This is a genomic window from Haemophilus seminalis, assembly GCF_006384255.1.
Taxonomy (GTDB): Bacteria; Pseudomonadota; Gammaproteobacteria; order Enterobacterales; family Pasteurellaceae; genus Haemophilus; species Haemophilus seminalis.
Map to the genome: position 1 here is coordinate 229255 of NZ_VCED01000002.1, position 56666 is coordinate 285920.

Genomic DNA, 56666 nt, shown 5'->3' on the forward strand with positions numbered 1-56666 from the left:
CACGTAGACTTTACTGTTGAAGTAGAACGTTCTATGCGTGTTCTTGATGGTGCGGTAATGGTTTACTGTGCGGTTGGTGGTGTTCAACCACAATCTGAAACTGTATGGCGTCAAGCTAACAAATATCAAGTGCCACGTATTGCGTTCGTAAACAAGATGGACCGTACTGGTGCAAATTTCTTACGCGTAGTTGAGCAATTGAAAACTCGTTTAGGTGCTAACGCAGTTCCTCTTCAACTTCCAATTGGTGCAGAAGATAACTTCACTGGTGTTGTTGACTTGATCAAAATGAAAGCGATCAACTGGAACGAAGCTGATCAAGGTATGACCTTCACCTATGAAGATGTACCTGCAAATATGCAAGCAGACTGCGAAGAATGGCGTCAAAACCTTGTTGAAGCAGCGGCTGAAGCATCTGAAGAATTAATGGAAAAATACCTTGGCGGTGAAGATCTTTCTGAAGAAGAAATCAAACTTGCATTACGTCAACGTGTATTAGCAAACGAAATCATCTTAGTAACTTGTGGTTCTGCGTTCAAAAACAAAGGTGTTCAAGCTATGCTGGATGCCGTTGTTGAATACTTACCGGCACCAACTGATATTCCGGCGATCAAAGGTATCAACCTTGATGAAACTGAAGGTGAGCGTCACGCAAGCGATGAAGAACCATTCTCTTCATTAGCATTCAAAATTGCAACTGACCCATTCGTAGGTAACTTAACCTTCTTCCGTGTATATTCTGGTGTTATTAATTCTGGTGACACAGTATTAAACTCTGTACGTCAAAAACGCGAACGTTTTGGTCGTATCGTACAGATGCACGCTAACAAACGTGAAGAAATTAAAGAAGTTCGTGCAGGTGACATTGCAGCTGCTATTGGCTTAAAAGATGTAACTACTGGTGATACATTATGTGCAATTGAAGCACCAATCATCCTTGAGCGTATGGAATTCCCAGAGCCAGTAATCTCTGTTGCGGTAGAACCAAAAACTAAAGCTGACCAAGAAAAAATGGGCTTAGCATTAGGTCGTTTAGCACAAGAAGACCCTTCATTCCGTGTTCACACTGATGAAGAATCTGGTGAAACTATCATCTCTGGTATGGGTGAATTACACTTAGATATCATCGTTGACCGTATGAAACGTGAGTTCAAAGTGGAAGCTAACATCGGTAAACCACAAGTGTCTTACCGTGAAACTATCCGCACTCGTGTTAACGATGTGGAAGGTAAGCATGCAAAACAATCTGGTGGTCGCGGTCAATATGGTCACGTTGTTATCGACTTATATCCATTAGATCCAGAAGGCCCAGGTTACGAATTCGTAAATGAAATCAAAGGTGGTGTAATCCCTGGTGAATACATTCCTGCGGTTGATAAAGGTATCCAAGAACAGCTTAAATCTGGTCCATTAGCGGGCTACCCAGTAGTTGATCTTGGTGTACGTTTACACTTCGGTTCATACCATGATGTGGACTCATCTGAGTTAGCGTTTAAACTTGCTGCATCTTTAGCATTTAAAGCAGCATTCGCAAAAGCAAACCCAGTATTACTTGAGCCGATTATGAAAGTTGAAGTTGAAACTCCACCTGAATATGTTGGTGATGTAATTGGTGACTTAAGCCGTCGTCGTGCTATGGTGAACGGTCAAGAAGCGAATGAGTTCGTTGTTAAGATCGATGCTGAAGTTCCACTTTCAGAAATGTTCGGCTATGCAACAGACTTACGTTCACAAACTCAAGGTCGTGCATCTTACTCAATGGAACCGTTAAAATATGCTGAAGCTCCAACAAGTGTTGCAGCTGCAGTAATTGAAGCGCGTAAAAAATAATTTTTGTAAACCAGCGGTGTAAAACATGAGTGTTTTATACCGCACTTCTTAGGAAACATTAGCAATGTCTAAAGAAAAATTTGAACGTACAAAACCGCACGTAAACGTGGGTACAATCGGCCACGTTGACCACGGTAAAACAACTTTAACAGCAGCAATCACAACCGTATTATCTAAACACTACGGTGGTGCAGCTCGCGCATTTGACCAAATCGATAACGCGCCAGAAGAAAAAGCGCGTGGTATCACCATCAACACTTCACACGTTGAATACGATACAGCAACTCGTCACTACGCACACGTTGACTGTCCGGGACACGCCGACTATGTTAAAAACATGATTACTGGTGCGGCACAAATGGATGGTGCTATCTTAGTAGTAGCAGCAACTGATGGTCCAATGCCACAAACTCGTGAGCACATCTTATTAGGTCGCCAAGTAGGTGTTCCATACATCATCGTATTCTTAAACAAATGCGACATGGTAGATGACGAAGAGTTATTAGAATTAGTAGAAATGGAAGTGCGTGAACTTCTATCTCAATATGACTTCCCAGGTGACGATACTCCAATCGTACGTGGTTCTGCATTACAAGCATTAAACGGCGTAGCAGAATGGGAAGAAAAAATCCTTGAATTAGCAAACCACTTAGATACTTACATCCCAGAACCAGAGCGTGCGATTGACCAACCGTTCCTTCTTCCAATCGAAGACGTGTTCTCAATCTCAGGTCGTGGTACTGTAGTAACAGGTCGTGTAGAACGTGGTATCATCCGTACTGGTGATGAAGTAGAAATCGTAGGTATCAAAGATACAGCGAAAACTACAGTAACGGGTGTTGAAATGTTCCGTAAATTACTTGACGAAGGTCGTGCAGGTGAAAACATCGGTGCATTATTACGTGGTACTAAACGTGAAGAAATCGAACGTGGTCAAGTATTAGCGAAACCAGGTTCAATCACACCACATACTGACTTCGAATCAGAAGTGTACGTATTATCAAAAGAAGAAGGTGGTCGTCATACTCCATTCTTCAAAGGTTACCGTCCACAATTCTATTTCCGTACAACTGACGTAACTGGTACAATTGAATTACCAGAAGGCGTGGAAATGGTAATGCCTGGTGATAACATCAAAATGACAGTAAGCTTAATCCACCCAATCGCGATGGACCAAGGTTTACGTTTCGCAATCCGTGAAGGTGGTCGTACAGTTGGTGCGGGCGTTGTAGCGAAAATCATCAAATAATAGATGCAGCGAAATAGTCTAAGAGACAAGTAAGAGAAAAGTGCGGTGAATTTTCATCGCACTTTTTTGTTTATGAGTATTAGATATATCTCTATAATATTTATAATTATCAAGCTACATTTATCAGATTAGTATCTTATCTTTAATTGATTAAATAGGTCTTTTATTTCATCTAATGACAATGATCTAAATGCACCATTTTTTAAATTATTAATGGATAAATCGCCGATATTTACTCTTATTAGCCGTAAAGTGGGGAAACCAATATGGGCGGTCATTCTACGAACTTGACGATTACGCCCTTCACTAATTTTTATTTCTAGCCAACTTGTTGGAATATTTTTACGATCTCGGATCGGCGGGCTTCGTTCCCATAGGTTAGGTTCGGAGATATGGCGTACTTTAGCTGGGCTAGTTATGCCATCTTTAAGTTTTACGCCTTTTCTAAGTTGATCTAAAGTTTTTTCTTCGGGTATTCCTTCAATTTGTACCCAATAAGTTTTTTCTGTTTTAAATTGAGGATCTGCTAAGCGATGTTGTAGTTCGCCATTGTTAGTTAGAATCAATAATCCCTCACTATCTCTATCTAATCGTCCTGCTGCATAAACATTTGGAATAGAAATAAAATCTTTTAATGTGCGACGACCTTGCTCATCAGTAAATTGAGTAAGCACGTCAAAGGGTTTATTAAATACGATAACTTTCGTTTCTTTTAGTGAGAGGAGTTTAAACTTTGACTTTTGCTTGAAAGTGCGGTGAAAATTATTCGAATTTTGTTTGATCTTATTTAAAGAGAAAGATGATGAATGTTTTTTCATTGCTTATTTCTCATACCAAATTCGGTTCACATAGAGAATTATTTTGCCAGAGGGCGTTTTTACATGGATTTCATCGTCAACGCTTTTACCGATTAAAGCACGCGCAACAGGAGAATCAATGGAGATCCAGTTTTTAGCAGGATCGAATTCATCACAACCGACTAGGCGATATTGCTTCACTTCTCCCTCTTCATTTTCTAGCTCAACCCACGCACCAAAAAACACTTTACCTTCTTGTTTTGGGCTGTAATCTACTATTTGTAGCACTTCTAGTCGTTTAGAAAGAAAACGTACTCGACGATCAATTTCACGTAAACGACGTTTTCCGTAAATATATTCTGCGTTTTCGCTACGATCGCCTAGCGCAGCTGCATCTGAGACTGCTTGAGTAACTTTTGGGCGTTCTTCTTTCCACAAAAACTTGAGTTCTTGATCAAGCTCATTCCAGCCTTGACGGGTAATATAATTTGATTTTGCCATAATAAAAATAAAAGAAAGTTTTTCGAATTATATTTGAGCCAACAGCCTAAAACCAGTATTCTATCCCCGTTTTTTCTCGAATCCTTTCATAACAAAGAAGTATGACAATGTTAAATCAACAAATTAGCCAAATTATTGCGGCTGAATTAACCGTTCAGCCTCAACAAATCCTTGCTGCTATTCAATTATTAGATGATGGCAACACCATTCCATTTATCGCCCGTTATCGTAAAGAAGCCACAGGTGGCTTAGATGATACCCAGCTTCGTCATTTTGAAACCCGTTTAATTTATTTGCGTGAATTAGAAGATCGTCGTCAAACCATTTTGAAATCTATTGAAGATCAAGGGAAATTGACCGATGAACTGCGTGACAAAATCCATGCGACACAAAGCAAAACTGAATTAGAGGATTTATATTTACCGTACAAACCAAAACGTCGTACCAAAGGACAAATTGCCATTGAAGCTGGTCTTGAGCCATTGGCCGATTTACTTTGGAGCGAGTCAAAAAATGATCCAGAATCAACCGCACTTTCCTTTGTTGATGCTGAAAAAGGCGTAGCTGATAGCAAAGCTGCGTTAGACGGTGCACGCTATATTTTAATGGAGCGTTTTGCTGAAGATGCGGGCTTATTAGCGAAAGTACGTGATTATTTAGCGAAAAATGCCGTTATCGTATCCAAAGTGATCGAAGGCAAAGAAACGGAAGGCGCAAAATTCCAAGATTATTTCGACCACCAAGAATTATTGAAAAATGTGCCTTCTCACCGTGCATTAGCCATGTTCCGTGGACGTAATGAGGGCATTTTACAATTAAGCTTAAATGCAGATCCCGATGCGGAAGAGGGAAGTCGTCAAAGTTATTGTGAAGAGATTATTCGTGATTATTTAGATGTCCGTTTCACGGGGCAGCCTGCAGATAAATGGCGTGAGCAAGTGATTGCGTGGACATGGAAAATCAAAGTTTCGTTGCATTTAGAAACGGAATTAATGGCAAGTTTACGTGAAAAAGCGGAAGAAGAAGCCATTGATGTTTTTGCTCGAAATCTGACCGCACTTTTAATGGCTGCACCGGCTGGCGCGAAAAGCACTATGGGCTTGGACCCGGGCTTGCGTACGGGAGTTAAAGTCGCAGTGGTGGATAACACCGGTAAATTATTAGATACCACCACCATTTATCCACACACGGGGCGTGAAGCCGAAGCACAAGTGGCGATTTTCAGCTTGATCCGCAAACATAACGTGGAATTAATTGCTATTGGTAACGGTACGGCTTCTCGTGAAACCGAACGTTTTGCGAAAGAAGTGATTAAAGAAATCAAAGAAAATAAACCACAAACCGTTGTGGTGAGCGAAGCAGGCGCATCGGTTTATTCTGCTTCTGAATTTGCGGCAAATGAATTCCCAAATTTAGATGTATCTTTGCGTGGTGCGGTATCTATCGCCCGTCGTTTACAAGATCCATTGGCCGAATTAGTAAAAATCGAACCGAAAGCCATTGGTGTCGGGCAATATCAACATGATGTAAACCAAACCCAACTTGCGCGTAAACTCGATGCGGTGGTGGAAGACTGTGTAAACGCGGTAGGGGTAGATTTGAATACGGCATCCGCACCATTACTTGCTCGCGTGGCAGGGATGACGAAAACTTTAGCGCAAAACATTGTGGAATATCGTGATGAAAATGGTCGTTTTGAAAGCCGTGCAGAATTGAAAAAAGTGCCACGTTTAGGGCCAAAAGCCTTTGAGCAATGTGCAGGCTTTATGCGTATTGCTGGCGGGAAAAATCCACTTGATGCTTCAGGGGTTCACCCAGAAGCTTACCCTGTGGTCGAAAAAATCTTGCAAGCTACCGCACAATCTATCCAAGATTTAATGGGCAATGCGGGTGTGGTACGTCAGCTTGATGCAAAACAATTCATTGATGAGCAATTTGGTTTACCGACCGTTCAAGATATTTTCAAAGAATTGGAAAAACCAGGTCGTGATCCTCGTGGTGAGTTTAAAACGGCTGTATTCGCAGAAGGCGTGGAAGAAATCACCGATTTAAAACCGGGTATGATTTTAGAAGGTACCGTCACTAATGTAACCAACTTCGGCGCATTTGTGGATATCGGTGTTCATCAAGACGGTTTAGTGCATATTTCATCATTAAGCGATAAATTCGTCGAAGATCCACATCAAGTGGTGAAAACTGGCGATATCGTGAAAGTGAAAGTCTTAGAAGTGGATGTGCCGCGTAAACGTATTGCGTTAACGATGCGATTAGATGAAAGTGCGGTCAAAAATGACAGTAAATCTGACCGCACTTTATCTGCAAGACCTCGTGGAAATACGCAACGAGAGGAGCGTAGTTCAAGAGGTAATAATGCGATGGGTAATGCTTTTGCTGATGCGCTAAAAAATTGGAAAAAATAACAAGTTATAGGGCGAAATTATTTGCCCTTTTTTATAACTATCCTTTCCCGAAAAGCATCGCCAAAACGGCGATTTTTTGCTATAATCTCGCCCAATTTTTATTTACAAAAGAATGAGATAAATTATGTCAGAAACGACCAATGATAACTATGGTGCATCGAGCATTAAAGTATTAAAAGGCCTTGATGCGGTGCGTAAACGTCCAGGTATGTATATCGGTGATACCGATGACGGTACTGGTTTGCACCATATGGTATTTGAAGTGGTGGATAATGCCATTGATGAAGCCCTCGCTGGCCATTGTTCCGATATTATCGTGACAATTCATGATGATAATTCTGTATCGGTACAAGATGATGGGCGTGGTATTCCTGTGGATATTCACCCAGAAGAAGGCGTTTCTGCAGCAGAAGTTATCATGACCGTGCTTCACGCTGGCGGTAAATTTGACGATAACTCTTATAAAGTATCGGGCGGATTACACGGTGTGGGCGTATCAGTGGTGAATGCACTTTCTGATAAATTACAATTAACCATTCGTCGTCAAGGTCACGTTTATGAGCAATTCTATCATTTAGGTGAGCCACAAGCACCATTAACAGTTATTGGCGGCACAGAGGCAACGGGGACAACGGTTCGTTTCTGGCCAAGCTCGGATATTTTTGCTATCACAACCTTTGATTACAAAATCTTAGCAAAACGCTTACGTGAGCTTTCTTTCTTGAACTCAGGCGTATCCATTCGCTTAATTGATAAACGCGATGGCTCTGAAGATCATTTCCATTACGAAGGCGGTATTCAAGCATTCGTAGAATATTTGAACAAAAATAAAAACCCAATTCATCCTAAACCATTTTATTTTACAGCTGAGAAAGATGGTATCGGCGTAGAAGTCGCCTTGCAGTGGAATGATGGTGTAAATGAAAACGTGTATTGCTTCACCAATAATATTCCTCAACGTGATGGCGGTACTCATCTAGCAGGTTTCCGTGGGGCTTTAACTCGTAGCTTAAATAGCTATATGGAAAACGAAGGCATGCTGAAAAAAGAAAAAGTGGCGACTTCAGGCGATGATGCACGTGAAGGTTTGGTGGCGATTATTTCAGTTAAAGTACCTGATCCAAAATTCTCATCGCAAACTAAAGACAAACTCGTGTCTTCAGAAGTTAAAAGTGCGGTGGAATCTGCGATGAATGAAAAAATGCAGGAATATTTATTGGAAAATCCTGCAGATGCAAAAATCATTGTAAACCAAATTATTATGGCTGCTCGTGCGCGCGAAGCAGCACGCAAAGCTCGTGAAATGACGCGCCGTAAAGGGGCATTAGATATTGCAGGTTTACCGGGTAAACTTGCAGACTGCCAAGAAAAAGATCCTGCGCTTTCTGAACTTTACTTGGTGGAGGGTGACTCTGCGGGTGGTTCTGCAAAAGTTGGTCGCGATCGTAAAACTCAAGCAATTTTGCCATTGAAAGGTAAAATCTTAAACGTAGAAAAAGCACGTTTTGACAAAATGTTGTCTTCCCAAGAAGTGGGCACATTAATTACTGCTTTAGGCTGCGGTATTGGTCGTGATGAATATAACCCAGATAAATTACGCTATCATCATATCATTATCATGACCGATGCTGATGTGGATGGTTCTCACATTCGTACGTTGCTTTTAACATTCTTCTATCGTCAAATGCCTGAGCTTATTGAGCGTGGTTATGTTTACATTGCTCAGCCGCCACTTTACAAAGTGAAAAAAGGAAAACAAGAACGCTACATTAAAGATGCGGATGAAATGGAGCAATATGAATTAACGCTTGCTTTAGATGGCGCAGAATTACATATTAGCGCAAATGCACCGGCAATGAATGCCCTTGTATTTGAAAAATTGGTGGCAGAATATAACAGCGTACAAAAACTTATCGGTCGCTTAAGTCGCCATTATCCAACGCCTGTGTTGCAAGGATTAATTTATCAGTCGCCAATTTCTGTTGAAATGATGAAAGACGAAAGTGCGGTTGAAAATTGGGGTAAATCTTTTGTTGAACAACTGACTGCAAAAGAAACAGAAGCGCATCAATATTCAGTGCGTACACAATTTAACGCGGAACGCCAAGTATATGAAGCTGTGATTACGGTTCGTAAACACGGTATTGATACCGATTATTTCTTGAATTTTGATTTTGTTCACGGCAATGAATACGCGAAAATTGTTTCTCTTAATAAACAACTCAATGGTTTATTGGAAGAAGGCGCTTATGTTACACGCGGTGAAAAAGTACAACCAGTGCGTAGCTTTGAACAAGCTGTTGAATGGCTAGTGAAAGAATCTCGTAAAGGCCTTGAAGTACAACGTTATAAAGGACTTGGTGAAATGAACGCAGATCAACTTTGGGAAACCACAATGGATCCAAATTCACGTCGTATGTTGAAGGTTTCTATTAAGGATGCCGTTGCGGCGGATCAACTCTTCACGACCTTAATGGGAGATGAAGTTGAGCCACGCCGCGAGTTCATTGAGCTGAATGCGTTACGTGCAAATTTAGATATTTAGTTGAAATATAGCAAGAAAAATAACCGTGCTTGTAAGATTAAGTGCGGTTATTTTTTTATTCAAAGTGATCTTGGTGTTTAAATTTCAGTAAATTACGTCTTTCTTGTTTGTTTGGGCGACGATCAGGATGGGGCATAGATAATGCATTATTTTTACGAGCCCATGCTATTTCTTCACGTTTTTTTAGGCTTGTTTCCGTTTCTCGGTAAAGTAATTGCGCATCAGGAGCGCCACGACGTTGATCACTTAATGCAAGTACTTCAACTTCTTTTTCTTCATTCCCTTGGCGTAATTTTATTAATGCACCTAGTTCTACAATTTTACTAACTTTTGCACGTTGTCCATTGTAGTGTATTTTCCCCCCTTCAATCATGGTTTTGGCGATAGTACGAGTTTTGTAAAAACGTGCTGCCCATAACCATTTATCTAAGCGGACACCTTCTTTGCTAGCCATGAATTTACCTTTGGGATTACGTTATTATTGAATAAGATAGTATCACAAATCTTATTTATTGCATTTTTATTAAATTAGGAAAGAGAAATACCGCTTAATTTAAATATTTTCTAATTGAATAAAATTAAGATTAAAAGTACTTGAAAAAATATGTGTTTTTTGCGATTTTTAAAGTGTTCTCTTTTTTTACTTAAGGATGTAACATATGCATAACGAAAACTTAAAAGAATTGACCTTTCGAGGGATCATCCTCGGCGCATTGATTACAGTGATTTTCACTGCATCCAATGTGTATCTCGGTCTAAAAGTGGGGATGACATTCGCGTCATCTATTCCGGCGGCTGTCATTTCTATGGCGGTACTCAAATTTTTCAAAGATTCTAGTATTCTTGAAAATAACATGGTGCAAACACAAGCATCTTCAGCGGGGACACTTTCTTCTGTGATCTTCGTCTTACCAGGCTTATTAATGATGGGTTACTGGCAAGACTTCCCATTCTGGCAAACTATGTTGATTTGTGCTGCTGGTGGTACATTGGGCGTGTTATTCACCATTCCATTACGCCGTGCGATGGTGGTAAACAGTGATTTACCTTATCCTGAAGGTGTAGCTGCTGCAGAAATCTTAAAAGCAGGTAATCATGCAGATGGCGATAGCGGTGTGAAAGATATTGCTTACGGTGGTGTTTTAGCGGGATTAGTTGCATTTTTAACTAACGGTTTACGCGTGATGGCTGATGGTGCAAGCGCTTGGATTCAAACTGGTAAAGCGGCTTTCCAATTACCAATGGGCTTTTCGCTTGCCTTGCTTGGTGCAGGTTATTTAATTGGTATCGTAGGCGGTATTGCGATGTTAATCGGTGTTATTTTGACTTGGGGTGTGGCTGTGCCATATTTCACGATGTCAGGTGATATCGCGGCAGACGCAAGCTTAATTGATGCTGCAATGGTGGTTTGGAAAACTAAAGTACGCTTTATTGGTGTGGGTACAATTGGTATCGCAGCGATTTGGACATTGCTGATTTTAATGAAACCAATGATTGAAGGGATGATACATTCTTTCCGTATGTTGAAAGGTGGACAGGCTGAATCTGAGCATCGCGTTGATATCGACCTTTCTCCAAAAACAATGATTTATATCTTAATCGCGACAGTTGTGTTAATTGTTATTTCATTACACCACTTTATCGCGGCTGCACCGATTTCACCTGAGCTTTCCATTTTATTAGTGGTAGTTTGTACTTTCTTAGCTGTATTTATCGGCTTCTTCGTGGCTGCAGCTTCTGGTTATATGGCGGGTTTAGTGGGTTCATCTTCAAGCCCAATTTCTGGTATCGGGATTATTTCTGTTATCGTGATTTCATTGGTATTGGTGTCAATCGGTAATGCATCAGGCTTATTTGAAACCGTAGATGGTCAGAAATTTTTGACCGCACTTACACTCTTTACTGCGTCAATTGTCTTAACCACCGCAACGATTTCTAATGATAACTTGCAAGATTTAAAAACCGGTTTATTAGTGGATGCAACACCTTGGCGCCAACAAGTAGCATTAATTATCGGCTGCTTTGTCGGTGCGCTTGTTATCGCACCAGTATTAGAAATCTTATATCACGCGTATGGTTTCAGCGGTGCGTTGCCACGTCCAGATATGGATCCTTCACAAGCGCTATCTGCACCACAAGCAACATTAATGACCACTATTTCTCAAGGTATTTTCACCAATAAATTGGAATGGACTTACATCTTAACTGGTGTGGTTTTGGGTGCTGTGTTAATTACGATTGATGCATTCTTGAAAAAAGTCAGTAACAAAGTTTTTGGCTTGCCAGTTATTGCCGTGGGGATTGGTATTTACTTACCACCATCAATTAATATGCCTGTGATTGTTGGTGCATTCTTAGCATGGATCATGACTCGTCATATTGCAAAACTTGGTAACAAAGAAGTGTCAGCTAAAGCAGAACGTTTCGGTACCCTTTTTTCTGCAGGTTTAATCGTAGGTGAAAGCTTAATGGGGGTGATTTTAGCATTCATTATTGCGGCTTCTGTTACTACCGGTGGTTCTGAAGCGCCATTATCCTTAAATCTTGAAAACTGGGATACTATTGGCGAGTGGTTAGGTTTAATCGTATTTATCGTGGGCATTGTTATTTTTGCATCTCGCGTATTACGTGCGAAAAAATCTGATTAATCCTTAAATTTATTTTAGAATAGGCTACCTTTGGGATAGCCTATTTTTTTATTATGAAATCTTATTTAAAAACACTTATTTTTTTTCCTCTAATTTTACAAGTAATCGTCACCGCACTTTTGATTTGGTTCGATGATGATTCAAGTGGCGTTATCGTTCCTTTTTCTAGCTATGCTCTCACAGCATTTCTTCTTGCCACCATTCCCGCATTTTTAACCGCACTTTTAGCTATAAAATTCCGTTACACACGTTATAACATTGCTTCGATTGTATTAGTTTCATCGATCATTTCATTTGTTTACTGCAATATGGCATCTTATTTTTATTTACTATTGCTCGGCGAACAAGAAACGTCCTTTTGGGGCTGGTTGACCGAAGGTGGATTATCCCTAGGGTTAATAAGCACATGCGGAATGGTATTTTATGCTCTATTTGTGATGCCGTGGTTGCTGCCAAAAACAAGAGAATAATTTTATGCTGACGCTAAACGAACACTTACTTAATCAAGTATTGCTGATTGCTTATCAAGCGGGTAAGCATTTGCAACAGTTTTATCAAAAACAGGTGCATGTTGAATTGAAAGAAGACAACACGCCTGTGACGGAAGCGGATCTTTTTGTGAGCCAATTTTTAACAGAAAAATTAACCGCACTTTTCCCTAATGTCCCTGTTCTTTCTGAAGAAAATTGTCATATTTCCTTTGAAGAACGTAAAAATTGGAAAGAATATTGGTTGATTGATCCCCTTGATGGTACACAACAATTTATTAATCGTACCGATCAATTTTCTGTGTTGATAACCTTAGTTCGTAAAAATAAACCAGTGTTAAGCGTTATTCACGCGCCAGTTTTATCAATCACTTATTATGCAATGGATAATTTCGGCGCGTTTAAAAAACAAGTAGATCAAGTAAAAAAACTCACTAAAAACACGATGAATTTTGACCGCCCTTTACGAATTGTCGTAGGTGCAACCACTTCTCAAGAAAAAGTGCGGTCTATTTTACCGAAGGATTTTCCTTGTGAATTTGTTGTGGTAGGTTCAAGTAGCTTAAAAAGCGGTTTAGTGGCTGAAGGTGCAGTAGATTGTTATGTTCGTTTAGGACAAACAGGCGAATGGGATACTGCTGGCGCTGAAGTGTTGCTGTGTGAAATTCACGGTGCCATTTTTGACTCTCATTTTGAGCCTTTAACCTATAACCAACGTGAAACCTTGATTAATCCGCATTTTGTCATGGTGGGCGATCAATCGCTCGATTGGCGTTCTATCTTTCAATTTAATTGATTGGTTCGATTGGTTTTTTTCTCTAGAATACGGCATTATTTTCGAGATTACTCGGAATCTTATAAGGAATAATTATGCAAACTGATAATAACTGTATCGTCATTTTTGGCGCGTCTGGTGACTTAACTCACCGTAAACTCATTCCAGCTCTTTATAATCTCTACAAAATCGGGCGTTTGAGTGAAAACTTTTCCGTTCTAGGTGTTGCTCGCTCTGAGTTGAACGATGAAACTTTCCGCGAAAAAATGCGTGAGGCGTTAATCCATAATGAAGAAACAACACCAGAAACCTTAGATGCTTTCTGCTCTCATCTTTATTACCAAGCAGTGAATACTTCGGATGCTCAAGATTACGGTAAACTTGTGCCACGCTTAGATGACCTTCATGATAAATATAAAACCTGTGGTAACACCCTTTACTATATGTCCACTCCTCCAAGTCTTTATGGCGTGATTCCTGAGTGTTTGGCTGCACATGGTTTAAATACGGAAGAATATGGCTGGAAGCGTATTATTGTTGAAAAACCGTTTGGTTATGATGAAAAAACAGCGCAAGCGTTAGACGTACAAATCCACCGTTTCTTTGAAGAACACCAAATTTATCGTATCGACCATTATTTAGGTAAAGAAACCGTTCAAAACTTGCTCGTATTACGTTTCTCAAATGGTTGGTTTGAACCGCTTTGGAATCGTAATTTCATTGATTATGTAGAAATTACTGGTGCAGAATCTATTGGCGTGGAAGAGCGCGGTGGCTATTATGATGGTTCTGGCGCAATGCGCGATATGTTCCAAAACCATTTATTGCAAGTATTAGCGATGGTGGCAATGGAGCCGCCAGCGATTATTAATGCGAACTCCATGCGTGATGAAGTAGCAAAAGTGATGCATAGTTTGCGTCCATTAACTGTCGAAGATATGGAGCATAATCTCGTTTTAGGTCAATATACTGCAGCTGAAATTAACGGCAAAATGGAAAAGGGCTATCTAGAAGAAAAAGGTGTACCGGCAGATTCTCGCACTGAAACTTACATCGCATTGCGTTGTGAAATTGAAAACTGGCGTTGGGCTGGTGTGCCATTCTATGTCCGTACGGGTAAACGCTTACCGGCTCGAGTGACTGAAATTGTGATCCATTTTAAAACTACGCCACATCCTGTGTTCAGCCAAAATGCACCAGAGAATAAATTGATTATTCGTATTCAACCTGATGAAGCAATTTCAATGCGTTTTGGTTTGAAAAAACCAGGCGCAGGTTTTGAAGCGAAAGAAGTATCAATGGATTTCCGTTATGCAGATTTAGCAGGCGCACAAGTATTAACCGCTTATGAACGCTTATTGTTAGATGCGATGAAAGGCGATGCAACCTTGTTTGCTCGTACTGATGCTGTGCATGCTGCATGGAAATTTGTGCAGCCAATTTTGAATTACAAAGAAGCAGGCGGTCGAGTTTACGAATATGAAGCCGGCACTTGGGGCCCTGTTGCGGCGGAAAAACTTATCGCAAAAAGTGGTCGCGTATGGCGTAAACCAAGCGGTAAAATGAAGAAAAAGGTTTAGTCATCAATATCTCGCCTTCTTCAATGAATAGAAGAAGGCTTATCACCGAATAGAGAGAAACAAACATGAACACCATTACCTTCCCAACAGCTCAACATGCTGTTGAAAAGATTGCCCAAGAATTTGTGATTTATAGCCAATTAAATCACCCTGTGCATATTTCTCTTTCTGGCGGTTCAACGCCTAAGCTGTTATTCAAAACTTTAGCCAAAGCGCCTTATACCGAACAAATCAACTGGAAGAATCTGCATTTTTGGTGGGGTGATGATCGCATGGTTCCGCCAACAGATTCAGAAAGCAACTATGGTGAAGTGCAAAAACTCTTATTCGATTATATTCAAATTCCCGCAGAAAATATCCACCGAATTCGTGGCGAAAATGAACCGCACTTTGAGTTAAAACGTTTCGAAGAAGAATTAAGTGCGGTCATTCCAAACGGTGTTTTTGATTGGATCATTTTAGGTATGGGAACTGACGGTCATACCGCTTCTCTTTTCCCATATCAAACCAATTTAGATGATGAAAACCTAGCTATCATTGCTAAACACCCTGAAAGTGGTCAAATTCGCATTTCTAAAACAGCCAAACTTATTGAACAAGCCAAACGCATTACCTACTTAGTCACAGGCGAAAGCAAAGCGAATATTTTAAAAGAAATCCAAAGCACGACATCAGAAAACCTGCCTTATCCTGCTGCCAAAATTCAGGCGAAAAACGGCGTGACGGAATGGTATTTAGATAAAGCGGCGGCTAAATTGCTATAACAGGTTGGCATCAATATTATAGGCTTGCAAAATGATAGACTACAAAGTGAATGAACCGATTTCAGTTAAACAATTTATTGAATTGCTAAATAAAACAACGCTCGGGGCACACCGTCCGTTAGAGGATGAAAAACGTGTCGCAGCGATGCTGCACCATGCAGATTTATTAGTCACCGCTTGGGATGGTGAACGATTAGTGGGTGCTGCACGTTCGGTGACGGATTTTGCCTATTGCTGTTATTTATCTGATTTAGCAGTTGATGAACAATATCAAAAACAAGGTATCGGTTTGCAATTGATTGAACACACTAAGCAAGCCCTACATCCACAAGCCAAAATTGTGCTTTTATCGGCTCCACAAGCCGTGGATTATTATCCGCATATTGGATTTACGCAGCATATGAGTGCGTGGACGAGGAGTTAATTTATTAGCATTGTACGGACTAAAATAAGATATAGATACATCAGATGCAGGGTGACTTTAATGTTAAATTTAGATAATAAAAAATTTATTGCTGTTGAAAACACCGCAAATGGTGAGGTTAGTAGCCAAACAGAATTTCATTACCATCAACAAGGTGAAATGATTTGGGCTGAATATTGTGGTGGTGAAATTTTAAAAGGTTTTTTAATTGGAAAATGGATTAACGATACTCAAGTTGAATTTACGTATCAACATTTAAATCAATCTCTAGAAAATCGTTTGGGGCGTTGTTGTACCACATTTTCTTTAGAAAATAGTAAACTCATTGGTCATGAAAAATGGCAGTGGTTAGACACGTTAGAGCAAGGTAACTCGTTAATTAGAGAAATTTAAGTGAGGTTTTACCGCGGTAGAATATCTGTAATAACCTTCACATACTTTATAAAAAAATACGAAATAATAGGTGCGTGAGCACCTTACAAACAGGAGAAAACAATGTCAGTAAAAGGCGACATCGGTGTTATCGGCTTAGCCGTAATGGGGCAAAACCTCATTTTAAATATGAATGATCATGGCTTTAAAGTCGTAGCATATAACCGTACCACATCTAAAGTAGATGAATTTTTACAAGGTGCGGCAAAAGGCACCAATATTATTGGCGCATATTCTTTAGAAGATTTAGCTTCTAAATTAGAAAAACCACGCAAAGTAATGTTAATGGTACGCGCAGGTGATGTGGTGGATCAATTTATTGAGGCATTATTACCGCACTTAGAAGAAGGTGACATCATTATTGATGGGGGTAACTCAAACTATCCGGATACTAACCGTCGTGTAAAAGCATTGGCTGAAAAAGGCATCCGCTTTATCGGTTCGGGTGTTTCTGGCGGTGAAGAAGGTGCGCGTCATGGACCATCTATCATGCCAGGTGGTAATGCAGAAGCGTGGCAATATGTGAAACCAATCTTCCAAGCGATCTCGGCGAAAACTGAACAAGGCGAGCCTTGCTGTGACTGGGTAGGCGGTGAAGGTGCAGGCCACTTCGTGAAAATGGTTCACAACGGCATCGAATATGGCGATATGCAATTAATTTGTGAAGCCTACCAATTCTTAAAAGAAGGTTTAGGCTTAAGCTATGAAGAAATGCAAGCCATCTTCGCAGAATGGAAAAAAACTGAACTTGATAGCTATCTAATCGATATCACCACTGATATTCTTGGTTATAAAGATGCTGATGGTGAGCCATTAGTTGAAAAAATCTTAGATACCGCAGGTCAAAAAGGGACAGGTAAATGGACGGGTATCAATGCATTAGATTTCGGTATTCCATTAACCTTAATCACTGAATCCGTCTTTGCTCGTTGCGTATCTTCATTTAAAGATCAACGTGTTGCAGCAAATCAATTATTCAATAAAACAGTTGTTCCAGTTGAAGGTGACAAAAAAGTTTGGATTGAAGCAGTGCGTAAAGCATTATTGGCGTCAAAAATCATTTCTTACGCACAAGGCTTTATGCTGATTCGTGAAGCCTCTGAACAATTTGGTTGGGATATTAACTATGGTGCAACGGCGTTATTATGGCGTGAAGGTTGTATCATTCGCAGCCGTTTCTTAGGCAATATTCGTGATGCATATGAAGCAAATCCAGATTTAATCTTCTTAGGTTCAGATAGTTACTTCAAAGGTATTTTAGAAAACGCATTAAGTGACTGGCGTAAAGTGGTGGCAAAATCTATCGAAGTGGGTATTCCAATGCCTTGTATGGCGTCTGCAATCACCTTCTTAGATGGTTATACTTCAGCACGTTTACCTGCAAACTTATTGCAAGCACAACGAGACTACTTCGGCGCACATACTTATGAGCGTACAGATAAACCACGTGGTGAATTCTTCCACACCAACTGGACAGGTCGTGGTGGTAATACAGCCTCTACCACTTATGATGTGTAGTTAAAAACATTGATAAAAATTACCGCACTTTGAGATATTAAAGTGCGGTATTTTTTATCTCTTTTTTGTTTATTTTGAGATATTTAAAAAGGCGATAAAAATATTGAAATTCCATCGCTTTTTATTATTTATTAAGCTTTAATTGGTATATCAGCTAATACATTTACTAATACATTCCAGTAGGTTGTGACAGTAGAAATCTGTACTTTCTCATCTGGTGAATGCGCATTACGAATAGTTGGTCCTAGAGAAATCATTTCGATATTAGGATAATGCTCTTTGAGTAATCCACATTCCAAACCCGCATGAATGACTTTAATATCAGGTTGTTTGCCTAACACTGCAGCATAATGTTTTTGAGTAAGATTTAATATGGAGGAATCATTGACTGGTTTCCAACCTGGATATGGTGCTGAAAATTCAGTTTTCGCACCCGCAAGGTTGGCAACAGAGGTTAATAATTCTGTTACATAATCTTTACCGCTTTCAATTAATGAACGTATTAAAATAGTTCCCTTCACACTGCGCTCTTCAGTCTTTAATACCCCGATGCTGAGTGAACTTTCGACAACATTTTTGATTACATCGCTATTACGAATGACGCCGTTAGGTAACGCGTTTAATAAATGAATGACTTTTTCTGTTGATTCTAAGGTAAAGATAGATTGTGGTTTTTCCGCTGATTCTAAGAAAAGCTTAAGGTTAGGTTCAGCAATGAATAATTCTTCTTTTAATAAAATGTTTAGTTTTTCTATCTCACTTTCAAAAGCATGAGGTTCGCCATTGAAAACTAGAATCGCAACAGCTTCTCTAGGAATAGCGTTTCGAATTGAACCACCACGAATTTCTGCAAGCTGGAAAGGAGAAGTGTTTTGTGGAAGTTTCGCTAATACGCGAGCCATAACTTTGATTGCATTAGCTCGTCCAGTATGAATATCGCAACCTGAATGTCCACCGCGCAAACCTTTCAATATGAGTTGAATTGATTGTTCAAAAGTGTTGTTTTCCCATTGAATTGGTATTGATAAATTGGCATTAATCCCTCCGGCGCAACCGATATAAATTTCTCCGACTTCTTCAGTGTCAGTATTGATAAGAATGTCCGATTGTAGCCAATTACGACGGAGGTGTAATGCACCGTCCATTCCTGTTTCTTCTGTCATGGTAAGAAGGACTTCAAGTGGTGGATGTGCGATATTATCGCTTTCAAGTACGGCTAATGTAGATGCTAAACCAATACCATTATCGGAACCAAGCGTTGTCCCTTTTGCTTTTACCCAATCGCCATCAATATAAGGACGAATCGGATCTTTAGTGAAATCATGTGGATTACCTTCATTGGCCTGAGGCACCATATCCAAGTGGGCTTGCAATACAACAGGTGTGCGATTTTCCATACCTACTGTTGCTGGTTTGCGAATTAATACATTACCCGCCTCGTCACGTTCTGCAAAAAAATGCTTTTCTTTTGCCCAGTTAACAATAAAGTTTGCAAGTGTATCTTCGTGATGAGATGGATGTGGTATTGTACAAATTTGATCGAACCATTTCCATAGCAATTCGGGTTGAAGTGTTGTAATTTCAGACATAGTTTCTCCTTTTTATCGAAAAATTTTGAGGAAATAATAGCATAAAATGCTATTTCAGGTTATCCTTACGCAATTTTTATTTATTGACAAAATTTAGGGTATTAAAATGAGTGAAAAATATGTGGTGACTTGGGATATGTTCCAAATGCATGCTCGTAAATTATCAGAGCGTTTACTTCCAGCATCCCAATGGAAAGGTATTATTGCCGTGAGTCGCGGTGGTTTATTCCCTGCTGCTGTATTAGCTCGCGAGTTAAGCATTCGCCACGTAGAAACCGTTTGTATTGCAAGTTATCATGACCACAATAATCAAGGTGAATTGCAGGTTCTTCACGCTGCACAGGTACCAAATGGCGGAGAAGGTTTTATCATAGTTGATGATCTAGTTGATACAGGTAATACTGCACGTGCAATCCGTGAAATGTATCCAAATGCAAAATTTGTGACAGTATTTGCAAAACCAGCAGGGGCAGAACTAGTTGATGATTATGTGATTGATATTCCTCAAAATACTTGGATTGAACAGCCTTGGGATTTAGGATTAATGTTTGTCCCGCCTTTTGCAAGAAAATAAGTTTATTCTTTAGATTTAAATGCGAAATCCCTTTGATTTCGCATTTTTTTATCTCTTAATTTGCCTTTTGAGTTAATCCGTGTCATTTCGGAAACAGGATTATTTATGCTATTCTAAGCGCAATTTTAAAAGGAATCCTTATGTCTGAAATTAAACTTAATTATCATAAAACTCACTTTTTAACGAGTGCGCCGAATATTCGTTCTATTCCTGAAGATACGGGCATTGAAATTGCGTTTGCGGGACGTTCAAATGCAGGAAAATCAACTGCACTTAATGCATTAACTAATCAAAAAAGCTTAGCCCGCACCTCAAAAACGCCGGGGCGTACCCAACTAATCAACTTATTTGAAGTGGAACCAAATTGTAAATTGGTGGATTTACCAGGTTATGGTTATGCAGCCGTACCAGAGCAAATGAAAATCCAATGGCAAAAATCCTTAGGCGAATATTTGCAAAAACGAGAATGTTTGGCGGGATTGGTTGTGCTGATGGATATTCGCCACCCTCTTAAAGATCTTGACCAACAAATGATTGAATGGGCGGTTTCAGCAGATTTACCCGTACTTTTATTGCTTACTAAAGCCGATAAATTGAGCCAAAGTGCACGTAGTAAACAAGTGAAAATAGTGCGCGAAGCGATTCTTCCATTCCAAGGTGACATTCAAGTAGAAGCCTTTTCTGCACAAAATAAAATTGGTATTGATAAACTTGCAGCGAAATTAGATTTTTGGTTTTCGCCACTTTTTGCGGAATAAAATATAAATTTTGCGATCTAGATCGCAAGAAAAGCACATGATGAATGATTTCATTATGTGCTTTTTTTATAGTGCAAAAACTATCTCCATTTTTACCGCACTTTAAGGATTATCATGTCCCTTGCTATTGTTTACAGTCGTGCCTCTATGGGGGTGCAGGCACCGCTTGTCACTATTGAGGTGCATTTAAGCAACGGAAAACCTGGATTTACGCTTGTTGGTTTGCCAGAAAAAACGGTGAAAGAGGCACAAGATCGGGTGCGTAGTGCGTTGATGAATGCACAATTTAAATATCCAGCCAAGCGTATCACAGTGAATCTCGCACCTGCGGATTTACCGAAAGAAGGTGGACGATTTGATTTGCCTATTGCCATCGGGATTTTAGCCGCATCGGATCAGCTTGATGCGAGCCGTTTAAAACAATTTGAATTTGTGGCTGAGCTTGCTCTGACGGGGCAATTGCGTGGTGTACATGGTGTGATTCCTGCTATTCTTGCAGCGCAAAAGTCAAAGCGAGAGTTAATTATCGCGAAACAAAATGCTAATGAAGCTTCTCTCGTTTCTGATCAAAATACTTATTTTGCTCAAACGCTTTTAGATGTGGTGCAATTTCTCAATGGTCAGGAAAAATTACCTCTCGCCACTGAAATTGTGAAAGAAAGTGCGGTAAATTTTTCGGGTAAAAATACATTAGATTTAACGGATATTATCGGACAACAACACGCCAAACGAGCATTGACCATTGCCGCAGCAGGGCAGCATAATTTACTCTTTCTTGGCCCTCCGGGTACAGGGAAAACCATGTTAGCTAGCCGATTGACAGGGCTTTTACCTGAAATGACGGATTTAGAAGCGATAGAAACGGCATCTGTAACGAGTTTAGTACAAAACGAGTTGAATTTTCATAATTGGAAACAACGTCCTTTTCGCGCCCCGCACCATAGTGCATCAATGCCGGCTTTAGTTGGAGGCGGGACGATCCCAAAACCTGGTGAAATATCCTTAGCAACAAATGGCGTGCTGTTTCTTGATGAACTTCCAGAGTTTGAACGAAAAGTATTAGATGCACTACGTCAGCCTTTGGAAAGTGGTGAGATTATTATTTCTCGTGCTAATGCCAAAATCCAATTTCCAGCTCGTTTTCAATTGGTGGCAGCGATGAATCCAAGTCCGACAGGCCATTATACTGGAACGCATAACCGCACTTCACCCCAGCAAATTATGCGTTATTTGAATCGACTTTCAGGACCATTTTTAGATCGTTTCGATTTGTCTATTGAAGTGCCTTTACTGCCACAAGGTAGCTTACAAAATACAGGTGATCGTGGTGAAACAAGTGCGCAAGTTCGTGAAAAAGTGTTAAAAGTGCGTGAGATTCAAATGGAAAGAGCGGGGAAAATTAACGCTTATTTGAATAGTAAAGAGATTGAACGTGATTGCAAGTTAAGTGATAAAGATGCCTTTTTCCTTGAAAATGCGCTGAATAAACTGGGGCTTTCTGTACGGGCTTATCATCGTATTTTGAAAGTTTCTCGAACCATTGCCGATCTACAAGGAGAACAACAAATTTCTCAACCGCACTTAGCGGAAGCTTTGGGGTATCGAGCAATGGATCGTTTGTTGCAGAAATTATCGAATATGTAAAAACGCGTGGTGAGAATACCACGCGTGAAAGGATTAGTAAGTGCTTTTGGCATCTTGCGTGCCACTAATAATTGCAATGCCCGCACTTGCACCAATGCGTGTTGCACCTGCTTTAATCATTGCAAATGCCGTTTCAGTATCACGCACGCCGCCTGATGCTTTAACACCAAAATTGCCGACCGTTTGTTTCATCAATGCAACATCTTCCACGGTCGCTCCGCCTTTATTGAAGCCTGTTGATGTTTTCACAAAAGCCACACCGATTTCTTTACAAATTTCGCAGGCTTTCACTATTTCATCTTTAGTGAGCAAACAAGTTTCTAAAATCACTTTTAATGGTGTGCCATCACAAGCATTAAATACAGCTTGAATATCTTGTTTTACTGCATCCCATTTTTGCGATTTTATCCAACCTACATTAATCACCATATCAATCTCATTTGCACCTGCTTTAATAGATTCTTGCGTTTCAAATGCTTTGACAGAGGTTAAATTCGCCCCCAAAGGAAAGCCAACTACGGTACAAATTTTTACATTTGAGCCAGCAAGTTTTTCTTTAGCTAGTGGAATATAACCAGAATTGATACATACAGAGTAAAATCCGTGTTCAATCGCTTCATTGCAGAGTGTCAAAATATCTTGTTCATTTTTTTCTGCTGTCAGTGCAGTGTGATCGATATATTGAGCAAGTTGATTCGGTGTCATTATTTTCCTCCTTTTATTTATGTTTTACCTATTGTAGCAAAAATCCCTTGTTTTTGACTGTGCTTTTATGCTTGATTACAATCATCTCAATGCGATAAGGAATAAAGAAAATGAAGATTAAAAAACTACTTAAGAATGGATTATCCCTCTTTTTAACGTTTATTGTGATGAGTAGCATACTGGATTTTGTTCGTCGTCCTGTGGTGCCAGAGGAAATAAATAAAATCACGCTACAAGATCTTCAAGGGAATACGTTCTCTCTTGAAAGTCTTGATCAAAATAAAGCGACGTTGCTTTATTTTTGGGGAACTTGGTGTGGTTATTGTCGCTATACTTCACCAGCAATTAATTCTTTAGCGAAAGAAGGCTATCAAGTTGTATCTGTGGCATTACGTTCAGGTAATGAGGCGGACGTAAATGATTATTTAAGTAAGCATGACTACCACTTCACAACAGTGAATGATCCGAAAGGCGAATTTGCAGAGCGATGGCAAATTAATGTGACGCCCACAATTGTGTTGTTGAGTAAAGGCAAAATGGATCTTGTTACGACAGGCCTCACGAGTTATTGGGGATTAAAAGTGCGGTTGTTTTTCGCAGAGTTTTTTGGCTAAGCGGTAGAAAATCTATTACAATACGCAGACTTATTTTAAAGAGGACAGAATTATGATTATCGTAACAGGCGGCGCTGGTTTTATTGGCAGCAATATTGTCAAAGCATTGAATGATTTAGGGCGCAAAGATATTTTAGTGGTCGATAACTTAAAAGATGGCACAAAATTTGCCAATTTAGTTGATTTAGACATTGCAGATTATTGTGATAAAGAAGATTTCATTGCTTCTATTATTGCAGGCGACGAATTTGGCGATATTGATGCAGTATTCCACGAGGGGGCATGTTCTGCCACTACGGAATGGGATGGCAAATACATTATGCACAACAACTACGAATATTCTAAAGAGTTGTTGCATTATTGCCTTGACCGCGAAATTCCTTTCTTCTATGCCTCAAGCGCTGCAACTTATGGTGATACCAAAGTATTCCGTGAAGAACGTGAATTTGAAGGCCCATTAAATGTGTATGGTTATTCTAAATTCTTGTTCGACCAATATGTGCGTAACATTTTGCCAGAAGCAAAATCGCCAGTATGTGGTTTCCGTTATTTTAATGTTTACGGGCCGCGTGAAAATCATAAAGGTTCTATGGCGAGCGTAGCATTCCACTTGAATAACCAAATCTTAAAAGGCGAAAATCCAAAATTATTTGCAGGCAGCGAACACTTCCGCCGTGATTTTGTTTATGTAGGCGATGTGGCTGCAGTGAATATTTGGTGTTGGCAAAATGGTATTTCGGGTATTTACAACCTAGGGACAGGAAATGCAGAAAGTTTCCGTGCGGTGGCTGATGCGGTAGTGAAATTCCACGGTAAAGGTGAGATTGAAACTATTCCATTCCCAGAGCATTTGAAATCTCGTTATCAAGAATATACTCAAGCTGATTTAACTAAACTTCGTTCAACAGGCTACGATAAGCCATTCAAAACAGTCGCGGAAGGCGTGGCTGAATATATGGCATGGTTGAATAGAAAATAAACCGTAGGTTTGCCTACTTCCCATCAACAAAGTGCGGTTAAAAATCTCGGTATTTTTGACCGCACTTTTATCTGAAAGACAGAAAATGAATATTCTAATTATTGGCCCATCTTGGGTTGGCGATATGATGATGTCGCACAGTTTGTACCAGCAACTGAAAATTCAATATCCAAACTGCAATATTGATGTGATGGCACCGAATTGGTGTAAGCCTTTGCTTGCGCGAATGCCAGAGGTGTGTAAGGCGATTGAAATGCCATTAGGGCACGGGGCCTTTGAATTGGGAACGCGTTATCGTTTAGGAAAGTCTTTGCGTGAACAATATGATATGGCGATTGTTTTGCCTAATTCATTGAAATCTGCGCTTATTCCTTTCTTTGCAAAAATTATCCATCGTCGTGGTTGGAAAGGTGAAAGCCGTTATATTTTATTGAATGATTTACGAGCCAATAAAAAAGATTATCCAATGATGGTGCAGCGTTATGTTGCATTAGCTTTTGAAAAAAATTCTGTACCAAAAGCCGATGATATTCCTGTCTTAAAACCCTATTTGACGATTGAGCCAGCGCAACAAGCTGAAACCTTAAAAAACTTTGAAAAACAGACCGCACTTTTAGGCGAACGTCCGATTATTGGTTTCTGTCCAGGAGCAGAATTTGGTCCAGCTAAACGTTGGCCGCATTATCATTATGCTAAATTAGCAGAAATGTTAATTACCCAAGGCTATGCAGTGGAATTATTTGGCTCTGCTAAAGATGAACCTGTGGGCGAAGAAATCCGTCAAGCGCTGCCAGAAGCGTTGCGTGAGTTTTGTGTCAATTTAGCAGGAAAAACCAACTTAAATGAAGCCGTGGATTTAATTGCAAATTGTACGGCAGTCGTGACCAATGACAGTGGTTTAATGCATATTGCTGCTGCAGTAAATCGTCCATTGATTGCACTTTATGGACCTACTAGCCCGCAATATACGCCGCCACTTTCGGATAAAGCGACGATTATTCGTTTAATTGAAGGTGGATTGATTAAAGTCCGTAAAGGTGACAAAGAGGGCGGTTATCATCAAAGTTTGATTGATATTACGCCGGAAATGGCATTAGAAAAATTAGAGGCATTATTAGAAAAATGAACCCTTTACGCATACATTTACAATTAATTGGAATGGTGATTTTATGGGGCGCCTCTTGGCCTTGGGGACGAGTGGTTGCCCAAGCTATGCCGACATTTGTTGCTTCAAGCGTGCGCTTTTTTTTCGCCATTATACCACTCATTATTTGGCTATATGCGGCGAATCGTTTCAAATATGCTAAACAACTGCGACCTAATCAATGGGTTGGGTTATTGTTAACGGCTTTGCTTGGGATCTTTGGTTATTCTACTTTCTTTATTTGGGGTTTGAAATATGTTCCAGCAGGGCAAGGAACGATGGTCGTTGCCTCTAATCCCGTCTTTACGATGTTTTTTGCGATTTTATTATTTAAAGAGAAATGGAATCGCTGGGTTGTATTAGGGATGATTATTGCCATTAGCGGTTCTTTGTTAGCCATGACAAAAGGGAATCCAACTAACCTCTTACAAAATTTTGGATTCGGTCAAATGTTATTGCTTTGTGCTTTAGTTTGCTGGGTTGCTTATACTTTATTGGCTCGTAAAGTATTAATCGGAATTGATTCTCTCACCGCTACCACGATTTCTTCTACTTTTGGTTTTTTCATGCTGACGTTGGCAGCATTATGGACGGAAAGTGCGGAAGATTGGGCAACCGTATTTCAATTAAATGGATCGCAATGGTTTAGTTTACTTGGTCTTGCATTTGGCTCAACGGTATTGGCTTATGCATGGTATTTTGATGGTGTGAAACACTTAGGGGCGGGCAATGCCTCGGCCTATATTATTCTTGTGCCGATTTTAGGCATTTTATTCTCCGCCGTTTGGTTGAATGAACGAGTGGATTTCTCCTTAATTATTGGGGGCATTTTAGCCGTATCTGGACTTGGAATTATGCATTGGGGAAGAAGGTTAATTAAATGAAAGTATGCGTGATTAAGACTTCCTCTATGGGGGATGTTATCCACACTTTGCCTGCCTTGACTGATGCACAAAAGGCGATTCCTAGTTTAAGTATTGATTGGGTGGTGGAAGAAAACTTTGCAGAAATTCCACGTTGGCATTCCGCTGTAAATCGAGTGATTCCTATTGCTTTGCGCCGTTGGCGTAAATCGCCTTTTTCTATTCAAACAAGAAATGAGTGGAAAAATTACCGCACTTTGTTGCAGGCTGAAAACTATGATGCGGTAATCGATGCGCAAGGGCTCATTAAAAGTGCATTATTTGCAACTCGTTTCGCTCAAGGTGTGAAACATGGATATGATCGTCAAAGTATCCGAGAGCCGTTAGCGTCTTTTTTCTACGATAAAAAATATGCCATTTCTTATCAACAGCATGCGGTGGAACGAATTCGTCAGCTTTTTGCTCAAAGTTTAGGTTATGAATTACCTCAAGTTCAGGGTGATTATGGTATTGCTCGCCATTTTCTTCATCAAACTTCAGAACAAAACTATGTGGTATTCATTCATTCTACAACTCGGGCAGATAAGCATTGGGAAGAATCAGAATGGCAAAAATTGATTGAAAAAATTACCGCACTTTCTGATTACGAAATTCGCTTACCTTGGGGAAATGAACTAGAAAAAGCGCGAGCAGAGCGTTTGGCTCAAGTTCATTCTAATGTGATCGTGTTGCCTAAGTTAACTTTAACGGAGCTTGCAAAACAGCTTGCAAATACAAAAGCTGCCGTGTCGGTGGATACAGGTTTGGCGCATTTAACTGCCGCCTTGGATAACCCCAATATTACGCTTTATGGCGCAACGGATCCTAAATTGATTGGCTGTTATGGTAAAAATCAGCATTACTTATCGGCAAGTTCAATGAAAGAGATTTCAGCTGAACAAGTATTCTCACAATTACTTCTTTTTATTTCATAAAAAATGCTCGCACTTGGCGAGCATTTTTATCTTTTATATTTTCTTAGTCTAAGGCTTTACCTTTTAATTCAGGGATTAAGAAAATTGTCGCTAACATATCAATTACGTAGATAATCGCAAGTAGGGCGATGGCAGTTTGGAAAGAGTAGGCGAGTACAACTGCGCCCACAACCACAGGTCCAAATCCCCCTACGGCACGACCAATATTGAAAAGTACGTTTTGTGCGGTTGCTCGAGCTTCAGTTGGGTAGGCTTCTGCCATTAATGCACCGTAACCTCCCATCATTCCGTTTACAAACATACCTAAAAATGCCCCAGCAAGAAGCATGATGTCAGGATCGGTAAGTTGTGAGTAAACCACGATACTTATCACTGCGCCTAATTGGAAAAGTAAGAAACTTGGTTTGCGTCCGATGCGGTCGGCAAGTTGTCCGAAAATCCAAATGCCAGCCATCATGCCACAGACGGTAACGGCTGTCCAAAGTCCAGATTTAGTTAAGCTGAATCCCAGTTGTTTTGATAAGAAATTAGGTAACCAAATCATAATACCGTAATAACCGAAGTTTTGTACGGAGGTAAGTACAACGATACCAAGACTAATTTTGCTCGTGGCTTTGTCTTTAATCAGAAGCTGAAATGAACGTAATTTATCAGTAAAGCTGGATTGCGTTGAAAGTGCGGTTTGTTTTTGAGTGAAAATTTCAGGTTCGTGCAGATGAGAACGTAAGAACCAAGCGACAAATGCAGGGAAGATACCCACCAAGAACATTCCACGCCAGCCAATATGCGGGAGCAATAATGGTGTAAGTAATGCGGCACCTAACACACCTGCTTGCCAACCCAAGGCAACATAAGATGCAGCTTTAGCTCGGTGGCGTGCGGGCCATGCTTCTGCTGCTAGAGCCATCCCAATTCCAAATTCACCGCCTAAGCCAATACCAGCAATTGTGCGATAAATCAGTAAATCCCAATAACCTTGTGCAATCGCACATAAACCAGTAAACACCGCAAAGAGAATAATAGTCCAAGTAAGTACACGTACACGACCGTATTTATCGCTTAATGCGCCAAATAAAATACCGCCAAAAACTGCGCCAATAAGTGTCCATGTCACGAGAGAACCACCCTGGGCGGGCGTTAGATTTAAGTCAGCAGAAATTGCGCTAAGCATGAAACCTAAAATTAGAAGATCGAAACCGTCCATTGCATAGCCGACGGTAGAGCCAATTAAGGCTTTCCAGCCATAACTGTTTACTTTGTTTGTCATGATGTGTCCTTTTGTTACTCTCAGGTAACATTTAAAGTGAAAAGAGAGGTGATTAAAAAATCGGTGGCTAGTTTACTGCATTGATGAAAAAATTCAATGAGTGTAATAACAAAAATAATCAGAATTAAAAACTGAATTTGAATAAGAAAGAAAAGGGGAATTATTAGGGAATAAAATTAGGATGGCGGTGAGAAAGAACAACGACTTTTACCTCTTAAGCCTTGTGTAGTCTAAAATCTTGATATTTTGTATAGTCCGTTAGGGGGTTATACAGGGGGTTAAAAATAAATTTTTCTATGATTTGTCCTTGTTCAAGGTGCAATTATGAAAAAAAAGAGGTTTAACGGTCAATCTTTAATTTTCGTTTAATTTCGTTTTATTTGTTCATTTTTATAGCTTAATCTTCTTTAGTGTATTTTTGTTCACCGTAAAAATATCTTTCCTTATGTAATGCTGCGCGTTCACGAGTTTTTTCCCAAATCCTTTCTTCTTCCTTTCGTTTTATTGAATTTCTTTTGATGAAACCATAGACGAAAACAAATAATAAAATCACTGCATACCATAAAAATGGGTTATCAGCTATTGCGTAAATCATAACGAAAGGTAATGCAATGATAGATATCGTTAGAACAGCTATTAGTGGCCCAAATAAAACTAAAAGAATCAATTTTCCTAAAGAATTTATTTTGGCGCGGTTCCGATTAAACCACGGTTTGAATGGAGTCAGTATTACAGCTAAAAATACCAACAATAGATAGATTACGATAAATGCTGGCAGAATGTTGATTAAATATGTGCCACCAATAAAAAGCCCCGCTATCAGTAAATAAATTGGTGCAGCAATTAGAAATAGGATCAAGGCAATCATTTCTTTCATCTATGGTTATTGTGTAATTTGATTCTAAGGCAAGCAGAAAAAAATAAAAGTAAAATGTATCTTTTTTATACTTTTGGAAAGTCGGTAATTTATTCCAGTATGTGCGAAAAAGTGCGGTAGATTTTTTGGGGTTCTTTTTGCTTTAATTTTATTTTTTTCTGTTAGTGCTTTTTTTTTACAGGAATTACAGGAATTACAGGAATTACAGGAATTACAGGAATTTTTTAATTTTCATGGAAAAAATCTTTGTTTATTAATAGTTTAAAGGTTTGAAAAAAATTCCTGTGGTTATTTTTTAAACAGGAATTTTTTAGGAATTTTACAGGAATTTTTTAAGGCCGTTTTTTGTACAATAGGAATAAAAAGAGCAAAAATAGGAATTTTTACCCACTGAATAGGAATTTTTAGATAGGTAATAGGAATTTTTTATTATTGTAACTTATTGATTTATAAAGATATGTAATATTTTATTCCTATAATTCCTATAAAAATCCTATCTTTTGGCAGAAAAATTCTTTTAAAACATAAAAAAAGCAAGGTGGCGAACCTTGCTTTAATTTTTATTCGGTTTTTTCTGAATCACTTTCATCATCTGAAAATGGCATCACTTTATAGGCCCTAACCGTTTTGCCTATATACTTTTTCGATATTTTGAAAATGTATTCATTATAGCCATTCTCGGGCTTTTTCGGTTTTTTTAATAACCCTGATGAAAAAAGTATGCTGTGCGCCATATTTTTAGGGAATCCCTCAATAATTTCATCAAAAATTTTAGGATAAATGAAATAATGCTCTTCTTCCTTTTTCGCTTCATTGGCCAACACTCTAACACCTGATACTTTAATCGGTGTTCTTGCATTAGGATCCGCTGGGTATTCAATGAAACTTGCTTCATTGACTAATAGCCAATCGGTCAAAATTCTGATTAAACTTGTTTCTTCTCGGCTATTTTCGCCAAATTCTTCTTTCCAGTTGAGAAAGTTTTTTAAAATGGCTTGTGCGCTTTCTTCTTCCGTCCATTGGGTTAAGTCTTTGGCTAAATAAAGTGCGGTTTCTAGCACGGCGAAACGGTCGCCCGCTACACGTTGCACTTGTCCGCTCATATTATTAGATAAATCTAGCCATTTTTGGCGAATTATCTTATAGGTGCTTTTCACTGCATCCGCATTGTTAGAAAGAAAGGCTATCCATTCGCGCCCAATTATGCCAAAACATTCTTGCACTTTTTCGTTTAAATGGTCGGCGTGCGCTTTGTTGTTGGGAAAGTTGTGTAAATGGTTCGCTTCCTCAAGCGGCACATTTAAAAGTCGTACTAATTGCCCAGCGTGCACCTTTGCGCCCTGCTGTCTTAGCTGGGTTTCTAAATCTTTTTCCCCTGTCGAAAGTGCGGAGACTTTCCAGCGTTTTATTTGTCGGTTTCCGCCCTCTTTTTCGCCTCTGATTTTGTCCGTTTCATTAAACAAATCATAGGCGATAGTCTCTAGATTCTTTCCGTCTTTGGCTTGTCCGATTTCGTCTAGAGTAATAAAGCCGTCATTGCGTGCAGCTGCTTCATTTTTTACGCCTGTTGCGGTGGTGCTCCAGCTTAATTTTATTTTTTCGGGGTTGCCGTAAATACTGTTGGCAATATTTAGGGTTGTGCTTTTTCCCTTTGAACTTTCCGCGAATAAATGCACGCCAAAAGATTCCCGCCCTAAAAGTGAAAGCATAGGTGCAGCTAACGCAACCGCTACGCCAATCATCATTGAGGCGTTACCACGTACATTTTGCGCAATTTCCCTTTGCCAATCTGCAAGTGTGCCGCTTGTCGTATAGCCCAGGCTTGAACTGCTTCGGTCGGTAAAATGAATCGGTTTAAGCGGCGTGCCAATAATTTCCCCATTCGGTAATAAATACGCTCCATTTAGCCAGCCTGTCACATTCGTGATAGTCCATTGGGTAAAATGGTCGCCGTTAAAATGAAAATGCTCGGTAAGGCGTTGTGTTAAGCCTGAGCCTTGTGTCATTTTCAAACCTTGCGCTTTCAGCATTTTCCAGCCTGAATCTGTGCCAAAATCTTCACGGGCGATAGCAACGGTGCGCGGCTTATTTTCATCTCGATTTTGCCATTGAAAAAGATAGTAATATTCTCCGCCTTGCGTTTTCCCCTCGCCAACCAGTGCCAAATCATCACAAATCCACGTCATACTCTCTTTAATGATTTCGCCAGTATCATTATCAACTTTAGGCTTAATGTAATGTAACCCTTTAATCTTGCCATTTTCTCGATACTCTACATAAGGCTCACGTTTTGGCGCATCTGGTTTATCCATATATTCCACGCGCATTTCTGCTAAATTGCGCGATTCTGCACTATTGCGTAAATCTTCTAAACGGTGGCTTAATTCTTCCAAATTATCGCCGAGGCTATCTGCAAAAAAGACTTTTTTTGCTTTACTGCGCGTTGCTAGTGCCAATAAAAGGGCGTTTTCTTGGTCGCTTGTCACTTCGCCAAAACGGTAAAATGTCACGGCGTGCACATCATCTTTTAAAATCTGATAATCGCCAGCGTTTGCCAGTTTCTCCGCATCTAAAATTATCGGCTTATAATCACGCTCAAGACCTAGTTTATCGCGCAATAAACCCCATTCAAGGCCATTGCCTTTATCTTTACCAAATCCCCAAGCATTCCAGGCTTTATTGCCAATTAATGCGTGAATATGCTCAAAGGCTACGCGCCCTTGTTCGTCAAAGTGCGGTGCTTTTGGTGGGTGTTTTTTATAACTCATCTTTTCCCCCTATGCCTTATTCCGATTCTTAAAAAATGCGATAACCTCTGCCGCACGGTATTTTTTCGGGGCGCGTTTCTTCAGCGTGCCGACACTTGCGGGAAAATTGGGATCAAGCGAAAGGGTTTGCATAAAATAGCCGTAAGAAATTTTGGCGTATTCTGCGACTTGTCGAGGTGTCCAAATTTCATCTGGATTATTCGCCTGTTCAATGCGTTCTAAGCGGCTTAAACGTTCATCATAACTAGATAAAATGCGTTTAAGGCTTTCTACTGTTAGCGGTTGTTCTTGTTGCATGGTGATCCTTTTTTATTAGTTTAGTGTGGTGCTGTTGGCGTACTTTAATAAATGGTCTGCGTTCAAATGCGCATATTTGTTTACCATTTCCAGCGTTTGCCATCCGCCCATCTCTTTCAACGTGTAAAGCGGTGTGCCACTTTGTGCGTGCCAGCTTGCCCACGTGTGGCGCAAATCATGAAAGCGAAAGTTTTCAATTCCAGCGCGGTTTAATGCGCGGTGAAAATCAACCCAGTCAATTCGCCCAATCATTTTGTTAGTGCCTCTATGAAAAACATATTTATTGCACCGTTGTGCCTCTAGTTCCGCTAAAAGCGTACATGCCTCATCGTTTAAAGGTAAGGGACGCGCCTTGCCTGATTTTGATTTATCCGCACGAACAACGGCAATTTTTCGCGATAAATCTACGCTGTCCCATTCAAGCGAAAGAATTTCACTCATTCGCGCCCCTGTATAAAGTGCAAATTTGCAAACGGCTTTCATCCATGGCAAATCAAGATTTTCAATTAATCGTGCGGCCTCGTTTTTGCTTATCCAGCGTACGTTTACTTTTGGCTCTGCATTTTTCGGAACGTAAGGAATCTTGGCTATCCAGTCATTTTTATAGGCAAGGGAAAACATCTTCATCACTGAAGTGCGGTAGCGGTTTTTTGTTGCTGGGCTTAGTGTTTCCCCTGTTTTGCTATATTGTGGAATGTTTGCTGCAATCTCTTCGCCTGTAATACTTTGCAAGGTTCGCCCTTGGAATAGGGTGCGCCAATAAATGGCGTGCCGTCTTACCGTGTCGATATTCTTGCCTTGCTTACCTTCCTCAATAAAAAGTAGTAACGCTTCATCAAAAAGGCGTATTGGTTTTTTATCTAAATAAGCTATTTCCCATAATTCACGCTTTAAGCGGTCATGAAATTCTTGGGCTAGTGCTTTTTGAGTTGTTCGAGTGCTTTGTCTAATTCTTTGCCCGCTTGGTGCTGTAATATCGATCCAGTAAGTATTTTTTCTTTTGTAGATAGCCATTCGTTCCCCCTATTTTTTAGGCTTGGTGTAATTGCCAGTTCTTGTAAACATTGTGATGTAGCTCGTTGTTCAAGGGCTTTTAAATCATCATAGGATATTCTCCAGGAACGCGTTCCTGGCATTGTGAAAAAAAACCATCTAATCCGGTTTTGAAAGACGGTGGAATAAGACAGTTTGAGATAGTCCGCCGCTTCTTTGATCGTCAGCAATAACGGCATTTCATTTAATACCATCATCCGCCCCCTTTTTCTCTGTGCTCTGTGAGGTCTCTTCTTGCTTGGCGAATGCGGTGCGTTAGGCTTTGAATTGCGCTTTCTTCGGTGTTGGGTAAATTAAAAGAATAAGTGTTCATACGTTTCCCTCATGGGTAACATCACGTCCCGCAATATTGCCCGCTTTCAATTGGTGAAAATGTTGAGTTGTGCTGTTGGTATCGGTGAAATAATTGATAGTGATAAAAATCGGTGCGTGGTGTTTTTTACGCATAAAAAGGCGTAAAAGTGCGGTCAAATTAAATTTCATTTTTGCCCCCTTTTGCTTTCATTGCCGCGTAACGCTGTAAACATTGTTCTAATGGATAGCGTCCGTTATGTGAGTAAATATCGCATAATGCGTTATCTATCCAATAATCAACCTTTGTGCCCTTTAACTCTTTAAATAGAGCCAAATAACACGCACTATAAAAGGCCAATCGGTCAATGATAGAGTAATCGTCATATTCCAATTCTTTACTTCGAGGAATATTAAAACGAGCGCAAAGCTCTTAAATTAATACGATAGAAGGGTTTTTCGGTTTTTCCTGGTCGTTCTTCGAATAAATCAAAACGCCCTCTAATAATGGTTGATTGGAATCGTTATTCATCATTCACCCCCTTCGTTGCTTTTGAATAGTTGTTCAAAAGTGCGAGAATGCACACGTTTTAGTGCGGTTTTCTCAACGGGGCCCCATTCTTGTTTATGAATTTTTACCGCCCAGACATTCGGATCTTTTTGCATTAAAAATCGAGCGGTGCGTTCTGCATCGTCGTATTCATAAAAGCGGCTGGTATAGTGTTTTTGACGATAAAAATCGAATGCGGTTAAAACATAGATATCAAGCATAAATCCCCCCTTTCATCGCTAAAGTGCGGTTAAATTTCGGGTTGATTTTTGCAACGGTGACGAGGTGGCGAAAATCAGCGTTAAGGCTTAATCTTGCGCTTTCTTCGGTGTTGGCGTGAATAGTTTGAATGCACAAATTAAAGTGCGGGTGTGTGCGATTAACGCATAGAAATTTGTAGATCATTTCTGCGGTGTCCTGTAAATAATTTTTAGGAACTACCGCTAGACTTGTCACGGTCGGGCGGTAGCACGTAACGGGGTGACAAACTGCCTTTACAGGAAAACAGCCAACCGCTAAGGGTTGCCCATTACGCGCTACCATTGAGAATAGTCTATCAAAAGATAGATTATTTTGGATAGGTGCGTAAACGCTACGAACAAAAAAAGCACGGTTAAATGGCGTGCTATCGTTCGCCTGTAAAATGTTCAGCTTGTCACGGCTGGCTCTCGATTTCGCGAGTGCAGGATTAATATAGTTTAATCTCGTTTTATCTGTCAAGCGTGAAATAAACAAAAAGCGGATATTTTTGTTCGTTTTGTGATAAGTGTTTGTTTTTCGGGTATAATATGCCCGTTTAGTTTTTTGGCTAAATTTCATAATAAATCTTTCGTTGTATGGTTTTTCCTAAGTCCCCGCGCCAACCAAGTCAAGCCTCGCGGGGCTTTTTTTTGCCCTCAAGTCAGCGCACGGCTTAAAACAACTTGCCTTGCGCTTTATCTTGCCCTTTTAATTGTGCTAATCGTTCTTCATTCGTCATCGGCTTAATACCCTTTTCCTGTAAAGTTTCTTTTTCGGTTTTCTCCCAGTTGTTCGCTTCGGGGCAATCCACATAAACCGCCCTTTTAATGTTGCTAATCTGCCCTACAAAATCGGCGTTTAATTGCCCACATGACGGGCAATAAATGCGTGCTTTTGTGGCGAGTAATGAAAGTTTTTCAGTAGTGCGGATTCCCGCACGTTGTCCGCAAAAAGGGCAATAAATCGTTAAACCTGCCATTTATTCCCCCATTAAATTGATTTCGGCTATTTGCTCTTGGTTTGCGAGAAAACGCTCTACATCTTCTGCCTTGTAACGCGCTAATCGCCCTAATTTAATTGGTTTCGGAAAGTGGCCAGCATTAACTTGATCCCATAACCACGCACGAGATACATCTAACATTTTGCAAATCGTAGCGGTTGAGTAGTAACGCACTTTGGCGTGTTCGAGTTTTTCCATAGTTGCCCCTGTTTGGTTGTAGAAATTGTCAAATAACGTGTCTTGAAATGTCTTGCTTGTCGGGGCGTATGGTATGGGGTGGAAATTTTGGAAGGTGGAATATTCCAAAAATAGTTGGAATATTCCAAAGTAAGGGATTAATCTTCGACTTGATTGATATAATTATAGATAGTTTTTCCGCTTGGTTTGATTAACTCTTTTTCATCAAATTGTCGGCTTATCATCGAACGCGGGTTATCAAGTGCTCCTCTTATTTCTTGAGCCGTATGTAAATTGTAATTAATTGCGAGTAAATCACGGATAAAACGCGCTTGTGTGTTTTGGCTTTTCTTTGATTGTAATTTATTATTTATTTTTCCTTCTTCATTCAGATCATAGATTTTCTGTAATTCATCATGAGTTATATATATCTCATTTAGGCTTAAAAAATCGTTTTTTGTCTTTTCTAAATCAATTATTATTTCCTGCTCATTTATGTCAATAAATAGATGAGCTATTTTATCTATATTTATACTATCAATAATTTTTATTCTATCTACAAATGAGAAAGGTCTATCTATTCTGATAAGACCATCTACAAGCATCATAAGTCTATTTTCTGGATCTGTTAATATATTCTGTTTTTTGATGTTTGTTCTGTATGTAGTGAATGCGTTTGATATTTCCATTAACTCACTTAAATGTTGAACTATTCTTAACTGTGTATTTCCAAAAATAGGCTTGGATAATGCTTGTTTATTTTCTTTTGATAACTCTAAAGCAATGTTCCCAGTACCACTAAATTGAAAAACAAGTAAATCCTCATTTTTTATTTCTATATTTCCTAATTGTAAGCTTTCTATATTATAAAAAATGGTTGTGTAAAATTCGATAAAACCATTCAGCCAATAATGAACTAAGTCATTTTTAGAATAATCGCCTACATTTTCTTTACTTAATTTTTCTATTGCTTGGTCTAGTGTGTACCATTGTTTTATTAACGGTTTTTTTTCTTCCATTTTTATATCCTAAGTAAAAATAAAGCCCAGTTTAGTGGGCTTTGTCATATCTTGCTTTATAGTTCTAATTGTTCAGGCTTGCATTGATAGATTTTTGCTAATTTTTCACGGGTCTTTTTCTGCGGTTTGCTTTCTTTGCGTTCTGCTTGAGAAATTGCAGATTGCGTTAACCCAGTGTGTTTTGCTACTTCAGCTTGTGAAAGACTGCGATAAATGCGCCATGCAGCCAATAAACTAACTTCCTGTTCAAACATGATATTGACTACATCATTTGGGATTAATTCATTGCCATCTTCGCTTGCTTCTACAGGGATATTTTCCCATTCTTCCGCATTTTCATCATCAAAAGGGCTTGCCTTCATAATTAAGTCTTCATACTCTGCGATAGGCAAAATAACAAATTCAGGCTGCCCTTGTGAATTATTTATGTATCTGTGATTTAAATTCATTTTGCTTTCTCCTAACTATAAGTGCGTTCACTACGGCGTTTAATCGCTTGAATGTTGATAATTTTGGGTTGACCGTTGATTACTTCAAAAATTATGCGGTAGTTACCTACGCGCAACCGCCATTTTCCCTCTTCGCCTTTTAGTTTTTTTGTGTCTAGTGCTTCACTAGGGAATTCGCTTAAGGCATTTGCTTTTTCCCTTATTGCTTTTTGGTAACGCCCATCTATTTTCAAGAGTTGCCGTAACGCATCTTTTGTCCAGTTTACGATATTCATCGAGATTCTTTGAGGTTATATTATTAATTAGATTATAAGTTAATAATCTATCTTTGCAATAAGAAAATTAGATTTTATTATAAAGATAAAGCCCCTTTCGGGGCTTGATTAGTAGCGATTGCGTTCGAGTTTTTCGCATCGTTTGATATATTCAGTTGTGAGGTCTATGGCTTCGCGTTCAGTAAGCGCGCCAATGTTGCAAAGGTACGCCATAAATTCAGCCTTTATAATATCGCCCCCACGGTCTGAAAATGAATCCAGCTGCCTGAATATATCTTCTTTTCTCATTTTGTTATTTACGTGAGTTTGTCGCATAGCTCCCCCTATTCAAACGTAAAACAAGCGGACGCGGTGGCTTTATTGTTGAAAGTGCGATTGTTTTCTAGCGCACTTTGTTCAAGCTGTCCCCATAATTCACGCATAAATCGAGGCTTTTCATTCGCCTGTATGATTCCACGTGAAATATAATCTTGCACGCTGTAATTGATAAATAAATGCACGGCTTCAAGCAATTTACCTGCGTATTCTTCAGGGGTTATCTGGTCCATTATTGCACCTCATCAATGCCTTCAATTAGCACCGCATGGCGGTGATTTTCTAGCAAGTAATCAAGCATCACAGAGAAATAAATTTGCACGTTATTTTGTCGCGGTTCTTGTTTGAAGAACAAGCGTGCGCTGTTCTGTTTGAAATAAATCGCAAGGTTAGAAAGCGTTGTAATTAAAATGCAGTTAGCAGGAAAGAAAGGCACATTAATCGCACGCAACCCGCCAATTAGATTCTGCGCAGTAAGTAATACGCCATTTGGTGAATTGAGTTGCTTCGCATCAAGGTTTATCTGTGCATTGCTTAAAACATGACGCCCACAAATTGCGACAAGTTCGCCGCTTTCGCGTAGTCTTGCCGGTAATTTCTCAAGGGCTTTTTTGATAAGTTGTGTGTGAGTTTGTCCCGCTAATGTAGCTGCGTTGATAAATTGATCTTTTTCCTTAAGTTGAGCGTGCCAACCTTTAGCAACATCTTCGCCTAGTGGATTCGTTTCGGGGTTAGAATCAAGTGCGCGGCGTTCACCGTGAAAGCCTATCATAGTGAGATTTTGCGCCAGCTCCCCGCCTAGGCGTGCATTCAATTCTTTTTCAAAATTGACGGCAGTAAACTTATCCAATTCACTATGAGGAATACATACATCTAAATTGACTTGCGCACACTCAAAAGGCGTAGTGGATTGAATAAAATTACGCGGTGTGCGGTCGTGTTTGTCTGTATCGGTGTTGCTTGCGATAGGTAATGAAAATTCATGGGCGGTATTATTGATTTCTTGCGCAAATTTTGTCGTGATTAAACCTAAAAATGGGTGATTTTTTACGCCCTGAGTAATAATTTTTTCTACTTTGGCATAATCATTCATATAATCGCTTGAGCCAGTGTTTTTACCGTCTAAGTCGTTTTTATATTCAGTGAATTTTTGTTGGGTTAATTTTTCCATTTTAGTGTTCCTTACATATTGTCTAATAAACGTTTAAAGCCCGTTTTCTCTTGCGGTGCAAATGTTTCCACATGTAATTGGGTTGGGGTTTTAGGTTGCCAATCTGAGGCAAGCGCAAGCGGGGGTAAGCCAGTGCCTTGAGGTAGATTCAGTTCAACCTTGAATTTGTTCTGAAGCACATCATTAAATTCATCGTGCCCGTCTCTGCCTGTATATTGGTTGTAGTCACAGGAATAAACAAACATCCCTTTAAATAACGCAATTTGGGCTTTATTGGCCTCAATAAATTCATCCATTAAGGCAGTGGCAGCAAAGCGATAAAGTGCTTTTCTTGCCGCTAAAAATGCGTTTTTCTCATCGTAAACGGCTTCACGCTTCTTATAAAGTTTTGGCTGTAATTCTTCGCCTACGGCATTAAAGAAATCAATGCGTGCAGTGTATTCGGCTTTTAGTTTTTGTGTTTCTGCGTAGTCATCTAGGCTTAATTCGCTTTCTTGGTCGAATTTCGCTTTGATTTTGCTTATTTCAGTTTCAAATTCGTTACGCACAGCGGCTAGTGTTGCAGCATTTTTGGCTTGTTTGCCCTCAAGTGCCTTTAGTTCTTCATCGAGGGCAATTAGGTTCGCTTTCTTTGCATTCAATGCATCTAAAAGTGCGGTGAATTTGGTTTGGTTTTCTGGGTTTTGTAGTTTGATTGGAGTCATAGGTTATCTTCCTGTTTTCGTTTGTCATTGCGTTGATTAATTCGCTCATTCATCCATTGTCTTACTTCGCTTTCAATCCATGCGCGCTTATTGCTGCCAAGATTTACCGCCTCTGGAAAGCGTTTCAATCTTGCGTATTCATAGATAGTCGAGCGTGAAAGACCGGTTAAATGAACAACCTCATCAATACGCAAAAAACGGTCATTGGATTGCGGTTCATTTTGCATATTGTCGCCCTTAAAATTTCGTTATCGACTGTGTCCAAGCGTTACATTTGGAACGGCTTTTATATTAGATAAATGCTGTTTTTGATGCATTCGCTTCACGGTGTGAAGTTAGTTACGACAAAATGGCGGGTGATTTAGCCGTTATTTTTTAATAAGGCGGGGGAAATTAGAGAAACTGTCCAATCTTTTAAGGCGAAAAATGAGTAAAATAAGGGTTTTTATGCCTAAATCTAGCGTTTTTCTGCGTTGGTTTGCGTTTAAATTTTCATATTCAAAAAATGAAAGTACGCCAATACTGGCAAGGGGCGAACCGCTTTCAAAATTTGCATTGAAATCAACCTATTTAATGCGCGGGCGTGGCGAGGGTTGACTGCGATTGTTCGAGAGAAAAAAGTTTGAAAAAATCAAGGGGAAAATAGGCTTTTAGGTATTGTAGGGCTTGCGATTTTGATATAATAAACCCATAGAAAACCAGTAATAGCAAGGCTTGATAATGATTAAGCGAGCGTTTATTTTCTCTCTTGTAATGGCTATCTTCTCGTGCTCGATGAATACCGCTATTGCCGCACAACAAAAAAAGAAATCCAGCGGAATAATTAAAAAAGCCGTGGCTGCTTATGTTGTCTATCGAGTGGTTAAACATTACAAAGACAAGGAAGAAGAACAAAAGGCTAAAGCGGTAAAAGATGAATACATTGAGCCTTATTATGATGAAGATTGTTTAGATGAAGATGAATGCGAGGAAGAATAAAGGGCGGTGTATCCGCCCCATAGTACTAACTCATCCGTAAGGCTTGAACCTTGCACTGCTCAACATAATCCCCCCACGTCTGCATAATCTCTTGTCTAGAACGCCATTTCTGCGATTTATCGTAGGCTTTGCGCACTTTCCCCCTATTTTCGTGAGATAGGCATAACTCGATTGCTTCAGAAGAAAAGCGATCTAATTCGTGTAAATACGTGCTGGCGATACTTCGCAAGCCGTGCGCAACTAACAACCCCTTAAATCCCATACGCTTTAAAGCAACATTTGCCGCACCGCTATTCATCGGGCGATTATAAGGCGCAATGCGTGAACAAAACACATATTTACGGTTGCCAGTATAACGGCGCATTTGCTCTAATATATTGAGGGCTTGCCGTGAAAGTGGAACACTATGAGAACGCTTACCGCCTTTCATTCGTTCAGCGGGGATATGTAGAGCTTTCGCATTCCAATCAATATCCGCCCATTCAATACGAGCTGCTTCCGAACTACGCAAAATACTTAATAATTGCCATTCGATTAAAAGCTCGGTTGGTTTTTCTAAATTTGCTCCTTGCATCACTTCAAACAATCGGGGTAATTCTTCTGGTGCAAGTGTCGGATGATTTTTAGTTTCCACATAAGTAAACTCATCATGAATTTTCCTAAACGGATTCTTAACTATTAAATCTTCATCCTCTGCCATTCTAAAAATCTGATTAATAGCAATGTTTATCTTATAAAGCGTATTTGAGTTTTTAAGCGGCAATAATACGGGTTCAAAGGTTTTATAACTCGCTTGCTCAATAGGTAAGTCTGCTATTTTGGGGAATAAATGCAATTCCACGCGGCGGAAAGCATCATTGACTGTTTCGGGTTTAAGTTTTCCCAATTTTAAACGCTTATCACGCCATCTAATCGCCATTTCAGAAAAGGTAATTTTCTTTTCTTCAACTGGGTTAAGCAAAGATTGGCGATAAACTTGAGGATCAATATGGCGAAGGACTAAACCTCGATATTCTTGAGCTATTTCGCGCGCATGAACTAATGAAAGGGCGGGATATTAGCCTAAACTCATTTTTCTTTTTCTATTATCGAATTTATAGAAAAAATACCAAATCTTAGAGCCGCTAGAATTAATTTTGATTCCTAGCCCTGATTCTTTTCCATCATGTTTTGTATATTCTTTTTCCTGTGCTTTAAATGATAGGATCTTTGAGTCTGTAAGAGGTTTGATTATTTTCATAATGAAATGCCTTTGTATGATTAAAAACTAAACGTTTTAACCCCCACCTAAGATCCCCAGAATCAACAGGGGGTTAAATAGGGGGTTAAAAACGGAAACAAAGACAAACATAGACCAACGAAAGAAACAGATTAGATATAACTAAATCATTGTTTTTACGTTGTTTTTTGACAAGATAGACGTTATTTGACAAGGTTCGTGGCGGTGAGAAAGGGATTCGAACCCTTGATGCAGTTTCCCACATACACGCTTTCCAGGCGTGCTCCTTCAACCACTCGGACATCTCACCGTAAAAGGTGCGCAAACTATAAAGATTTGCTCCAGTTTAGTCAAGTTTTTTGCGCTAGAACATAAAAAACTTTTAAAAGTTTCGCTAGAATAACCGCACTTTATTTATCGTTTGTAGTTTTTTTATGCATATTAAAGCGTTATTTTCTAAAAATGTTTTTTTAGCCGTAAAACCCTTTAGCGCGCTGAAAGATTCTTTTCGTTTAGGTTATTCGAAAAAATCGCTGATTCGCGACATTATTTCAGGGTTGACCGTTGGGGTGATTGCTATTCCGCTTTCCATGGCTTTGGCGATTGCAAGTGGTGTACCGCCACAACATGGTCTTTATACGGCAATTATTGCGGGTATCATTATCGCGCTGACAGGAGGTTCTCGCTTTAATATATCTGGGCCTACAGCAGCTTTTGTTGTAATTCTTTACCCTGTTACTCAACAATTTGGGCTAAGTGGTCTTTTGATGGCAACGTTGCTTTCTGGGCTGATTTTGGTTTTGATGGCGTTATTTCGTCTAGGGCGTTTAATTGAATATATTCCGTTGCCCGTCACCTTAGGTTTTACTTGTGGGATTGGTATTACTATTGGTACTTTGCAGATTAAGGACTTTTTGGGGCTTTCCATAGAAAAAATGCCGGCGCATTATCTTGAAAAAATCCAAACAATTTTTACTGCACTTCCTACGATAAATTGGGCTAATGCAGCGGTTGGTGTAGCAACACTATTAGTCCTGACTCAATGGCATAAATTGCGTTTGGCAGTGCCAGGGCATTTACCTGCTGTGATTATTGGTACAATTTTAGCTCTAGCATTACAGCATGTTGGTTTTGAGGTGGCGACGATTGGATCTGCATTCCAATATACTTTGCCTGATGGTTCCATTGGTCATGGGATTCCTAATGTATTGCCAAATTTTTCCCTGCCGTGGAATATTCCTGATGCGCAAGGTCAATTAATTCATTGGGATTTTAATAGCTTACAAGCATTGTTACCTGCTGCTTTTTCAATGGCGGTATTGGGCGCAATCGAATCACTTCTTTGTGCCGTGATTTTAGATAATATGACAGATACTAAACATCACTCTAATAACGAGTTATTAGCGCAAGGCTTGGGAAATATCATTTCTCCGTTTTTTGGTGGGATTACGGCAACAGCTGCGATTGCTCGTTCTGCGGCTAATGTGAAATCAGGGGCAGTATCGCCAATATCGAGTGTCGTACACGCAATACTTGTTTTATTCGCTTTACTTTTGTTTTCGCAAGCCCTTTCTTATTTACCTTTGTCATCGATGGCTGCTTTGTTGTTAGTGGTGGCGTGGAATATGGCGAGTGTGCACGATATTATTCACCTTGCTCGCCGTTCAGGCAAAAATGAAATGGCAGTGTTGCTGACTTGTCTGATTTTGACTGTATTATTTGATATGGTGATTGCGATTAGTGTAGGAGTGTTGCTTGCGAGTCTCTTGTTTATTCGGACGATTGCGGATATGACAAAAGCCATTGAACACAATGCGCCTGAAGATTTGGATGATGTTTTGGTTTACCGAATTAGCGGTCCACTTTTCTTTGCTGCTGCGGATAAATTATTTGCGGATTTGCATGATAGAACGGTTCATACCGATCACGAAATCAGACATATTGTGCTGCAATGTGATGCAGTGACAGTGCTTGATGCTGGTGGAATTCATGCGCTTACTCGATTTGTTCAACACATGTTGCCGCATCAACAACTTTACTTGTGCAATATGCAATTCCAGCCGTTGAGAATGTTAGTTAAATCTCATTCTTCGCCAGATATTCAAAAAATTAATTTTGCGACAGATTTAAACGAAACTTTCCATAAAATTCGTGACTTTGAAAAAACTACCCAATAATGAAAACTAAAGCGTGCTAGAATAGTACGCTTCTTTATTACATCGTTCTAAACCATATCAAGGAATAATTATGCGTCCAAATAATCGAGAAAATAATCAACCCCGCCAAATTAAAATTACCCGTAATTACACCAAGCACGCTGAAGGTTCTGTGCTTGTTGAATTTGGTGATACTAAAGTGCTTTGTACTGCAACAGTGGAAGATGCTGTACCACGTTTCTTAAAAGGACAAGGGCAAGGCTGGGTCACGGCTGAATACGGAATGTTGCCACGTTCAACTCATAGTCGTATGCAACGTGAAGCAGCTAAAGGTAAACAAGGTGGGCGCACAATGGAAATTCAACGCTTAATTGCCCGCTCTTTGCGCGCGATGGTGGATCTCAAAGCTCTTGGTGAACGTGCGATTACTTTAGATTGTGATGTTATTCAAGCAGATGGCGGCACACGAACTGCATCCATTACCGGTGCAGCAGTCGCATTATGTGATGCGATCAATGGTTTAATTGAGAATGGCACGTTAAAAACTAACCCAATTAAAGGACTAGTTTCGGCGATTTCTGTAGGGATTGTTGAGGGGCAAGCCGTTTGTGATTTGGAATATGTGGAAGATTCTGCAGCAGAAACTGATATGAATGTTGTGATGATGGAAGATGGTCGCATGATTGAGGTGCAAGGCACCGCAGAAGGCGAGCCATTTAGCCATGAAGAATTATTAACATTATTAGATTTAGCGAAACAAGGTTGTAATCAAATTTTTGTCGCTCAACGAGAAGCGCTAGGCTTATAAACATAGTTTATAGGGATTAAAAAGATGGAACAATATAAACGCGATTTTATCGAATTTGCTTTAAGCCGAAATGTATTGAAATTCGGAGAGTTTACTTTGAAATCGGGGCGTAAAAGTCCGTATTTCTTCAATGCGGGTTTGTTTAATACGGGAGCAGATTTAGCGCGTTTAGGCGAGTTTTATGCTGCGGCAATTCAGGCAAGTGCGGTAGATTTTGATGTGGTTTTTGGCCCGGCTTATAAAGGTATTCCAATTGGCACGTCAGTTTCGGTGGCGTTATTTAATCGTTATGGTATTGATAAACCCGTGTGTTTTAATCGCAAAGAGGTTAAAGATCACGGAGAGGGCGGAAATTTAATTGGTAGCCCATTGCAAGGAAAGATTTTGCTTGTGGATGACGTGATTACGGCGGGTACTGCGATCCGTGAATCTATGGAATTAATTAGTACAAATAAGGCAGAGCTTGCGGCGGTATTGATTGCTCTAAATCGTAAGGAGCGAGGAAAAGGCGAGCTTTCAGCAATTCAAGAAGTAGAACGTGATTATCAATGCCAAGTGCTATCAATCATTGATTTAGATGATTTGATGCAATTTATCGAACAAGATCCTCGATACAGTAGCCATTTGCCAGAAATGCGTGCTTATCGTGCTGAATTTGGCGTATAAAACTTGAGAAATAAATTTTTGTCGTCATTATAAATAACATTATAAAAATAACCGCACTTTGACTTAACAGGGGAAAGAATGGGATTTATTGGAAAAATTATAGGCGTATTTTTAGGTTGGAAAGTTGGTGGATTTTTTGGTGCGATAGCTGGACTCATTTTAGGTTCCATTGCAGATAAAAAATTATATGAACTTGGCTCGGTAAGCTCCAGTTTCTTTAAAAAGAAAACCACGCGTCAAGACTTGTTTATGCAAACCACCTTTGCGGTGTTAGGACATTTAAGTAAATCGAAAGGGCGCGTAACAGAAGAAGATATTCAATTAGCTAATCAATTAATGATTCAGCTTAAACTGGATGATGCTGGGCGTAAATTAGCGCAAGATGCGTTTCGTCGCGGTAAAGAATCTGATTTCCCAATTCGCCAAGTTATCCGTGAATTTCGCATTGGCTGTGGACAACGTGCTGATTTATTGCGAATGTTCTTACAAGTGCAAGTTCAAGCGGCTTTTGCCGATTCAGAACTTCATGAAAATGAGAAAGAAGTGCTTTATGTGATCGCTGAAGAACTTGGTCTTTCTCGTATGCAATTTGAACAAATGATTGCAATGGAAATGGCTGCTCGAGCTTTTACTCAAGGCGGTTTTTATCAGCAATATCAACAAGGTGCATATCAAGGTGGCTACCAATATCAGCAACAAAATAGTGGTGGTTACCAACATGCTTCTGGCCCAACTTTAAATGATGCCTATAAAGTATTGGGTGTGACAGAGTCCGACGAGCAAAACACGGTTAAGCGTGCTTATCGTCGTTTAATGAATGAACACCATCCAGATAAACTCGTGGCGAAAGGTTTACCGCCAGAAATGATGGAAATGGCAAAAGAAAAAACTCAACAGATTCAAGCCGCTTACGATTTAATTTGTAAAGCAAAAGGCTGGAAGTAGTGCGTGTTATTCTTGCGCCTATGCAAGGGGTTTTAGATCCCTTTGTACGTCAACTTCTTACCGAAGTGAATGACTACGATTTATGTATAACAGAATTTGTCCGCGTAGTTGATCAACTTCTTCCTGAAAAAGTATTTTATCGTTTATGCCCTGAATTAAAAAATCAGGGCTTTACTTCTTCTGGCACGCCTGTGCGAGTGCAGTTGCTAGGGCAGCATCCAGAATACCTTGCTGAAAATGCGATTCGTGCGATCGATCTTGGTTCTCATGGCATTGATTTAAATTGTGGTTGTCCTTCTAAAACAGTGAATGGCAGTAATGGTGGTGCGGCATTATTGAAACAGCCTGAATTGATTTATCGTGCAACTCAAGCCCTACGCAGAGCTGTGCCAAGCGAATTCCCCGTTAGTGTAAAAGTGCGGTTAGGCTGGGATGATATTTCACAAGCTTTTGAAATCGCTGACGCGGTAGAGCAAGGGGGAGCAACCGAAATTACAGTTCATGGACGCACAAAAGCCGATGGTTATCGCGCTGATCGAATTAATTGGAAAAAAATTGGTGAAGTCCGAGATCGTTTATCCATTCCAGTTATTGCTAACGGAGAAATTTGGCATTGGCAAGATGGGCAAGATTGCTTATCTCAAACAGGCTGTCAGGATTTAATGGTGGGGCGAGGCGCATTAAATATTCCGAATTTAAGTCATGCTCTAAAATCAAATGCAGAAAAAATGCCTTGGTGCGAGATTCAAAAAATCTTGCAAAAATATGCTAATGTTGAGAATGAATATGACAGCGGTTTTTATCATGTGGCACGAATTAAACAATGGTTACGTTATTTGAATAAGGAATATGATGAGGCGAACCAAGTGTTTGATAAGATTAAGACTTGCCACATATTGAGAGACTTTCAGGAAATCCTTAGTCATATCACGTAAATATAAAGGCGGTAAAATTGAAAAAATTTTACCGCACATTTTTTATCTGTTGTTTTCTAATAATGTTTTCACACCGTTATCATTAATAAATTTTTCATATCCTGATGCAATTAATCTATAGGTTTGGCTTGTGATCATTTCCCGTGGAGAACTTTCAAATTTTGATACAGTCACTATAGTCGGGGAATAATCTTTGTCCCATACGATTTCCCCATTCTTTAAGAGCTTATAGTTAATAGTATAACTAAAATCAACACTGTATCCTAAATCATCAATTTTTAATTTTTTTACATTTCCCAAAATTGTTAATTTACCTATACCAACCTTGATTCCAGTCATCGATAACTCTTTTGCAGTAAAGTGTTTAACCATTTCTCCAATGCTTTGATCAAAATAAATCGTTCCCATAGCAGTATTTTCTGGTTGGCTTTCTCTAACTTTACCTAATTTAGCTGGTTCATAAGAGAATTCGCCCAAAATTATAGATGAGTCTATTTTAGTGTAGTTTTGAGATTTATAAACATCTTCCCGTTGGGTTGTATTAACCGTAGCTGAACACCCTGTAATGAATAATATAATACTTAACGATAAAATTGAGATGAATTTTTTCATATTAATTTCCTTAAATGAAAATTGGTTCTAAATAATTGCTATGTTATATTTAGATAAAATTTAATCCAGTCACTCTAAGAGCTATTTAAAACGCTTAAAGAGTTAAAATATGACTTTAGGTGAATTATGGAATTATCAGAAAAAATAAAAATTATGCGTGACATGAATCATTGGACACAGGAGGATGTAGCTGAAAAATTGGGTATGTCCACAACAGGTTATGCAAAAATTGAACGTGGGCAAACGAAAGTTAGTGTGGAAAAATTGAAGCAAATTGCGCAAATTTTTAATATCAATATTGCACAACTTTTAGATGATGAGCGTTTTGTGATTTGTTCAATAGGAGATAATCATTCTAATTACAATAATTATTTTGGTACAAGTGAGAAACTTGCTGTTGAAAACGAGAAATTAAAGGAATTGCTTGCCGCGAAAGAAAATGAAATCAAAGCGTTAAAGAAGGTGATTTCATTGTTAGAAACTAAGGGCTGAATTGAAATCAATAAAAACCTGCTAATCAGCAGGTTTTCTTTTTCCAAATTATTTAAAAACTCACCGCACTTTTTAATTTTTTCAGTGCATTGGTTTCTAATTGACGAATACGTTCCGCAGAGACATTATATTTTGCTGCCAAGTCATGCAATGTGGCTTTGTTATCATCTAACCAACGAGCTTTGATAATATCCTGACTACGCGCATCTAGACTTTGTAGCGCAGCACCTAATTGCTCGGTTGCTTGGCTTTCAAAGTTTTCATTTTCCAGCTCTGCAGCGAAATTAGAACTTTTATCTTCCAAATAAAGGGCTGGAGAATAGGTCTCTGTTTCTGCATCATCAGTGGGTAAATCAAAACCTACATCGGCACCGCTCATACGCGATTCCATTTCGATCACATCTTCTTTGGAAACACCCAATTCATTTGCCACGATATCAACTTCATTTTCGTTAAACCAACCTAAACGTTGTTTAGTTTTGCGTAGGTTAAAAAATAATTTACGTTGAGCTTTCGTGGTCGCGACTTTTACGATACGCCAGTTACGAAGAACATATTCGTGGATCTCAGCTTTAATCCAATGCACAGCGAATGACACCAAACGTACACCAACTTCAGGGTTAAAACGTTTGACAGCTTTCATTAAGCCGATATTGCCTTCTTGGATTAAGTCAGCTTGTGGCAGACCATAGCCAGAATAGCCACGCGCAACATGTATCACGAAACGAAGATGCGACAAAATGAGTTTTTTCGCTGCATCTAAATCCTCGTGATAATACAAACGTTCTGCCAATTCCTTTTCTTCCTCAGCGGTCAGCATCGGATATTCATTTGCCGCACGAATATAACCTTCGATACTGCCTTGAGGAACTAACATCATTTGTGTTTCTTTATCCATCGTTTCCCTTCTTTATTTTGGCTTTTGCCAATCAATGTACTTAGTTATAGCACAATAAGCTATCTTATTGAACCAATTTGTTAATAAGACAGGTTTTATCAATCAAAAGTTCAATTATTTTAAATAATTCTGATTAATTAGCAAAGTGGAATCAGGGTCAAGTTAAGATTTTCATCAATGACTTTAAATAGTAAATCAATGTTTGGATGCTTTCCTGGATTCGCTTTTGCATATTCGACGTGTTCTGCAAACCATTCAACACCTTGTTGTGCGGAAGTGCGGTTTAATTTTCCGTTAAATTTTTCAGCCAACGCATTATAAAGGCGAAGTGAACCTAATTTACCTGGTATGGCAGGAATATTGTGGATAATCGTTTCACCATCCATCACATTTAAACCGGTTAAATGCTCGATTGTGGGTAAGGTTTCTAAAATTTCTTTAAAGCTCATTTTGCTTTTCCTTAACTGTTTTCAATATTATTACGACATATAAAGCCTTGTATAAAGCTGCTCGTGCTGCATTGCTCGTATGTCATTCGCCAGCATTGCCGCACCAAGCCATTCTTCGTCAGGTTCAAGGCTTAATTCTACCGCTTGCACGAGTGATCCTCTCAGATCGAACAGAATATCTTGCCCATCCATTTGGCTGAGAGGAATTAGCTTCACGCCGTTAGTGATTGCCCCCACTGCGGCATTGTAATAAAAAGCATAGAGCGTATCAGCTTTGCTTAAATCCATTGCTTGAGCAACCATTGCAAACACTATCGGGAAGTAGCCCTGCACGCGTTTTTCTGCAATCGCTTGCTGGTAAGCGGTGAGCAACGTATGTGTTTCATAGCGAATAAAAATTTTCAGCAAGCGCACGCCGAGTTTAAAACTCCCCTCTCGACTTTCTCGTGCCACTTTGGTGGCAGAAAGTTGCCAATCCAGCTCACACAAACGGTCAAAATTACCCTCATTCATTGCATCAAATGCAAGGGAAAGATATGCCCCGTCGTTGTAAATCCAGTTCTGCAAAAGCTGGGTTTGCACATACTCTTCGAGAGTTGCTTTGCTTTCCACCACACGTTGCTGCACAAAGGTTTCCAAGCCGTTAGAATGGTTAAATCCGCCAATCGGCAAGGTGGGATCCACCAGATGCAACAACGCACCTAAATCCGTTAAAGAGCGGGTTAATGTTTGTGCCAATTTCCATCTCCGTGATGATGATAGCCGTGATGATCGTGCGAATGGCTATGTGAATGCCCGTGACCTTGTGCAGAATTTGCTCTTAACGCTTGGCTTAAACGGCGTTCTGCTTTTTGCGGATGAAATCCGGCCGCTTGTAACCATTCGAACATCGGCTTATCGTAAGGTAATGTCACTTCATCACCATCCAAAAACAGCGGCGAATGTTTGTTGCCGATTTCATAACAAGCTCGAGCCATTTCAGGCAAGGTTTTTGGTGATAATACAATCACTTCACTTGGTAAAATTTCAATCGCAATCACTAATTCATCGCTGATAAACACCACATCATCGTGTTTTAAACGTTGCCCCTCTTTTAGCAAGCGAAAAGCGACTTCACGCCCAGTATTTGTGGTTTTACGTAAAATATTCCGTTCGCTTTCATACCACTGCAATGCCACGCGTTCAATAGTTTGATGTATAATTTTGCCTTCAGTTTGGAGGCTATTTAAATCGCCTAAAATAGTATCCATAATAGGCAAAATGGGGTTGAGGATTTTCATATTTCGTCTTATGCCTGTGGTTTTGTGCTAAACAAAACCTCATATTTTTCATTCATTTCAGCCGCCCAAACGGTTAAATTTGGAAATTCTTTTGCAAGATCTAATCCAATTTTTTCCGCTCTGAATAAGAACCAATCAATGACTGCGACTGTCGTTAGCGTACCAATGTTTAATTCAGTGCTAAACGGTTTTAAATCTTGCTCAAGTCTTGCAAAACTTTGACGATTACGTTCGGTTAGTTGTTGATGGCGAGCTGTCCACCATTCACTTTCAGGGCGAAGCATTTTTTCAGCCATCATCGGCACGGTATTTTCCATAATGCCATCAGCTAAATTATGTAAGGCGAGTACCGCCCAACGTGGCTTGCCACTTTCTGGAATGAGTTTAGGCTCTACCTTGCCTTTTTGGTCGAGATATTCGCAAATGAGCAAACTGCCATAAAGCCAATTACCACAATTACGTTCTAACGCAGGCACTCGACCCAGTGGATTTGCCTGATTATGCGGAGAGCTTGCATCAAATGATGACCCAATTTTAATCAGTTCTGTTTTATCTAAGAGTTGTTGATATTTCAACGTTACCAGCACTTTACGTACATACGGGCTGGTAGTGGAGTACCAAAGTTTCATTGTAAATTCTCCTTAAATTTTGACCGCTCTTTTTACTTAGAACATAAAATATCGTTGTCCTAATGGCACTGTATCTACAGGTTCGCAGGTAATTAGCTCGCCATCTACACGCACTTCATAGCGTTCTGGATCTACCGTGATTTCAGGTGTCGCATTGTTGTGAACGAGATCTTTTTTACTCACACTACGGCAGCCTTTCACGGCAATAGTTTCTTTGTGTAAACCGAATTTAGCACGAATATCTGCTTTTTCAGCGGCTTGTGAAACAAAGAATACCGCGGTTTGTGCTGTCGCTAAGCCTTGTGCGCCGTACATTGGACGGTAGAATACAGGTTGCGGCGTTGGAATAGAGGCATTTGGGTCGCCCATTTTGGCATAGCTGATAAAGCCTTTTTTAATCACCACTTCAGGTTTTACCCCAAAGAACATCGGTTTCCATAACACGATATCCGCAATTTTACCCACTTCTAACGAACCAATATGATCTTCAATACCGTGTGCAATTGCTGGGTTGATAGTGTATTTCGCAATATAGCGTTTAATGCGGAAGTTATCGTTTCCTTCATTGCCTAATTCGCCACGTTGCATTTTCATTTTATCAGCGGTTTGCCATGTACGAATAACAACTTCGCCAATACGTCCCATCGCTTGAGAGTCTGAACTCATAATCGAGAAGACACCCATATCGTGCAAAATATCTTCTGCTGCAATGGTTTCTGGGCGGATACGGCTATCGGCAAAGGCAACATCTTCCGGCACGCGTTTATCTAAGTGATGGCAAACCATCAACATATCCAAATGTTCATCAATGGTATTTTTTGTAAACGGACGAGTCGGGTTGGTTGAAGCTGGCAATACGTTTGGATACATCGCTGCTTTAATGATATCTGGCGCATGGCCGCCGCCCGCACCTTCTGTATGGAAGGTATGAATTACACGTCCATCAATTGCTTTCATGGTATCTTCTAAAAAGCCACTTTCATTTAGCGTGTCGGTGTGAATTGCCACTTGAATATCCATTTCATCTGCCACTTTTAAGGCAGAATCAATTACTGCAGGCGTTGCGCCCCAGTCTTCGTGGATTTTTAAACCTAATGCACCCGCTTCAATTTGTTCACGTAGCGGCTCTAAAGTTGAACAGTTTCCTTTACCAAAAAAGCCTACGTTTACAGGCAATGCTTCTGCCGCTTGGAACATACGCTCCATATACCATGCACCTGGTGTACAAGTAGTCGCGTGCGTACCATCAGCGGGGCCTGTTCCGCCACCAATTAGCGTGGTGACCCCACTTTCAATCGCATGCTGTGCTTGTTGAGGGCAAATAAAGTGAATATGGGTATCGATACCGCCAGCGGTCGCAATTAAATGAGCACCGTTATGCACTTCCGTGCTTGCACCGATAATCATATTTGGCGTGACGTTATCCATAGTATCAGGATTGCCTGCTTGTCCAATACCGACAATACGACCATCGCGAATACCAATATCTGCTTTGATAATGCCTAATTTAGCATCAATGATCATCACGTTGGTAATCACAAAATCCAATACATTTGGATTGTCGCGAGTTGCAGTGCCACTTTGCGCCATGCCGTCGCGCACACTTTTACCACCACCAAATTTACACTCATCGCCTTTGGTCAATAAATCTTGTTCAATAGTTGCCCATAAATTGGTATCGCCTAAACGAACTTTATCTCCAACGGTTGGGCCATAAGTTGCTACGTATTGCGCTCTTGAAATTGTTAATGCCATTCTGCCCTACCTTATAATTCTCCATCAATTTGATTATGGAAGCCGTAAATGATTTGGTTACCACCAAAAGCCACTAATTCTACTGATTTCACTTCACCTGGTTCAAAACGTACCGCATTGCCTGATGGCACATTTAAACGCATTCCGCGAGCTAAAGTGCGGTCAAATTTAAGAGCATTATTAGTTTCAAAAAAATGGTAGTGAGAGCCAACTTGAATCGGTCTATCGCCTGAATTGGTTACTTCGATTTTTATGGTTTTTCTGTCAACATTGGCAATAATATCGCCTTCGGCTAATTGGTATTCGCCTGGGATCATAGTATTTAAATCCTTCTATTTTTTATCTAATCGGATTATGCACGGTAACAAGTTTTGTACCATCTGGGAAAGTCGCTTCAATCTGGACTTCATGAACCATTTCTGCCACACCTTCCATGACATCATCAACGGTTAAAAGTGTTGAGCCATATTGCATCACTTCCGCTACACTCATTCCATCTCTTGCCGCCTCTTGTAAATGGCTCGCAATATAAGCAATAGTTTCTGGATAATTTAATTTAACGCCTCTCGCTTTACGTTTTGCAGCCAGTTCACCAGCCAAAAAGAGCATGAGTTTCTCTTGTTCTCTTGATGTTAAGTGCATATTATTGTCCTTTATTTCAAATTTTTGATAGGTTGTTGGATTTTACGTAAAAATAAATAAATAAGAAAAGAATTTTAATAGAAACGTAGAATAAAATAGCAAATAGTTTAGGTATATGATGTGTAGAAATAATATTTTTATTACGAGGCATATTGATAAGTGAGTCCATGCAAAAAAAGCTGTAATACATCTTTAAAGAGTTGTTGTTCTTTGCCTGCATAATGTTTTTGTAAGACGGAAGAATGAATCATTTCATCCATTTTTTGAATTAATACATCAATTAAAATCACAGGAAAATCATTACGTATGCTTTTGCGTTTTTGTAGCGTACTGAAGAAATAGTGCATATAGTGATATTTTTCCTGTACCATTTGCCTAAAAAAGTCCTGTAAAGTTTCATCTTTATCATGGTTTAAGTCATGTAATACAGCAGCGGAGTATAGCGTGGCCATAGACTCTTGTTGCATCGTCAAAATCTGCTGGATCACCGTGGCTAAATCTGCTTTTGTGGCTAACAGTCGGTCAAACTCCTGACGCATATTGTTTTTTTGTTCTTCAAAAATACTTTTCACTAAATCTTGCTTGGTGGGGAAATATTTATAAAACGTTACTCGGCTCACCCCAGCTACCCGACAAATTTCTGCAATAGAGGTTAATTTCCAGCCTTGTTGATAAAACAGTTCGGTGGCAACCTGTTTCAAAAAAATATCTTTTTTCATGGTTCACTCCTTAAGGCGTAATAACATAGCCGAAAGCCTTTAATTGTCAAATATTAAATTTGAGAAAAATTCTTATTTACTTTCGTATTATAATTGTGTTAGGTTTACATTATTAGTTAATTAATTTAAAAGTGTAAACTTTAAACCAAGATAGAGCCTAGGAGACCCCATGAACAAGTTATCCCCACGACTCAACCTCATTGGCCTTTGCCTAATGAGTGCCTATTCTTTTTCTACTCATGCTGAAGAAAATAAGCAGACTACAGTATTAGATGAAGTCACTGTGACCGGTGAAAAATTCGAGCGTAGTCAATCCTCTACCAGTTCAAGCACCTCCGTGGTAACCGCTGAACAACTCAAACGAGAAGCCAATTTACTGTCTGCGACCCAATTATTAAAACGCGATGTGAATATTTTAGACACCGGCTTGGGCAATGACTTACCTACTGTGCGTGGCGTTGACGGTTCTGGTCCGGCGGTCGGTGCAGTAGCATTTTTTGCCGGTTCACGTCCACGTTTAAATATGCAAATTGACGGTAGAACTTCTAGCTATAATGAACTGGCGTTTGGTACAAAATCCCTGTGGGATATGAAACAAGTAGAAATTTATCGTGGGGCGCAAAGCTATGCCCAAGGGCGTAACGCCATTGCCGGTGCAGTGGTCATGACCAGCAATGACCCAACGCAAGAATGGGAAGGCGCAGCGAAATTAAATATGGGGAATCATCGATTGGCACAAACGGCCGCCCTGATTTCAGGCCCGGTGGTGAAAGACGAATTAGCGTTTCGTTTAAGCGTAGATCATCAACAACGAGAAACTTCTGTGGATTTACCGCATTATGATCCCGTTGGTAACCCACGTTGGTTTAAAGCCACCAACACCCGCGCCAAATTACTGTGGACGCCGTCTGCGTTGCCGGATCTCTATAGCCGTTTAACATTCAATCACTTAAACGCAAGAGCGCCACAAAGTGAAACGGAATTACAACCTAATTCACCACGTTACACGCCGGAACGCCCGGTATTCCAAACACGCTCTGCCAGTACCATTTGGGACATTGGCTATCAACTCTCAGATCGTTGGAAATGGGAAAATAAATTGATTTACACCCACTTTATTCACGATAGAAAAACAACTTCGCCATTCAACACCACATTACCGCCAAATCGTCGAGGTGTTCCGGCTCGTGTTGATGGCAATGAATTCCAAATTGA

At 39.8% G+C, this 56666-nt stretch carries 64 protein-coding genes and 1 tRNA gene (2 of these 65 only partly in view); 28 read left to right on the forward strand and 37 right to left on the reverse strand.

The window, feature by feature from the left end; genetic code table 11:
• Positions 1–1830, forward strand: the 3' portion of a protein-coding gene (gene fusA / locus FE813_RS03465) for an elongation factor G (RefSeq protein ID WP_009501123.1). It extends 273 nt beyond the left edge of the window; 1830 of the gene's 2103 nt are visible here — the last part of the coding sequence; its start codon lies beyond the left edge, outside the window; the stop codon is at positions 1828–1830.
• 64 nt (positions 1831–1894) lie between these two features.
• On the forward strand, positions 1895–3079 hold the full coding sequence (gene tuf, locus FE813_RS03470; protein ID WP_005646706.1) for an elongation factor Tu: 1185 nt from the start codon (positions 1895–1897) through the stop codon (positions 3077–3079).
• A gap of 128 nt (positions 3080–3207) precedes the next feature.
• Here the strand turns inward: tuf and FE813_RS03475 are convergent, their stop codons facing one another.
• Together FE813_RS03475 and greB are read right to left on the reverse strand one after the other, a co-directional pair.
• A complete protein-coding gene (locus FE813_RS03475; protein WP_139989448.1) occupies positions 3208–3897 on the reverse strand; it encodes an rRNA large subunit pseudouridine synthase E in 690 nt (229 codons plus the stop codon).
• Positions 3898–3900: 3 nt separating this feature from the next.
• Complete coding sequence (gene greB / locus FE813_RS03480) at positions 3901–4377, reverse strand: transcription elongation factor GreB (protein WP_048953387.1); 477 nt, start codon at positions 4375–4377, stop codon at positions 3901–3903.
• Positions 4378–4484: 107 nt separating this feature from the next.
• Here greB and FE813_RS03485 point away from each other — a divergent pair, with 107 nt between their 5' ends.
• Complete coding sequence (locus tag FE813_RS03485) at positions 4485–6797, forward strand: Tex family protein (protein WP_139989449.1); 2313 nt, start codon at positions 4485–4487, stop codon at positions 6795–6797.
• A gap of 124 nt (positions 6798–6921) precedes the next feature.
• Complete coding sequence (gene gyrB, locus FE813_RS03490; RefSeq protein ID WP_139989450.1) at positions 6922–9342, forward strand: DNA topoisomerase (ATP-hydrolyzing) subunit B; 2421 nt, start codon at positions 6922–6924, stop codon at positions 9340–9342.
• Positions 9343–9397: 55 nt separating this feature from the next.
• Here the strand turns inward: gyrB and hslR are convergent, their stop codons facing one another.
• Positions 9398–9796 carry a ribosome-associated heat shock protein Hsp15 gene (hslR, locus tag FE813_RS03495; protein ID WP_048953393.1) on the reverse strand — a complete coding sequence of 133 codons (399 nt, stop codon included), beginning with the start codon at positions 9794–9796 and terminating at the stop codon, positions 9398–9400.
• A 205-nt stretch (positions 9797–10001) separates the two neighbouring features.
• Between hslR and FE813_RS03500 the strand changes: the two genes are divergently transcribed.
• The 8 genes from FE813_RS03500 to gnd all read left to right on the forward strand — a co-directional run bounded on the left by FE813_RS03500 (position 10002) and on the right by gnd (position 17971).
• Positions 10002–11990, forward strand: a complete 1989-nt coding sequence (locus FE813_RS03500; RefSeq protein ID WP_139989451.1) for an OPT family oligopeptide transporter — start codon at positions 10002–10004, stop codon at positions 11988–11990.
• 53 nt (positions 11991–12043) lie between these two features.
• Entirely contained in the window at positions 12044–12460 is a 417-nt protein-coding gene (locus FE813_RS03505; RefSeq protein ID WP_139989452.1) for an HI_0559 family membrane protein, read from the forward strand.
• Positions 12461–12464: 4 nt separating this feature from the next.
• Positions 12465–13274: a 3'(2'),5'-bisphosphate nucleotidase CysQ gene (gene cysQ / locus FE813_RS03510; RefSeq protein ID WP_139989453.1), complete on the forward strand. Its 810-nt coding sequence runs from the start codon at positions 12465–12467 to the stop codon at positions 13272–13274.
• 74 nt (positions 13275–13348) lie between these two features.
• Positions 13349–14833: a glucose-6-phosphate dehydrogenase gene (zwf, locus tag FE813_RS03515; protein ID WP_139989454.1), complete on the forward strand. Its 1485-nt coding sequence runs from the start codon at positions 13349–13351 to the stop codon at positions 14831–14833.
• A 65-nt stretch (positions 14834–14898) separates the two neighbouring features.
• Positions 14899–15597, forward strand: coding sequence for a 6-phosphogluconolactonase (gene pgl, locus FE813_RS03520; RefSeq protein WP_139989455.1), 699 nt, complete (start codon positions 14899–14901; stop codon positions 15595–15597).
• A gap of 31 nt (positions 15598–15628) precedes the next feature.
• Entirely contained in the window at positions 15629–16021 is a 393-nt protein-coding gene (locus FE813_RS03525; protein ID WP_139989456.1) for a GNAT family N-acetyltransferase, read from the forward strand.
• A gap of 60 nt (positions 16022–16081) precedes the next feature.
• Positions 16082–16414: an avidin-fold protein gene (locus tag FE813_RS03530; RefSeq protein ID WP_139989457.1), complete on the forward strand. Its 333-nt coding sequence runs from the start codon at positions 16082–16084 to the stop codon at positions 16412–16414.
• 102 nt (positions 16415–16516) lie between these two features.
• Positions 16517–17971, forward strand: a complete 1455-nt coding sequence (gene gnd / locus FE813_RS03535) for a decarboxylating NADP(+)-dependent phosphogluconate dehydrogenase (protein ID WP_139989458.1) — start codon at positions 16517–16519, stop codon at positions 17969–17971.
• 131 nt (positions 17972–18102) lie between these two features.
• On the opposite strand, the gene pepD is transcribed toward gnd, so the two are convergent.
• On the reverse strand, positions 18103–19560 hold the full coding sequence (gene pepD / locus FE813_RS03540; protein WP_106013667.1) for a beta-Ala-His dipeptidase: 1458 nt from the start codon (positions 19558–19560) through the stop codon (positions 18103–18105).
• A gap of 106 nt (positions 19561–19666) precedes the next feature.
• Here pepD and gpt point away from each other — a divergent pair, with 106 nt between their 5' ends.
• The 3 genes from gpt (at position 19667) to FE813_RS03555 (ending at position 22536) form a co-directional block, all read left to right on the forward strand.
• Complete coding sequence (gene gpt, locus FE813_RS03545; protein ID WP_106013666.1) at positions 19667–20134, forward strand: xanthine phosphoribosyltransferase; 468 nt, start codon at positions 19667–19669, stop codon at positions 20132–20134.
• 140 nt (positions 20135–20274) lie between these two features.
• Complete coding sequence (yihA, locus tag FE813_RS03550) at positions 20275–20892, forward strand: ribosome biogenesis GTP-binding protein YihA/YsxC (RefSeq protein ID WP_106013665.1); 618 nt, start codon at positions 20275–20277, stop codon at positions 20890–20892.
• A 114-nt stretch (positions 20893–21006) separates the two neighbouring features.
• A complete protein-coding gene (locus tag FE813_RS03555) occupies positions 21007–22536 on the forward strand; it encodes a YifB family Mg chelatase-like AAA ATPase (protein WP_005636298.1) in 1530 nt (509 codons plus the stop codon).
• Positions 22537–22569: 33 nt separating this feature from the next.
• Here the strand turns inward: FE813_RS03555 and deoC are convergent, their stop codons facing one another.
• Positions 22570–23241: a deoxyribose-phosphate aldolase gene (gene deoC / locus FE813_RS03560; protein WP_139989459.1), complete on the reverse strand. Its 672-nt coding sequence runs from the start codon at positions 23239–23241 to the stop codon at positions 22570–22572.
• Between the two features lie 110 nt (positions 23242–23351).
• Between deoC and FE813_RS03565 the strand changes: the two genes are divergently transcribed.
• The 5 genes from FE813_RS03565 to rfaC all read left to right on the forward strand — a co-directional run bounded on the left by FE813_RS03565 (position 23352) and on the right by rfaC (position 27815).
• Positions 23352–23855, forward strand: coding sequence for a protein disulfide oxidoreductase (locus tag FE813_RS03565; RefSeq protein ID WP_139989460.1), 504 nt, complete (start codon positions 23352–23354; stop codon positions 23853–23855).
• 52 nt (positions 23856–23907) lie between these two features.
• Positions 23908–24834: an ADP-glyceromanno-heptose 6-epimerase gene (gene rfaD, locus FE813_RS03570; RefSeq protein ID WP_005636304.1), complete on the forward strand. Its 927-nt coding sequence runs from the start codon at positions 23908–23910 to the stop codon at positions 24832–24834.
• 85 nt (positions 24835–24919) lie between these two features.
• Entirely contained in the window at positions 24920–25960 is a 1041-nt protein-coding gene (gene waaF, locus FE813_RS03575; protein ID WP_139989461.1) for a lipopolysaccharide heptosyltransferase II, read from the forward strand.
• Positions 25957–26862 carry a DMT family transporter gene (locus FE813_RS03580; protein WP_139989462.1) on the forward strand — a complete coding sequence of 302 codons (906 nt, stop codon included), beginning with the start codon at positions 25957–25959 and terminating at the stop codon, positions 26860–26862. The genes waaF and FE813_RS03580 overlap by 4 nt, the downstream gene beginning before the upstream one ends.
• Positions 26859–27815 carry a lipopolysaccharide heptosyltransferase RfaC gene (rfaC, locus tag FE813_RS03585; RefSeq protein ID WP_139989463.1) on the forward strand — a complete coding sequence of 319 codons (957 nt, stop codon included), beginning with the start codon at positions 26859–26861 and terminating at the stop codon, positions 27813–27815. Before FE813_RS03580 ends, rfaC begins: the two co-directional genes overlap by 4 nt.
• 43 nt (positions 27816–27858) lie before the next feature.
• On the opposite strand, the gene FE813_RS03590 is transcribed toward rfaC, so the two are convergent.
• The 19 genes from FE813_RS03590 to FE813_RS03670 form a co-directional block, all read right to left on the reverse strand.
• A complete protein-coding gene (locus tag FE813_RS03590; RefSeq protein WP_139989464.1) occupies positions 27859–29082 on the reverse strand; it encodes an MFS transporter in 1224 nt (407 codons plus the stop codon).
• 397 nt (positions 29083–29479) lie between these two features.
• Positions 29480–29959, reverse strand: a complete 480-nt coding sequence (locus tag FE813_RS03595) for a hypothetical protein (RefSeq protein WP_139989465.1) — start codon at positions 29957–29959, stop codon at positions 29480–29482.
• Between the two features lie 560 nt (positions 29960–30519).
• Positions 30520–32727 (reverse strand): DUF927 domain-containing protein, encoded by a 2208-nt coding sequence (locus FE813_RS03600; protein ID WP_139989466.1) that lies wholly within the window; start codon positions 32725–32727, stop codon positions 30520–30522.
• A 9-nt stretch (positions 32728–32736) separates the two neighbouring features.
• Positions 32737–33024, reverse strand: a complete 288-nt coding sequence (locus FE813_RS03605) for a hypothetical protein (protein ID WP_139989467.1) — start codon at positions 33022–33024, stop codon at positions 32737–32739.
• 15 nt (positions 33025–33039) lie between these two features.
• Positions 33040–34038: a site-specific integrase gene (locus tag FE813_RS03610; RefSeq protein WP_139989468.1), complete on the reverse strand. Its 999-nt coding sequence runs from the start codon at positions 34036–34038 to the stop codon at positions 33040–33042.
• Positions 33939–34274, reverse strand: a complete 336-nt coding sequence (locus tag FE813_RS10465; protein WP_180978676.1) for a MerR family transcriptional regulator — start codon at positions 34272–34274, stop codon at positions 33939–33941. The genes FE813_RS03610 and FE813_RS10465 overlap by 100 nt, the downstream gene beginning before the upstream one ends.
• A gap of 112 nt (positions 34275–34386) precedes the next feature.
• The gene (locus tag FE813_RS10470) at positions 34387–34560 is read right to left on the reverse strand and encodes a hypothetical protein (RefSeq protein ID WP_180978677.1); all 174 of its coding nucleotides are present in this window, start codon (positions 34558–34560) and stop codon (positions 34387–34389) included.
• Positions 34561–34899: 339 nt separating this feature from the next.
• Positions 34900–35139 carry a hypothetical protein gene (locus FE813_RS03615; RefSeq protein WP_046949478.1) on the reverse strand — a complete coding sequence of 80 codons (240 nt, stop codon included), beginning with the start codon at positions 35137–35139 and terminating at the stop codon, positions 34900–34902.
• The gene (locus FE813_RS03620) at positions 35132–35737 is read right to left on the reverse strand and encodes a host cell division inhibitor Icd-like protein (RefSeq protein ID WP_111407759.1); all 606 of its coding nucleotides are present in this window, start codon (positions 35735–35737) and stop codon (positions 35132–35134) included. The genes FE813_RS03615 and FE813_RS03620 overlap by 8 nt, the downstream gene beginning before the upstream one ends.
• A 94-nt stretch (positions 35738–35831) precedes the next feature.
• A complete protein-coding gene (locus FE813_RS03625) occupies positions 35832–36137 on the reverse strand; it encodes a transcriptional regulator (RefSeq protein WP_112122847.1) in 306 nt (101 codons plus the stop codon).
• Entirely contained in the window at positions 36138–36356 is a 219-nt protein-coding gene (locus FE813_RS03630) for a helix-turn-helix transcriptional regulator (RefSeq protein ID WP_040035086.1), read from the reverse strand.
• Positions 36357–36493: 137 nt separating this feature from the next.
• On the reverse strand, positions 36494–37354 hold the full coding sequence (locus FE813_RS03635; RefSeq protein WP_139989469.1) for a hypothetical protein: 861 nt from the start codon (positions 37352–37354) through the stop codon (positions 36494–36496).
• A gap of 56 nt (positions 37355–37410) precedes the next feature.
• Positions 37411–37803, reverse strand: coding sequence for a helix-turn-helix domain-containing protein (locus FE813_RS03640; RefSeq protein ID WP_133498148.1), 393 nt, complete (start codon positions 37801–37803; stop codon positions 37411–37413).
• 11 nt (positions 37804–37814) lie between these two features.
• On the reverse strand, positions 37815–38078 hold the full coding sequence (locus FE813_RS03645; protein WP_006995583.1) for a type II toxin-antitoxin system RelE family toxin: 264 nt from the start codon (positions 38076–38078) through the stop codon (positions 37815–37817).
• A gap of 108 nt (positions 38079–38186) precedes the next feature.
• Complete coding sequence (locus tag FE813_RS03650) at positions 38187–38393, reverse strand: hypothetical protein (protein ID WP_139989470.1); 207 nt, start codon at positions 38391–38393, stop codon at positions 38187–38189.
• A gap of 8 nt (positions 38394–38401) precedes the next feature.
• Positions 38402–38626: a hypothetical protein gene (locus FE813_RS03655; RefSeq protein WP_050846649.1), complete on the reverse strand. Its 225-nt coding sequence runs from the start codon at positions 38624–38626 to the stop codon at positions 38402–38404.
• On the reverse strand, positions 38626–39564 hold the full coding sequence (locus FE813_RS03660) for a P2 family phage major capsid protein (protein ID WP_219728937.1): 939 nt from the start codon (positions 39562–39564) through the stop codon (positions 38626–38628). The genes FE813_RS03655 and FE813_RS03660 overlap by 1 nt, the downstream gene beginning before the upstream one ends.
• A gap of 11 nt (positions 39565–39575) precedes the next feature.
• A complete protein-coding gene (locus tag FE813_RS03665; RefSeq protein ID WP_139989471.1) occupies positions 39576–40268 on the reverse strand; it encodes a hypothetical protein in 693 nt (230 codons plus the stop codon).
• Positions 40265–40495: a helix-turn-helix transcriptional regulator gene (locus FE813_RS03670; RefSeq protein WP_139989472.1), complete on the reverse strand. Its 231-nt coding sequence runs from the start codon at positions 40493–40495 to the stop codon at positions 40265–40267. Before FE813_RS03670 ends, FE813_RS03665 begins: the two co-directional genes overlap by 4 nt.
• A gap of 493 nt (positions 40496–40988) precedes the next feature.
• Between FE813_RS03670 and FE813_RS03675 the strand changes: the two genes are divergently transcribed.
• Positions 40989–41246 carry a hypothetical protein gene (locus FE813_RS03675; RefSeq protein WP_139989473.1) on the forward strand — a complete coding sequence of 86 codons (258 nt, stop codon included), beginning with the start codon at positions 40989–40991 and terminating at the stop codon, positions 41244–41246.
• 25 nt (positions 41247–41271) lie between these two features.
• Here FE813_RS03675 and FE813_RS03680 read toward each other — a convergent pair whose 3' ends face one another.
• The 3 genes from FE813_RS03680 to FE813_RS03685 form a co-directional block, all read right to left on the reverse strand.
• A complete protein-coding gene (locus FE813_RS03680; protein WP_235898346.1) occupies positions 41272–42207 on the reverse strand; it encodes a tyrosine-type recombinase/integrase in 936 nt (311 codons plus the stop codon).
• 96 nt (positions 42208–42303) lie between these two features.
• Entirely contained in the window at positions 42304–42486 is a 183-nt protein-coding gene (locus tag FE813_RS10655) for an Arm DNA-binding domain-containing protein (protein ID WP_235898347.1), read from the reverse strand.
• A 199-nt stretch (positions 42487–42685) separates the two neighbouring features.
• Positions 42686–42775: transfer RNA gene (locus FE813_RS03685), tRNA-Ser, on the reverse strand.
• A 124-nt stretch (positions 42776–42899) separates the two neighbouring features.
• Between FE813_RS03685 and dauA the strand changes: the two genes are divergently transcribed.
• From dauA to dusC, 5 genes are all read left to right on the forward strand, one after another.
• Positions 42900–44642: a C4-dicarboxylic acid transporter DauA gene (dauA, locus tag FE813_RS03690; RefSeq protein WP_139989474.1), complete on the forward strand. Its 1743-nt coding sequence runs from the start codon at positions 42900–42902 to the stop codon at positions 44640–44642.
• 70 nt (positions 44643–44712) lie between these two features.
• Complete coding sequence (gene rph / locus FE813_RS03695) at positions 44713–45429, forward strand: ribonuclease PH (RefSeq protein WP_005635771.1); 717 nt, start codon at positions 44713–44715, stop codon at positions 45427–45429.
• Positions 45430–45453: 24 nt separating this feature from the next.
• Positions 45454–46095, forward strand: a complete 642-nt coding sequence (gene pyrE / locus FE813_RS03700) for an orotate phosphoribosyltransferase (protein WP_118855584.1) — start codon at positions 45454–45456, stop codon at positions 46093–46095.
• A 78-nt stretch (positions 46096–46173) separates the two neighbouring features.
• Entirely contained in the window at positions 46174–47040 is an 867-nt protein-coding gene (gene djlA, locus FE813_RS03705; protein WP_005636320.1) for a co-chaperone DjlA, read from the forward strand.
• Positions 47040–47975, forward strand: coding sequence for a tRNA dihydrouridine(16) synthase DusC (dusC, locus tag FE813_RS03710; protein ID WP_139989475.1), 936 nt, complete (start codon positions 47040–47042; stop codon positions 47973–47975). Before djlA ends, dusC begins: the two co-directional genes overlap by 1 nt.
• 42 nt (positions 47976–48017) lie before the next feature.
• Here the strand turns inward: dusC and FE813_RS03715 are convergent, their stop codons facing one another.
• Entirely contained in the window at positions 48018–48587 is a 570-nt protein-coding gene (locus tag FE813_RS03715) for a hypothetical protein (protein WP_046939410.1), read from the reverse strand.
• A gap of 126 nt (positions 48588–48713) precedes the next feature.
• On the opposite strand from FE813_RS03715, the gene FE813_RS03720 reads away from it, so the two are divergent.
• Entirely contained in the window at positions 48714–49079 is a 366-nt protein-coding gene (locus FE813_RS03720) for a helix-turn-helix domain-containing protein (RefSeq protein WP_046939409.1), read from the forward strand.
• A gap of 52 nt (positions 49080–49131) precedes the next feature.
• Here FE813_RS03720 and rpoH read toward each other — a convergent pair whose 3' ends face one another.
• The 9 genes from rpoH to FE813_RS03765 all read right to left on the reverse strand — a co-directional run bounded on the left by rpoH (position 49132) and on the right by FE813_RS03765 (position 55451).
• The gene (gene rpoH, locus FE813_RS03725; protein WP_005626842.1) at positions 49132–49977 is read right to left on the reverse strand and encodes an RNA polymerase sigma factor RpoH; all 846 of its coding nucleotides are present in this window, start codon (positions 49975–49977) and stop codon (positions 49132–49134) included.
• 137 nt (positions 49978–50114) lie between these two features.
• Complete coding sequence (locus FE813_RS03730) at positions 50115–50426, reverse strand: DUF2322 family protein (RefSeq protein WP_139989476.1); 312 nt, start codon at positions 50424–50426, stop codon at positions 50115–50117.
• Between the two features lie 30 nt (positions 50427–50456).
• Entirely contained in the window at positions 50457–51164 is a 708-nt protein-coding gene (locus FE813_RS03735) for an urease accessory protein UreF (protein ID WP_139989477.1), read from the reverse strand.
• The gene (gene ureE / locus FE813_RS03740; protein ID WP_139989478.1) at positions 51149–51706 is read right to left on the reverse strand and encodes an urease accessory protein UreE; all 558 of its coding nucleotides are present in this window, start codon (positions 51704–51706) and stop codon (positions 51149–51151) included. The genes FE813_RS03735 and ureE overlap by 16 nt, the downstream gene beginning before the upstream one ends.
• An 8-nt stretch (positions 51707–51714) precedes the next feature.
• Positions 51715–52335, reverse strand: a complete 621-nt coding sequence (locus FE813_RS03745) for a glutathione S-transferase (protein ID WP_139989479.1) — start codon at positions 52333–52335, stop codon at positions 51715–51717.
• A 36-nt stretch (positions 52336–52371) separates the two neighbouring features.
• Positions 52372–54090 (reverse strand): urease subunit alpha, encoded by a 1719-nt coding sequence (gene ureC / locus FE813_RS03750; protein ID WP_139989480.1) that lies wholly within the window; start codon positions 54088–54090, stop codon positions 52372–52374.
• Positions 54091–54101: 11 nt separating this feature from the next.
• Positions 54102–54407 (reverse strand): urease subunit beta, encoded by a 306-nt coding sequence (gene ureB, locus FE813_RS03755; RefSeq protein WP_139989481.1) that lies wholly within the window; start codon positions 54405–54407, stop codon positions 54102–54104.
• Positions 54408–54429: 22 nt separating this feature from the next.
• Positions 54430–54732, reverse strand: a complete 303-nt coding sequence (gene ureA, locus FE813_RS03760; protein WP_005688619.1) for an urease subunit gamma — start codon at positions 54730–54732, stop codon at positions 54430–54432.
• Positions 54733–54872: 140 nt separating this feature from the next.
• Positions 54873–55451, reverse strand: coding sequence for a TetR/AcrR family transcriptional regulator (locus FE813_RS03765; RefSeq protein ID WP_139989482.1), 579 nt, complete (start codon positions 55449–55451; stop codon positions 54873–54875).
• A gap of 169 nt (positions 55452–55620) precedes the next feature.
• Between FE813_RS03765 and FE813_RS03770 the strand changes: the two genes are divergently transcribed.
• On the forward strand, positions 55621–56666 hold the 5' portion of the coding sequence (locus FE813_RS03770) for a TonB-dependent receptor (RefSeq protein WP_139989483.1). It continues 1018 nt past the right edge of the window; only the first 1046 of its 2064 coding nucleotides appear in the window; the start codon lies at positions 55621–55623; the stop codon falls past the right edge of the window.

Excerpts from the sequence above, each read along its gene's own strand:
- pgl (WP_139989455.1), top strand. The coding sequence starts at position 14,899 with ATGAACACCATTACCTTCCCAACAGCTCAACATGCTGTTGAAAAGATT.
- FE813_RS03675 (WP_139989473.1), top strand. The coding sequence starts at position 40,989 with ATGATTAAGCGAGCGTTTATTTTCTCTCTTGTAATGGCTATCTTCTCG.
- FE813_RS03630 (WP_040035086.1), bottom strand. The coding sequence starts at position 36,356 with ATGGAAAAACTCGAACACGCCAAAGTGCGTTACTACTCAACCGCTACG.
- FE813_RS03525 (WP_139989456.1), top strand. The coding sequence starts at position 15,629 with ATGATAGACTACAAAGTGAATGAACCGATTTCAGTTAAACAATTTATT.
- rfaC (WP_139989463.1), top strand. The coding sequence starts at position 26,859 with ATGAAAGTATGCGTGATTAAGACTTCCTCTATGGGGGATGTTATCCAC.
- FE813_RS03635 (WP_139989469.1), bottom strand. The coding sequence starts at position 37,354 with ATGGAAGAAAAAAAACCGTTAATAAAACAATGGTACACACTAGACCAA.
- FE813_RS03595 (WP_139989465.1), bottom strand. The coding sequence starts at position 29,959 with ATGAAAGAAATGATTGCCTTGATCCTATTTCTAATTGCTGCACCAATT.
- FE813_RS03565 (WP_139989460.1), top strand. The coding sequence starts at position 23,352 with ATGAAGATTAAAAAACTACTTAAGAATGGATTATCCCTCTTTTTAACG.
- yihA (WP_106013665.1), top strand. The coding sequence starts at position 20,275 with ATGTCTGAAATTAAACTTAATTATCATAAAACTCACTTTTTAACGAGT.
- FE813_RS03605 (WP_139989467.1), bottom strand. The coding sequence starts at position 33,024 with ATGCAACAAGAACAACCGCTAACAGTAGAAAGCCTTAAACGCATTTTA.
- FE813_RS03640 (WP_133498148.1), bottom strand. The coding sequence starts at position 37,803 with ATGAATTTAAATCACAGATACATAAATAATTCACAAGGGCAGCCTGAA.
- FE813_RS03620 (WP_111407759.1), bottom strand. The coding sequence starts at position 35,737 with ATGAAATTTAGCCAAAAAACTAAACGGGCATATTATACCCGAAAAACA.
- FE813_RS03530 (WP_139989457.1), top strand. The coding sequence starts at position 16,082 with ATGTTAAATTTAGATAATAAAAAATTTATTGCTGTTGAAAACACCGCA.
- gpt (WP_106013666.1), top strand. The coding sequence starts at position 19,667 with ATGAGTGAAAAATATGTGGTGACTTGGGATATGTTCCAAATGCATGCT.
- FE813_RS03615 (WP_046949478.1), bottom strand. The coding sequence starts at position 35,139 with ATGCTTGATATCTATGTTTTAACCGCATTCGATTTTTATCGTCAAAAA.
- FE813_RS03625 (WP_112122847.1), bottom strand. The coding sequence starts at position 36,137 with ATGGCAGGTTTAACGATTTATTGCCCTTTTTGCGGACAACGTGCGGGA.
- pepD (WP_106013667.1), bottom strand. The coding sequence starts at position 19,560 with ATGTCTGAAATTACAACACTTCAACCCGAATTGCTATGGAAATGGTTC.
- FE813_RS03715 (WP_046939410.1), bottom strand. The coding sequence starts at position 48,587 with ATGAAAAAATTCATCTCAATTTTATCGTTAAGTATTATATTATTCATT.
- djlA (WP_005636320.1), top strand. The coding sequence starts at position 46,174 with ATGGGATTTATTGGAAAAATTATAGGCGTATTTTTAGGTTGGAAAGTT.
- FE813_RS03600 (WP_139989466.1), bottom strand. The coding sequence starts at position 32,727 with ATGAGTTATAAAAAACACCCACCAAAAGCACCGCACTTTGACGAACAA.
- dauA (WP_139989474.1), top strand. The coding sequence starts at position 42,900 with ATGCATATTAAAGCGTTATTTTCTAAAAATGTTTTTTTAGCCGTAAAA.
- FE813_RS03590 (WP_139989464.1), bottom strand. The coding sequence starts at position 29,082 with ATGACAAACAAAGTAAACAGTTATGGCTGGAAAGCCTTAATTGGCTCT.
- tuf (WP_005646706.1), top strand. The coding sequence starts at position 1,895 with ATGTCTAAAGAAAAATTTGAACGTACAAAACCGCACGTAAACGTGGGT.
- rfaD (WP_005636304.1), top strand. The coding sequence starts at position 23,908 with ATGATTATCGTAACAGGCGGCGCTGGTTTTATTGGCAGCAATATTGTC.
- pyrE (WP_118855584.1), top strand. The coding sequence starts at position 45,454 with ATGGAACAATATAAACGCGATTTTATCGAATTTGCTTTAAGCCGAAAT.
- FE813_RS03610 (WP_139989468.1), bottom strand. The coding sequence starts at position 34,038 with ATGGCTATCTACAAAAGAAAAAATACTTACTGGATCGATATTACAGCA.
- ureA (WP_005688619.1), bottom strand. The coding sequence starts at position 54,732 with ATGCACTTAACATCAAGAGAACAAGAGAAACTCATGCTCTTTTTGGCT.
- FE813_RS03655 (WP_050846649.1), bottom strand. The coding sequence starts at position 38,626 with ATGGACCAGATAACCCCTGAAGAATACGCAGGTAAATTGCTTGAAGCC.
- ureC (WP_139989480.1), bottom strand. The coding sequence starts at position 54,090 with ATGGCATTAACAATTTCAAGAGCGCAATACGTAGCAACTTATGGCCCA.
- gyrB (WP_139989450.1), top strand. The coding sequence starts at position 6,922 with ATGTCAGAAACGACCAATGATAACTATGGTGCATCGAGCATTAAAGTA.
- ureB (WP_139989481.1), bottom strand. The coding sequence starts at position 54,407 with ATGATCCCAGGCGAATACCAATTAGCCGAAGGCGATATTATTGCCAAT.
- hslR (WP_048953393.1), bottom strand. The coding sequence starts at position 9,796 with ATGGCTAGCAAAGAAGGTGTCCGCTTAGATAAATGGTTATGGGCAGCA.
- FE813_RS03555 (WP_005636298.1), top strand. The coding sequence starts at position 21,007 with ATGTCCCTTGCTATTGTTTACAGTCGTGCCTCTATGGGGGTGCAGGCA.
- cysQ (WP_139989453.1), top strand. The coding sequence starts at position 12,465 with ATGCTGACGCTAAACGAACACTTACTTAATCAAGTATTGCTGATTGCT.
- greB (WP_048953387.1), bottom strand. The coding sequence starts at position 4,377 with ATGGCAAAATCAAATTATATTACCCGTCAAGGCTGGAATGAGCTTGAT.
- FE813_RS03730 (WP_139989476.1), bottom strand. The coding sequence starts at position 50,426 with ATGAGCTTTAAAGAAATTTTAGAAACCTTACCCACAATCGAGCATTTA.
- FE813_RS10465 (WP_180978676.1), bottom strand. The coding sequence starts at position 34,274 with ATGATGGTATTAAATGAAATGCCGTTATTGCTGACGATCAAAGAAGCG.
- rpoH (WP_005626842.1), bottom strand. The coding sequence starts at position 49,977 with ATGGATAAAGAAACACAAATGATGTTAGTTCCTCAAGGCAGTATCGAA.
- FE813_RS10655 (WP_235898347.1), bottom strand. The coding sequence starts at position 42,486 with ATGAAAATAATCAAACCTCTTACAGACTCAAAGATCCTATCATTTAAA.
- FE813_RS03665 (WP_139989471.1), bottom strand. The coding sequence starts at position 40,268 with ATGACTCCAATCAAACTACAAAACCCAGAAAACCAAACCAAATTCACC.
- FE813_RS03745 (WP_139989479.1), bottom strand. The coding sequence starts at position 52,335 with ATGAAACTTTGGTACTCCACTACCAGCCCGTATGTACGTAAAGTGCTG.
- FE813_RS03720 (WP_046939409.1), top strand. The coding sequence starts at position 48,714 with ATGGAATTATCAGAAAAAATAAAAATTATGCGTGACATGAATCATTGG.
- FE813_RS03660 (WP_219728937.1), bottom strand. The coding sequence starts at position 39,564 with ATGGAAAAATTAACCCAACAAAAATTCACTGAATATAAAAACGACTTA.
- FE813_RS03670 (WP_139989472.1), bottom strand. The coding sequence starts at position 40,495 with ATGCAAAATGAACCGCAATCCAATGACCGTTTTTTGCGTATTGATGAG.
- waaF (WP_139989461.1), top strand. The coding sequence starts at position 24,920 with ATGAATATTCTAATTATTGGCCCATCTTGGGTTGGCGATATGATGATG.
- deoC (WP_139989459.1), bottom strand. The coding sequence starts at position 23,241 with ATGACACCGAATCAACTTGCTCAATATATCGATCACACTGCACTGACA.
- FE813_RS03485 (WP_139989449.1), top strand. The coding sequence starts at position 4,485 with ATGTTAAATCAACAAATTAGCCAAATTATTGCGGCTGAATTAACCGTT.
- FE813_RS03645 (WP_006995583.1), bottom strand. The coding sequence starts at position 38,078 with ATGAATATCGTAAACTGGACAAAAGATGCGTTACGGCAACTCTTGAAA.
- FE813_RS03475 (WP_139989448.1), bottom strand. The coding sequence starts at position 3,897 with ATGAAAAAACATTCATCATCTTTCTCTTTAAATAAGATCAAACAAAAT.
- FE813_RS03580 (WP_139989462.1), top strand. The coding sequence starts at position 25,957 with ATGAACCCTTTACGCATACATTTACAATTAATTGGAATGGTGATTTTA.
- FE813_RS10470 (WP_180978677.1), bottom strand. The coding sequence starts at position 34,560 with ATGAAATTTAATTTGACCGCACTTTTACGCCTTTTTATGCGTAAAAAA.
- FE813_RS03500 (WP_139989451.1), top strand. The coding sequence starts at position 10,002 with ATGCATAACGAAAACTTAAAAGAATTGACCTTTCGAGGGATCATCCTC.
- FE813_RS03650 (WP_139989470.1), bottom strand. The coding sequence starts at position 38,393 with ATGCGACAAACTCACGTAAATAACAAAATGAGAAAAGAAGATATATTC.
- FE813_RS03765 (WP_139989482.1), bottom strand. The coding sequence starts at position 55,451 with ATGAAAAAAGATATTTTTTTGAAACAGGTTGCCACCGAACTGTTTTAT.
- gnd (WP_139989458.1), top strand. The coding sequence starts at position 16,517 with ATGTCAGTAAAAGGCGACATCGGTGTTATCGGCTTAGCCGTAATGGGG.
- rph (WP_005635771.1), top strand. The coding sequence starts at position 44,713 with ATGCGTCCAAATAATCGAGAAAATAATCAACCCCGCCAAATTAAAATT.
- FE813_RS03505 (WP_139989452.1), top strand. The coding sequence starts at position 12,044 with ATGAAATCTTATTTAAAAACACTTATTTTTTTTCCTCTAATTTTACAA.
- ureE (WP_139989478.1), bottom strand. The coding sequence starts at position 51,706 with ATGAAAATCCTCAACCCCATTTTGCCTATTATGGATACTATTTTAGGC.
- zwf (WP_139989454.1), top strand. The coding sequence starts at position 13,349 with ATGCAAACTGATAATAACTGTATCGTCATTTTTGGCGCGTCTGGTGAC.